At 70.9% G+C, this 56,340-nt stretch carries 55 protein-coding genes and 1 pseudogene (2 of these 56 running past the window's edge); 29 read left to right on the top strand and 27 right to left on the bottom strand.

What is annotated here, in order from left to right; genetic code table 11:
• Together C8E84_RS16325 and C8E84_RS16320 are read left to right on the top strand one after the other, a co-directional pair.
• Positions 1-547: the 3' end of a glycosyltransferase gene (locus tag C8E84_RS16325; RefSeq protein ID WP_159903830.1), read on the top strand. 641 nt of this gene lie to the left of the window's left edge; the window shows 547 of its 1,188 coding nt (coding positions 642-1,188); its start codon lies off the left edge, out of view; its stop codon occupies positions 545-547.
• Positions 544-1,566 carry a glycosyltransferase family protein gene (locus tag C8E84_RS16320; RefSeq protein ID WP_159903829.1) on the top strand — a complete coding sequence of 341 codons (1,023 nt, stop codon included), beginning with the start codon at positions 544-546 and terminating at the stop codon, positions 1,564-1,566. The genes C8E84_RS16325 and C8E84_RS16320 overlap by 4 nt, the downstream gene beginning before the upstream one ends.
• A gap of 140 nt (positions 1,567-1,706) precedes the next feature.
• On the opposite strand, the gene C8E84_RS16315 is transcribed toward C8E84_RS16320, so the two are convergent.
• The 7 genes and pseudogenes from C8E84_RS16315 to C8E84_RS16285 all read right to left on the bottom strand — a co-directional run bounded on the left by C8E84_RS16315 (position 1,707) and on the right by C8E84_RS16285 (position 9,979).
• Entirely contained in the window at positions 1,707-2,699 is a 993-nt protein-coding gene (locus C8E84_RS16315; RefSeq protein ID WP_159903828.1) for a Gfo/Idh/MocA family protein, read from the bottom strand.
• Positions 2,700-2,702: 3 nt separating this feature from the next.
• Positions 2,703-3,791, bottom strand: a complete 1,089-nt coding sequence (locus C8E84_RS16310; RefSeq protein WP_159903827.1) for a DegT/DnrJ/EryC1/StrS family aminotransferase — start codon at positions 3,789-3,791, stop codon at positions 2,703-2,705.
• A complete protein-coding gene (locus C8E84_RS16305; protein ID WP_159903825.1) occupies positions 3,788-4,387 on the bottom strand; it encodes an acyltransferase in 600 nt (199 codons plus the stop codon). The genes C8E84_RS16310 and C8E84_RS16305 overlap by 4 nt, the downstream gene beginning before the upstream one ends.
• Positions 4,388-4,389: 2 nt before the next feature.
• Complete coding sequence (locus C8E84_RS16300) at positions 4,390-5,694, bottom strand: nucleotide sugar dehydrogenase (protein WP_159903823.1); 1,305 nt, start codon at positions 5,692-5,694, stop codon at positions 4,390-4,392.
• A 198-nt stretch (positions 5,695-5,892) separates the two neighbouring features.
• A complete protein-coding gene (locus C8E84_RS16295) occupies positions 5,893-7,086 on the bottom strand; it encodes a cell wall-binding repeat-containing protein (protein WP_159903813.1) in 1,194 nt (397 codons plus the stop codon).
• Between the two features lie 469 nt (positions 7,087-7,555).
• A pseudogene (locus C8E84_RS16290) lies at positions 7,556-8,753 on the bottom strand (IS1380 family transposase); the annotation flags it as partial.
• A 164-nt stretch (positions 8,754-8,917) separates the two neighbouring features.
• Positions 8,918-9,979 carry an LLM class F420-dependent oxidoreductase gene (locus C8E84_RS16285; protein WP_159903811.1) on the bottom strand — a complete coding sequence of 354 codons (1,062 nt, stop codon included), beginning with the start codon at positions 9,977-9,979 and terminating at the stop codon, positions 8,918-8,920.
• Between the two features lie 97 nt (positions 9,980-10,076).
• On the opposite strand from C8E84_RS16285, the gene C8E84_RS16280 reads away from it, so the two are divergent.
• A complete protein-coding gene (locus C8E84_RS16280) occupies positions 10,077-11,249 on the top strand; it encodes a nucleotide sugar dehydrogenase (RefSeq protein WP_246196994.1) in 1,173 nt (390 codons plus the stop codon).
• 17 nt (positions 11,250-11,266) lie between these two features.
• A complete protein-coding gene (locus tag C8E84_RS16275; protein ID WP_159903798.1) occupies positions 11,267-11,719 on the top strand; it encodes a CoA-binding protein in 453 nt (150 codons plus the stop codon).
• Positions 11,720-11,726: 7 nt separating this feature from the next.
• Here C8E84_RS16275 and purE read toward each other — a convergent pair whose 3' ends face one another.
• Entirely contained in the window at positions 11,727-12,284 is a 558-nt protein-coding gene (purE, locus tag C8E84_RS16270) for a 5-(carboxyamino)imidazole ribonucleotide mutase (protein WP_170296293.1), read from the bottom strand.
• Positions 12,281-13,462, bottom strand: a complete 1,182-nt coding sequence (locus C8E84_RS16265; protein WP_159903796.1) for a 5-(carboxyamino)imidazole ribonucleotide synthase — start codon at positions 13,460-13,462, stop codon at positions 12,281-12,283. The genes purE and C8E84_RS16265 overlap by 4 nt, the downstream gene beginning before the upstream one ends.
• Positions 13,463-13,501: 39 nt before the next feature.
• Here C8E84_RS16265 and C8E84_RS16260 point away from each other — a divergent pair, with 39 nt between their 5' ends.
• Positions 13,502-13,978: a GtrA family protein gene (locus C8E84_RS16260; RefSeq protein WP_246196993.1), complete on the top strand. Its 477-nt coding sequence runs from the start codon at positions 13,502-13,504 to the stop codon at positions 13,976-13,978.
• Between the two features lies 1 nt (position 13,979).
• Here C8E84_RS16260 and C8E84_RS16255 read toward each other — a convergent pair whose 3' ends face one another.
• From C8E84_RS16255 to C8E84_RS16240, 4 genes are read right to left on the bottom strand one after another with little or no spacing between them, the layout of a single operon-like run.
• Positions 13,980-15,011, bottom strand: a complete 1,032-nt coding sequence (locus C8E84_RS16255; protein ID WP_246196992.1) for a sensor histidine kinase — start codon at positions 15,009-15,011, stop codon at positions 13,980-13,982.
• 6 nt (positions 15,012-15,017) lie between these two features.
• Positions 15,018-15,689, bottom strand: a complete 672-nt coding sequence (locus tag C8E84_RS16250) for a response regulator transcription factor (RefSeq protein WP_159903794.1) — start codon at positions 15,687-15,689, stop codon at positions 15,018-15,020.
• Positions 15,661-16,791, bottom strand: coding sequence for an adenylate/guanylate cyclase domain-containing protein (locus tag C8E84_RS16245; protein ID WP_159903792.1), 1,131 nt, complete (start codon positions 16,789-16,791; stop codon positions 15,661-15,663). Before C8E84_RS16245 ends, C8E84_RS16250 begins: the two co-directional genes overlap by 29 nt.
• Before the next feature lie 10 nt (positions 16,792-16,801).
• Positions 16,802-17,569 carry a biotin--[acetyl-CoA-carboxylase] ligase gene (locus C8E84_RS16240; protein ID WP_159903790.1) on the bottom strand — a complete coding sequence of 256 codons (768 nt, stop codon included), beginning with the start codon at positions 17,567-17,569 and terminating at the stop codon, positions 16,802-16,804.
• Between the two features lie 23 nt (positions 17,570-17,592).
• Here C8E84_RS16240 and C8E84_RS16235 point away from each other — a divergent pair, with 23 nt between their 5' ends.
• The 3 genes from C8E84_RS16235 (at position 17,593) to C8E84_RS18260 (ending at position 20,581) form a co-directional block, all read left to right on the top strand.
• Complete coding sequence (locus tag C8E84_RS16235) at positions 17,593-19,221, top strand: acyl-CoA carboxylase subunit beta (protein ID WP_159903788.1); 1,629 nt, start codon at positions 17,593-17,595, stop codon at positions 19,219-19,221.
• A 38-nt stretch (positions 19,222-19,259) separates the two neighbouring features.
• On the top strand, positions 19,260-19,505 hold the full coding sequence (locus C8E84_RS16230; protein ID WP_159903786.1) for an acyl-CoA carboxylase subunit epsilon: 246 nt from the start codon (positions 19,260-19,262) through the stop codon (positions 19,503-19,505).
• A 545-nt stretch (positions 19,506-20,050) separates the two neighbouring features.
• Positions 20,051-20,581, top strand: a complete 531-nt coding sequence (locus tag C8E84_RS18260; RefSeq protein ID WP_246196991.1) for an endonuclease domain-containing protein — start codon at positions 20,051-20,053, stop codon at positions 20,579-20,581.
• 102 nt (positions 20,582-20,683) lie between these two features.
• Here the strand turns inward: C8E84_RS18260 and C8E84_RS16220 are convergent, their stop codons facing one another.
• On the bottom strand, positions 20,684-21,355 hold the full coding sequence (locus C8E84_RS16220; protein WP_159903782.1) for an MOSC domain-containing protein: 672 nt from the start codon (positions 21,353-21,355) through the stop codon (positions 20,684-20,686).
• Between the two features lie 202 nt (positions 21,356-21,557).
• Here C8E84_RS16220 and C8E84_RS16215 point away from each other — a divergent pair, with 202 nt between their 5' ends.
• From C8E84_RS16215 to C8E84_RS16200, 4 genes are read left to right on the top strand one after another with little or no spacing between them, the layout of a single operon-like run.
• The gene (locus C8E84_RS16215) at positions 21,558-23,246 is read left to right on the top strand and encodes a DUF885 domain-containing protein (RefSeq protein WP_246196990.1); all 1,689 of its coding nucleotides are present in this window, start codon (positions 21,558-21,560) and stop codon (positions 23,244-23,246) included.
• A complete protein-coding gene (locus C8E84_RS16210) occupies positions 23,246-23,878 on the top strand; it encodes a TetR/AcrR family transcriptional regulator (protein ID WP_159903778.1) in 633 nt (210 codons plus the stop codon). Before C8E84_RS16215 ends, C8E84_RS16210 begins: the two co-directional genes overlap by 1 nt.
• A gap of 17 nt (positions 23,879-23,895) precedes the next feature.
• Complete coding sequence (locus C8E84_RS16205; RefSeq protein WP_159903776.1) at positions 23,896-25,800, top strand: cation:proton antiporter domain-containing protein; 1,905 nt, start codon at positions 23,896-23,898, stop codon at positions 25,798-25,800.
• An 8-nt stretch (positions 25,801-25,808) separates the two neighbouring features.
• Positions 25,809-26,501 (top strand): Maf family protein, encoded by a 693-nt coding sequence (locus C8E84_RS16200; protein WP_159903774.1) that lies wholly within the window; start codon positions 25,809-25,811, stop codon positions 26,499-26,501.
• An 11-nt stretch (positions 26,502-26,512) separates the two neighbouring features.
• Here C8E84_RS16200 and C8E84_RS16195 read toward each other — a convergent pair whose 3' ends face one another.
• Together C8E84_RS16195 and C8E84_RS16190 are read right to left on the bottom strand one after the other, a co-directional pair.
• Positions 26,513-28,078, bottom strand: a complete 1,566-nt coding sequence (locus C8E84_RS16195; RefSeq protein WP_159903772.1) for an acyl-CoA carboxylase subunit beta — start codon at positions 28,076-28,078, stop codon at positions 26,513-26,515.
• Positions 28,075-29,262 carry an acyl-CoA dehydrogenase family protein gene (locus tag C8E84_RS16190; RefSeq protein WP_159903770.1) on the bottom strand — a complete coding sequence of 396 codons (1,188 nt, stop codon included), beginning with the start codon at positions 29,260-29,262 and terminating at the stop codon, positions 28,075-28,077. The genes C8E84_RS16195 and C8E84_RS16190 overlap by 4 nt, the downstream gene beginning before the upstream one ends.
• Positions 29,263-29,359: 97 nt before the next feature.
• Here C8E84_RS16190 and C8E84_RS16185 point away from each other — a divergent pair, with 97 nt between their 5' ends.
• On the top strand, positions 29,360-29,833 hold the full coding sequence (locus tag C8E84_RS16185; protein WP_159903768.1) for a MerR family transcriptional regulator: 474 nt from the start codon (positions 29,360-29,362) through the stop codon (positions 29,831-29,833).
• A 64-nt stretch (positions 29,834-29,897) separates the two neighbouring features.
• Here the strand turns inward: C8E84_RS16185 and C8E84_RS16180 are convergent, their stop codons facing one another.
• The 4 genes from C8E84_RS16180 to C8E84_RS16165 are packed head-to-tail and all read right to left on the bottom strand — an operon-like array spanning position 29,898 to position 33,610.
• A complete protein-coding gene (locus tag C8E84_RS16180; protein ID WP_159903766.1) occupies positions 29,898-30,821 on the bottom strand; it encodes a PfkB family carbohydrate kinase in 924 nt (307 codons plus the stop codon).
• A 20-nt stretch (positions 30,822-30,841) separates the two neighbouring features.
• On the bottom strand, positions 30,842-31,702 hold the full coding sequence (gene kynA, locus C8E84_RS16175; protein ID WP_159903764.1) for a tryptophan 2,3-dioxygenase: 861 nt from the start codon (positions 31,700-31,702) through the stop codon (positions 30,842-30,844).
• A 55-nt stretch (positions 31,703-31,757) separates the two neighbouring features.
• On the bottom strand, positions 31,758-32,336 hold the full coding sequence (locus C8E84_RS16170) for a GDYXXLXY domain-containing protein (RefSeq protein WP_159903762.1): 579 nt from the start codon (positions 32,334-32,336) through the stop codon (positions 31,758-31,760).
• Complete coding sequence (locus C8E84_RS16165; protein ID WP_159903760.1) at positions 32,333-33,610, bottom strand: DUF2157 domain-containing protein; 1,278 nt, start codon at positions 33,608-33,610, stop codon at positions 32,333-32,335. The genes C8E84_RS16170 and C8E84_RS16165 overlap by 4 nt, the downstream gene beginning before the upstream one ends.
• A 311-nt stretch (positions 33,611-33,921) precedes the next feature.
• Here C8E84_RS16165 and C8E84_RS16160 point away from each other — a divergent pair, with 311 nt between their 5' ends.
• Positions 33,922-35,703: an acetyl/propionyl/methylcrotonyl-CoA carboxylase subunit alpha gene (locus C8E84_RS16160; protein ID WP_159903758.1), complete on the top strand. Its 1,782-nt coding sequence runs from the start codon at positions 33,922-33,924 to the stop codon at positions 35,701-35,703.
• 123 nt (positions 35,704-35,826) lie between these two features.
• Here C8E84_RS16160 and C8E84_RS16155 read toward each other — a convergent pair whose 3' ends face one another.
• From C8E84_RS16155 to C8E84_RS16135, 5 genes are all read right to left on the bottom strand, one after another.
• The gene (locus tag C8E84_RS16155) at positions 35,827-36,075 is read right to left on the bottom strand and encodes an Rv0909 family putative TA system antitoxin (RefSeq protein ID WP_159903756.1); all 249 of its coding nucleotides are present in this window, start codon (positions 36,073-36,075) and stop codon (positions 35,827-35,829) included.
• A gap of 165 nt (positions 36,076-36,240) precedes the next feature.
• Positions 36,241-37,662 (bottom strand): NAD(P)H-quinone dehydrogenase, encoded by a 1,422-nt coding sequence (locus C8E84_RS16150; RefSeq protein ID WP_159903754.1) that lies wholly within the window; start codon positions 37,660-37,662, stop codon positions 36,241-36,243.
• 114 nt (positions 37,663-37,776) lie between these two features.
• Complete coding sequence (locus tag C8E84_RS16145) at positions 37,777-38,088, bottom strand: hypothetical protein (RefSeq protein ID WP_159903752.1); 312 nt, start codon at positions 38,086-38,088, stop codon at positions 37,777-37,779.
• An 86-nt stretch (positions 38,089-38,174) separates the two neighbouring features.
• The gene (locus C8E84_RS16140) at positions 38,175-39,473 is read right to left on the bottom strand and encodes an IS256 family transposase (protein WP_159901161.1); all 1,299 of its coding nucleotides are present in this window, start codon (positions 39,471-39,473) and stop codon (positions 38,175-38,177) included.
• A gap of 393 nt (positions 39,474-39,866) precedes the next feature.
• Positions 39,867-40,445: a fasciclin domain-containing protein gene (locus C8E84_RS16135; protein ID WP_159903750.1), complete on the bottom strand. Its 579-nt coding sequence runs from the start codon at positions 40,443-40,445 to the stop codon at positions 39,867-39,869.
• Positions 40,446-40,584: 139 nt separating this feature from the next.
• Between C8E84_RS16135 and C8E84_RS16130 the strand changes: the two genes are divergently transcribed.
• The 11 genes from C8E84_RS16130 to C8E84_RS16080 all read left to right on the top strand — a co-directional run bounded on the left by C8E84_RS16130 (position 40,585) and on the right by C8E84_RS16080 (position 52,756).
• Positions 40,585-41,424, top strand: coding sequence for a purine-nucleoside phosphorylase (locus tag C8E84_RS16130; protein WP_246196989.1), 840 nt, complete (start codon positions 40,585-40,587; stop codon positions 41,422-41,424).
• A 7-nt stretch (positions 41,425-41,431) separates the two neighbouring features.
• A complete protein-coding gene (locus C8E84_RS16125) occupies positions 41,432-43,117 on the top strand; it encodes a phospho-sugar mutase (protein WP_211675634.1) in 1,686 nt (561 codons plus the stop codon).
• Between the two features lie 113 nt (positions 43,118-43,230).
• Positions 43,231-44,220, top strand: coding sequence for a deoxyribose-phosphate aldolase (gene deoC, locus C8E84_RS16120; protein ID WP_159903748.1), 990 nt, complete (start codon positions 43,231-43,233; stop codon positions 44,218-44,220).
• A gap of 31 nt (positions 44,221-44,251) precedes the next feature.
• Positions 44,252-45,742, top strand: a complete 1,491-nt coding sequence (locus C8E84_RS16115) for an aldehyde dehydrogenase family protein (protein WP_159903746.1) — start codon at positions 44,252-44,254, stop codon at positions 45,740-45,742.
• Complete coding sequence (locus tag C8E84_RS16110; protein ID WP_159903744.1) at positions 45,739-46,662, top strand: aldehyde dehydrogenase family protein; 924 nt, start codon at positions 45,739-45,741, stop codon at positions 46,660-46,662. Before C8E84_RS16115 ends, C8E84_RS16110 begins: the two co-directional genes overlap by 4 nt.
• Before the next feature lie 34 nt (positions 46,663-46,696).
• Positions 46,697-47,356, top strand: a complete 660-nt coding sequence (locus C8E84_RS16105; protein ID WP_246196988.1) for a uridine kinase family protein — start codon at positions 46,697-46,699, stop codon at positions 47,354-47,356.
• Between the two features lie 32 nt (positions 47,357-47,388).
• Positions 47,389-48,534 (top strand): DUF7847 domain-containing protein, encoded by a 1,146-nt coding sequence (locus C8E84_RS16100; protein WP_159903742.1) that lies wholly within the window; start codon positions 47,389-47,391, stop codon positions 48,532-48,534.
• A gap of 4 nt (positions 48,535-48,538) precedes the next feature.
• Positions 48,539-49,177: a DUF4129 domain-containing protein gene (locus C8E84_RS16095; protein ID WP_159903740.1), complete on the top strand. Its 639-nt coding sequence runs from the start codon at positions 48,539-48,541 to the stop codon at positions 49,175-49,177.
• A complete protein-coding gene (locus C8E84_RS16090) occupies positions 49,174-50,439 on the top strand; it encodes a DUF4350 domain-containing protein (protein ID WP_159903738.1) in 1,266 nt (421 codons plus the stop codon). Before C8E84_RS16095 ends, C8E84_RS16090 begins: the two co-directional genes overlap by 4 nt.
• A complete protein-coding gene (locus C8E84_RS16085) occupies positions 50,436-51,464 on the top strand; it encodes an AAA family ATPase (protein ID WP_159903736.1) in 1,029 nt (342 codons plus the stop codon). Before C8E84_RS16090 ends, C8E84_RS16085 begins: the two co-directional genes overlap by 4 nt.
• Entirely contained in the window at positions 51,464-52,756 is a 1,293-nt protein-coding gene (locus C8E84_RS16080) for a DUF58 domain-containing protein (protein ID WP_159903734.1), read from the top strand. The genes C8E84_RS16085 and C8E84_RS16080 overlap by 1 nt, the downstream gene beginning before the upstream one ends.
• A 125-nt stretch (positions 52,757-52,881) precedes the next feature.
• On the opposite strand, the gene C8E84_RS16075 is transcribed toward C8E84_RS16080, so the two are convergent.
• Complete coding sequence (locus C8E84_RS16075) at positions 52,882-53,880, bottom strand: stage II sporulation protein M (protein ID WP_159903732.1); 999 nt, start codon at positions 53,878-53,880, stop codon at positions 52,882-52,884.
• Between the two features lie 54 nt (positions 53,881-53,934).
• Here C8E84_RS16075 and C8E84_RS16070 point away from each other — a divergent pair, with 54 nt between their 5' ends.
• The 4 genes from C8E84_RS16070 (at position 53,935) to C8E84_RS16055 (ending at position 56,111) form a co-directional block, all read left to right on the top strand.
• Positions 53,935-54,759: an RDD family protein gene (locus C8E84_RS16070; RefSeq protein ID WP_246196987.1), complete on the top strand. Its 825-nt coding sequence runs from the start codon at positions 53,935-53,937 to the stop codon at positions 54,757-54,759.
• A 154-nt stretch (positions 54,760-54,913) separates the two neighbouring features.
• Positions 54,914-55,339 carry a DUF7919 family protein gene (locus tag C8E84_RS16065; protein ID WP_159903730.1) on the top strand — a complete coding sequence of 142 codons (426 nt, stop codon included), beginning with the start codon at positions 54,914-54,916 and terminating at the stop codon, positions 55,337-55,339.
• 114 nt (positions 55,340-55,453) lie between these two features.
• The gene (locus tag C8E84_RS16060) at positions 55,454-55,609 is read left to right on the top strand and encodes a hypothetical protein (RefSeq protein ID WP_159903728.1); all 156 of its coding nucleotides are present in this window, start codon (positions 55,454-55,456) and stop codon (positions 55,607-55,609) included.
• Between the two features lie 22 nt (positions 55,610-55,631).
• Positions 55,632-56,111 carry an SMP-30/gluconolactonase/LRE family protein gene (locus tag C8E84_RS16055; RefSeq protein ID WP_159903726.1) on the top strand — a complete coding sequence of 160 codons (480 nt, stop codon included), beginning with the start codon at positions 55,632-55,634 and terminating at the stop codon, positions 56,109-56,111.
• Here the strand turns inward: C8E84_RS16055 and C8E84_RS16050 are convergent.
• Positions 56,084-56,340 carry the 3' portion of an adenosine deaminase gene (locus tag C8E84_RS16050; protein WP_159903724.1) on the bottom strand. 844 nt of this gene lie beyond the right edge of the window, so only the last 257 of its 1,101 coding nucleotides appear in the window; the start codon falls outside the window, past its right edge; it ends in the stop codon at positions 56,084-56,086. The genes C8E84_RS16055 and C8E84_RS16050 overlap by 28 nt on opposite strands.

The raw sequence follows: 56,340 nt of genomic DNA, 5'->3' as shown, positions 1-56,340 counted from the left end.
GATGAGCGAGGTGCACGGCGCGGCGGTCTTCGTCGAGGCGTTCGGGCTGGTTCACGCCGAGCACCCGCAGGCCAGGCTCGTCATGTTCGGCCAGGGCACCGACCTGGCGCTGATGCGCCGCCGCGCCGACGAGCTGGCCCTGGGGGCCGTCGAGTTCCCGGGCGTCGTCCCCGGCGCGGTCGTCGCCGCGGCGTTCTCGGGCGCGGTGGCCGGGCTCGCGTCGCTGCGCCCCGGGGCGGGCTACGACATCGCGTTCCCCACGAAGATGTTCGCCGCGACCGCCTGCGGCGCCCCCGTGGTCTACGCCGGTGGTGGCCCCGGGCGCACCATGGTCGAGGAGCACGGGCTGGGGTGGGGCTGCGACTGGGAGCCCCAGGCGGTCGCCGAGGGGATGCGCAGCGCGCTCGCCGCTCCCCCGACGCCCCAGCGTCGCGCCGGCCTCGCCGCGTGGACCGAGGAGAACGCGAGCCAGCGGTCGGTGGCCGGCCGTGCGGCCGACGCCGTGCTCGAGGCGGCCGACCAGCACCTCTACAATCGCGGCTCGTGACCCGCTCCCCGCACCCCTCCCCGGCGCCGGACGCCGCCTCCGTCCTCCAGGTCGGCGAGGCCGCGCTCACGGCCGCCACGCTCGAGGCCGAGGCCCGTTCGCGCGGGCTGCGCTGGGACCACCTCCCACTCGCGTCGAACCGGCGTGAGTGGTCGGGGGTTCTGGGGCAGGCGCAGCGGGCGGCCCTGGGGGTGCCCTGGCTCGCGCGCCTCGCCGTGGGGGCGCGCACCCACGACATCGTGCACGTGCACTCCGCGACCACCGTGAGGCACAGCCGCGTGGCGGCGCCGCGCTACGTGCTGCACTGTCACGGCAGCGACGTGCGCAGCGCGCAGTACGACTCCGCCGCGGGCGCGTCGGTGCGCAGGGCGTTGGCCGAGGCCGAGGCCGTCGTCTTCTCCACCCCCGACCTCGTCGAGCACGTGCTGCCCCACCGCCCCGACGCCACCTACGTGCCGGTGCCGGTGTCGACGGATGCCGTGCCGGCCTGGCGACCGCCGCTCCAGCGGCCGCGGGTCGCCTTCGCGTCGCGGTGGGAGGACGTCAAGGGGCTGAGGACCCAGGTCGACGTGGCGCGGGGCCTCGTGGCCGCCCTCGCCGGCCGGGCCGAGGTGGTGGGGCTGGACTGGGGACCGGGGACGGATGCCGCCCGGGCCGCGGGAGTGCGGCTCGCCCCCAGGATGGGTCACGACGACTACCTGCGCTGGCTCGCGACGTCGACGGCCGTCGTGGGGCAGGCGGCCGGCATCCTCTCGGCGAGCGAGCTGGAGGCGATGGCGGCGGGGACGCCGCTGCTCGTGCCGTCATCCCTCGGCGGCTACGCCGGGCTCGCCGGATCGCCCCCGCCGGTGCTGGCCGCCGACGTCGACGCCGTGGTCGAGGCGGCCGTGGCCTACGTCGACGACCCGCAGCGGCACGACCCGCAGCCCGCGCGGGCGTGGGTGCGCCGCGAGCACGGCGCCGGCACGGTGCTCGACCGCGTGCTCGAGGTCCACACGCGCGTGCTGGCCGCCCGCTGACGACGTACCAGGGCGGTCGGCCTGCTGATGTCACCCACATGTCCCGGACGACCAGCCGACCATTGGCAAGGACCGGCAGGAACCGACGTCCCGCTGCGGCATCCACCAGGTCCGCCCGATGGGGACCCCCACCCGGCCGATCAGGCCGGCACGACCACCGTGGCGCCCGATCGGGCCGACTCGAGCACCGCCTCGGCGACGAGCACCGTGCGCAGCCCCTGCTCCATGGTGACGATGTCGGCGTCCTTGCCGAGCACGGCATCGCGGAACTGCTCGTGCTCGACCCGCAGCGGCTCGGGCTTCGGGATGGCGTAACGCACGACGTCGCCCTCGGACACGCCCCGGAACTTGGAGATGGCGTCCCAGGCCTGCTCGATCTCGCCGTTGGCGTGGAAGGTGAGGTCGGCGCTCAGCGTGTCGGCCACGAACGAGCCCTTGCTGCCGGTGACCACCGTCACCCGCTCCTTGAACGGCGAGAGCCAGTTGACGAGGTGGCTCGTGATCGTGCCGCCGGCGAGCTGGCCCACGACGGCGACCATGTCCTCGTGCTCACGACCCGAGCGGTGAGTGGTGCGGGCGGCGACCGAGGCGTACTCCTGCTGGGTCACCCAGGCCGTGAGGTCGATGTCGTGCGTGCCGAGGTCCTTGACGACGCCGACGTCGGCGATCCGCGCGGGGAAGGGCCCCTGGCGCCGCGTCACGACCTGGTAGATGTGACCGAGCTCGCCCGCCTCGATGCGTGAACGAGCCTGCTGCAGAGCCGGGTTGTAGCGCTCGATGTGCCCGACGGCGCCGACGAGCCCCCGGGCGGAGAACGCCAAGGCCACTGCCGTCGCCGAGCGGGTGTCCTGGGCGAGCGGCTTCTCGATCATCGCGTGCACGCCGGCCTCGGCCAGGGCCAGCCCCACCTGCTCGTGGTAGGCCGTCGGCACCGCGACCATGCAGTAGTCGAGGCCGTGCGCGATGAGCGCCTCGATGTCGGCCTCCACCGGCCGCCCACCGGAGGCGCCGTGCACGTCACCGCCCGGGTCGGCCACGGCCACGAGGTCCACCCCGGGCAGGCTGCCGAGCACCCGGGCGTGGTGGCGGCCCATCATGCCCAGGCCGATGAGGCCAGCGCGCAGGTTCGCCATGGCTCAGGCACCCGCCGCGGCGAGGGCATTGACCGCCGTGACGATCCGTTCGAGGTCGCCCTGCGAGAGCGAGGGGTGCACCGGCAGCGACAGGCACTCCGCGGCCGCGCGGGCCGTCTCGGGCAGGTCGACGTCGACGCGGAAGGGCGCCAGCTGGTGGTTGGGCACGGGGTAGAACATGCCCGAGCCGACGTTGTACTCCTCGCGCAGAGCCGCGGCGAAGCCGTCGCGGTCCTCCGGAACGCGCACCGTGTACTGGTGGTAGACGTGGACGGCTCCCTCGGCAACCGGCGGGGTCGTCACGCCGGTGAGGTTCGCTGACAGGAACGCAGCGTTGGCTTGGCGCTGCGCCGTCCATCCTCCGACCTTCTTCAACTGCTCCCGGCCGATGGCGGCGTGGATGTCGGTCATCCGGGCGTTGAAGCCCACCACTTCGTTGTGGTACTGCCGCTCCATGCCCTGGTTGCGGTAGAGCCGCATCAGTCGCTCGATCTCGGGGGTGGCCGCGGAGACCATGCCGCCCTCACCGGAGGTCATGTTCTTGGTCGGGTAGAGCGAGAACATTGCGAAGGACCCGAAAGCACCGACGGGGGTGCCGTTCAGCGACGCACCGTGGGCCTGCGCGGCGTCCTCGAACACCTGGATGCCGTGCCGGTCAGCAATCACCATAATCCGGTCCATCTTGGCCGGGTGCCCGTAGAGGTGCACCGGCATGATGCCGACGGTCCGCTCGGTGATGCTCGCCTCGATCGCCGCGGGCGAGAGGTTGAAGTCGTCTGCGTCGATGTCGGCGAACACCGGGGTGGCGCCGGTGAGCGCGACCGAATTGCACGTGGCCGCGAAGGTGAACGACGGGACGATGACTTCATCGCCGGCCTTGACCCCGCTCGAGAGCAGTCCGAGGTGTAAACCGGATGTGCCGGAGTTCGCCGCGACACACGCCCGACCCAATCCGAAGTGCGCCGAGAACTCCTCCTCGAACGCCTTGACCTCTGGCCCTTGGGCCAACATCCCACTGCGCAGGACTCGGTCGACAGCGGCCCGCTCCTCGGCGCCGATGATCGGCTTGGCGGGAGGAATGAAGTCAGTCACTGCGGGGCCTCCGAAAGGGTGTCGTCGTTCTCGAGATAGGTCTGGCCGGTCTGGGGGCATACCCACGTGTCTGCCTTGGTGCCGGGTTCGAGCGGGACCCCGGCTCGGCCGACCCAGCGAACGCGCCGTGCCGGAACCCCCGCTACAAGAGCGAAGTCCGGGACGTCCTGGGTGACCACCGACCCTGCGGCAACCAGAGCCCACCGACCGATCGTCACCGGCGCCACGCACACCGAACGGGCTCCGATGGACGAGCCCTCGTGGCAGATGACCCCGACGGCTTCCCAGTCGTCCCCGCGCTTGAGCGTGCCATCTGGGTCGACTGAGCGCGGGTAGTGGTCGTTGGTGAAGACGACGCCCGGCCCCACGAAGACGCCGTCTTCAAGGACCGCGGGCTCGTAGACGAGAGCGTAGTTCTGGAGCTTGCAGTTGTTCCCCAGGCGCACCCCGGTGCCCACGTAGGCCCCGCGCCCGACGATGCAGTTCGCTCCCAAAACCGCGTGCTCGCGGACCTGCGCGAGGTGCCAGACCGACGTGCCATCGCCGAGTGTGGCGCTGTCAGCGACGTCGGCCGAGTCGACGATTCGCACAGCCACGATCAGCCCACCCTCTCGGCCTGTCCCACAACGAGGAACCGCACGCCCTCGAAGCGGGCTCGGTCGAGGATCCGCCGTCCGTCGACGACGACCCGCACACCCGGCACGTCCCGCGCGGACAAGTCACGGTATTCGGCGTGGTCGGCCTGGAGGATGACGACGTGAGCCGCGTCACCGATCGAATAGGGCGCCCACCCGAAGCCCGCGAGCTCCTCGCGGGTGTAGAGGGGGTCGTGGACGACGACGTCGGCACCGGCCTCGCGCAAGGCGTCGACGGTCGCGAACACCCCGGAGAACGCCGTCTCCTTGACACCTCCACGGTACGAGGCGCCGAGCACGGCCACACGCTGGCCGGTGAGGTCACCGCCAGCTGCGCCGACCGCGAGTCCGACGGTGTAGGACGGCATTGCCGCGTTGGCCTCCCGGGCCGCGCGCACGACTGTCGCTTCGGGGTCATTCCACAGATAGAGGCGGGGGTACACCGGGATGCAGTGTCCGCCCACCGCGATGCCCGGGCGGTGGATGTGGCTGTAGGGCTGCGAGTTGCTTGCCTCGATGACCTCGTAGACATCGATGCCGACTCGGGCCGCAAACGCACCGAACTGATTCGCGAGGCCGATGTTGACGTCACGGTAGGTCGTCTCAGCGAGCTTGGCCATCTCGGCCGCTTCAGCCGACCCCAGGTTCCAGACGCCGTTGGGGCGGTCGAGGTCGGGGCGCTCGTCGAACTGCAGTGCGGACTCGTAGAACTCCACGGCCCGGGCCGCCCCCTGGGGCGAGAGCCCACCGATGAGCTTGGGGTACTTGCGCAAGTCCGCGAAGACGCGGCCCGTCAGCACCCGCTCAGGGGAGAACACCAGGTGGAAGTCGACTCCCTCCACCAGCCCTGAGCCCGCTTCAAGCCGAGGTTTCCAGCGGTCACGCGTGGTGCCCACGGGAAGCGTCGTCTCGTAGCTCACGAGCGTACCCGGCCGCAAACCTCGAGCGATGTCGTCGGTGGCGGAGTCCAACCAGCCGAAGTCGGGTCTCGCCTCATCGTCGACGAAGAGGGGGACGACGACAACAACGACGTCGCTGTGCGACACCGCCTCGGCCGTATCCGTGGTGGCCCGCAGATCTCCAGACCGGACGACTGCCCTGAGATACTCCGGGAGGTGGTCCTCGCCGGGGAACGGCGCTTCCCCAGCATTCACCTTGGCGACGGTGACCGCACTGGCATCGGCACCAAAGACGCGGTGGCCCCTCCGCGCGAACTGGACAGAGAGGGGTAGCCCGATCTTGCCAAGGCCGACGACGGTGATGCGCACACGGACTCCCAGTCAAGGTCTTATTTTAGACGACATCAAAATGCAGCACCACAGGGTAACCGGGTGCCAAGTCTGGGCACCACGGAGGGACTGAGGACACTGCCTCGGAGACGCAGTGACCGGCCCTCCGGGGAACCCGGAAGGCCGGTCACTGTGTGAGTTAGGCATTCAAGAGTCGGTTACCGCACCGACCCCAGTTCACCAGGTGTAGAGCTCAGTCGCAATCTGGTCGCTCACCGAGCGGCTCACCGAGCCGGTGCCACCGACCACAACGACGTCAACGTCGGTGTCAGCCACGCCCGTGAGGAACGTCTTGGTCTCGGGGCTCAGCGAGTTGTTGCGAGTGAGAAGCAGTGCACCATCGTGGTTGGCCGCCCATGCACCAGCCGCGACACCGTCAGCGAAGCCTTCGCCGCTGGCAACGGCGATCTTGTCAATGCCGTTCCGGTACTTGCCGGCGAGCATCGTCGCAGTGGCGTACCGGTTGGCGCCGGTGTTGGTGTCGCGGATGTTGTCGATCTCGGCGGACTTGGCCGCAGCCTCCGCCTGACCGCCCACGGTGTGGACCTCGAGCGCGTTGAACACGGCCTTTCCGAAGATGCTGTTCCAACCGGACTGCTCCTCAAGGAAGCGAACGGTGAAGCGCTCCGACGCGTTGTTGTCCGCGCTGAGTCGCTTGTCGTTCGTCAGGAGGACAATACCCTCGTTGTCAGCCGCGGCAGAACCGGCAGCCAAGGCGTCAGCGAAGTCAGTACCGGTGGCGAGGTAGACGTTCACCGTGTAGGGGTTAACGCCCTGCGCGGAAACACGCCAACCGACGTGGCGAGCAATGTCAGTCGCGGTCTCGTAGCGGTTGATGCCGCCGACCTGCTGAACGTCGCCGACACCGACCTTTGACTCGAGCTGCTGCATGGCCCCAGCCGGCCAAACGCCCGTGCCGCCAACCAGAATGGCGTTCTTGAAGCCCTTGTCCTCAATCGCCGCGAGGACTCGGGAGTCGATGCTCCCGCTGTTGGACAGCAGGACGGGGGCGTCGTAGACGTCGGCCAGGGGGCCCGAGGCAAGCGCGTCCGGGAAGTCGTCGGCACGAGCCACGATCACGGTGTCGCAGTTGCGCTCGTAGTAGCCCGAGTTCTCATACTTGCCACGGTCACCGCAGTAGCGCCACTTGCTCGTGGAGTCCATCAACTTGATGGCGGTGCTGATGCGGTCCGGCCCGGCAACCCGGAAGAGGTTGTCGAGGTTGTTGTCGATCGTGTACTGGCGGTAGACGCCGTCGGGCTCGTCCTGGAACGAGTCGGAGGGTGCCGCAACGGCGGCACCGGCAACGGCGACGGATGCCGCGGCTGCAGCGGCCAAGCTGCCTGTGAGGCGGCGTGAAGCCTTACCCATGTGTGTTTCTCCTTCGAAGTGATTCTGTCTGCTTGCGCGACCCCCAACCGAGTGGTTGGCGCCAACGACCTAGGCCGTCACCGTTGAGCGCACATGCAGCGTAGCGCATTTCCGACCCGGCGCAACGCGCATCTGAGATCGGCCGAATTGCTCACGACGGTCCCGCCCTTCGAGACACCCCAGCGCGGGTGGTCCGTGCAGTCTGGATCAGCCTTGACCCTGACTGGTCTGGGGCCCGGGTAGGGCACGACACGCGCATACCCCTATGGCAAGCGTGATTGGACCTGATGAGGGTCTGATCCTGACCGCTCCGAGGTGGTCTGAACCCGGATCCACCGATGACGTTTTCGATGTCGTCGTCGCGACGGTGAGGCTGCGGTGATTGTGTTCGGGTAGGGGTGAGCGTCCGGCCTCGCTACCGGGTGTTCCACAGGGTGCTTCTGGTTCGCGCCGCGGGGCGGCTGGGTGGTCAGGTCGTTGCGGGCAGCGGGGGCGCGTGGGCGCGCTCGAAGAGGGTGGCCCAGGCGTGCTGCCAGGGCCAGGCCCGCGGCGGGTGCAGGGTCAGCCGTCGGGCGGAGGTCGCGACCCGGGCCGGGACGTGGACCAGGGTGCGCCGCAGGGTCGCCGTCGTGGCTCTTGCCAAGCGCCGCTGACCGGTGAGGGTGGCAGCGGCGCGGGTCAGGTTGAAGGCCATGACGGCCAGGACCAGCCAGGCGGCGTTGGCGGTGAACTTCCCCGACGGCAGGTGCGCCAGCGCCGAGCTCTTCAGGTCGGCATGGACCTGTTCGATGACGGCGTGCGCACGGTGGACCTTGTCGGCGGTCACGGTGTCGGCGAGATCCGCGGGTGTGGTGGTGAAGAACGCGTGATGCCGCCACACCTCGAACAGGCCGTGCTGCCCGGCGCGCTTCTTCTTCTCGGCGTTGGCGTCGGGGATGCGCCCCACGACAAGCCGGCCGGTGACCTGCTCCGCTCTTCTTCTTCGAGGTGAACGCCGTGTAGGGCACCTCGGCGACCTGCGCCGAAGAGATCCAGGTACCGGACTCCTCGTCGAAGACCGCCCTCGGGTACTCGATCGTGGTCCAGGCGTTCTCGGTGATCACGCTGATCGCCGCCTTGACGCGGGCATCGACGCGGACGGTGACCGAGACCTCCGCTCCGGTCTTGACCGCGGCGCCGATGACGGCGTGCCCGTAGTAGGCGGAGTCGGCTCGAAGCAACACCCGACCCGACCGGGTCGTGTTCTCGTCGTGGGCGAGGGTGCGCACCGTCTTCAGCGCGTCGCGGACCAGCCGCTGGGCTCAGCGGGCGGAGTTCGCCGACCCCTTGCGCAGGCGTTGGGCCACGATCACCGGCGCGCAGGACTGGATGGAGACCGTCGCCACGAGTGCGTTCAGGCCGCGCACTCCTGTGTAGCCGAATCCGGCACCCTGTTTGGCGTAGCCGTGGACCTCGATGACGGTGTCGTCGATGTCGACCACCGCCAGCTGCCCGACCCCGGCGGTCACCGGGGTGGCCACAGCCAGCGAGGTCAGGAACCTCGCGGCGACCCCGTCAAGCTGGCGCACGTGCCCGAACGTGAAGGTGCGCAGGAACGATCCCAACGTCGACGGCGCGTAGCAGCGCTCGACGAGCCGGCCCATCCCGCCGTACCGCAGGATCGCCAGGATGACCTCTCTCGCGATCCTCAACGCAAACCGAGCACTAGCCGCCGCCAGATTGTTGCCCTACTGTGACCGATGTCTCCGCTTCCCGTCTGCAAGCGCTGGCGCCCCCGTGATCCCCCTCTCGGTGAGAGGGGGATCACTGCGTCAGTGGCGCATTGAGCGCGTCACTCTCCGTGGAGCAGGTGCCACACCGCGCTGTGCCGCTTACGGTCAGTGAGCGCCGGGATCACGGCCTGCTCGAACAACTCGACGCCCGACAGGTCGTAGGCCTGCTCGACGAAGTAGGTGATGGCATAGGTCATCCCGCGTGACTGGAGGTCGACCAGCGCCTCGATGATCTGCTCGGGGGTGCCCACGAGCGGACCGTCGGCGAACGACTTCACGGTGGACTCGACGACGTCCTGCGGCAGGCCGGCCGAGGTGTAGTGGTCACGGATCCAGGCCAGGCGCTCCTGCACCTCTGCGTCGTCGCGGCCGATGACGACGTTGAAGTTGGCGCTGCGCACGATCTCGTCGAATTCACGCCCCACGTCGGCGCAGTGCGCCTTGAGGATCTCGCTCTTGGCGCTGAACTCCTCCGGCATCCCCGAGAAGTTCGTGTAGTCGGCGTACTCCGCGGCGATCCGCAGGGTCTTCTTCTCGCCTCCGCCGGCGATCCACACGGGGATGCCGTTGCGCGGGCTCCCCGGCACGGAATCGCCCTGCAGCGGCCGGGGGAAGCACATGGCCCCGTCGACGGTGAAGTGCTCCCCGGCGTAGTTCCCGTAGCCGGTCGTCCACATCTGCTGCATGATCTCGATGCCCTCGCGCAGCGCCTGCAGCCGCTCTCCCGCGCTGGGGAAGCCGTAGCCGTAGGCGCGCCACTCGTGCTCGTACCAGCCTGCGCCGATGCCCATCTCGAGGCGTCCCTCCGAGATGACGTCGACCGTGGCCGCGACCTTCGCGAGGTAGGCCGGGTTGCGGTACCCCATGCACGTGCACATCTGGCCCAGTCGCACCCGACCCGTGACCCCGGCGAAGGCGGCCATGAGGGACCAGGCCTCGTGCGTCGTCTCCTCGATCGGACGGGGAACGGTGTGGACGTGGTCGTAGACCCAGATCGAGGCCCAGTCGGGGTTGCTGTCGACCCGCCTGGCGAGACCGGCCATCACGCCCCAGTGCTGCGCCGAGTCGATGCCGACGAGATCCTGACGCCAGCCCTGCGGGATGAAGAGTCCGAAGTGCATGAATAGGTCCTCTCGTCGATGCGGCCGTCGACCCGCACCTCCAGCCAACTCTGCTGCCGTCCGCGGCGCAACTTCCCACCCCGTATCGTGGCTCGTCGTGAGTCGAACCATCTGTGTCGTCGGCACCTCCTACGTCGGGCTGTCCATCGCCGTCCTGCTCGCTGAGTACCACGACGTCGTCGCCTTCGACATCGACGAGAGCCGTCTGGAGCAGATCCGGGCGGGACGCAGCCCCATCGCCGACCCCGACATCGAGGAGCGCCTGGCCCGCTCCGACCTGCGGCTCACGGTGACCAACGACAAGCACGAGGCCTACGCCCGCGCCGAGTACGTCGTCGTCGCCACGCCGACGAGCTACGACGAGCGCACCAACTACTTCGACACGAGCAGCGTCGAGCAGGTCGTCTCCGACGTCGTCACCATCAACCCCGACGCCACCGCCGTCATCAAGTCGACGATCCCGGTCGGCTTCACAGCCGGCCTGCGCCGACGCCTCGGCACCGACAACATCATCTTCTCGCCGGAGTTCCTGCGTGAGGGCCGGGCGCTGCACGACAACCTGCACCCGTCTCGGATCGTCGTCGGCGACCAGAGCCCACGGGGTGAGCGGTTCGCCCAGCTGCTCGCCGAGGCAGCGCTCGACGACGACGTGCCGGTCCTGCTCACCGACAGCACCGAGGCCGAGGCGGTCAAGCTCTTCGCCAACACCTACCTCGCGATGCGGGTGGCGTTCTTCAACGAGCTCGACACCTACGCCGCAACACACGGCCTGGACACCCGCCAGATCATCGAGGGCGTCGGCCTCGACCCGCGGATCGGGACGCACTACAACAACCCGTCGTTCGGCTACGGTGGCTACTGCCTGCCCAAGGACACCAAGCAGCTGCTCGCGAACTACGCCGACGTCCCCCAGACCCTGATCAGCGCCATCGTCACGGCGAACACGACGCGCAAGGACTACGTGGCCGCCGACATCGTCGCGCGCGAACCCCGGGTCGTCGGCATCCACCGCCTCATCATGAAGGCGGGGTCGGACAACTTCCGCTCCAGCAGCGTCCAGGGCGTCATGAAGCGGATCAAGGCCAAGGGCATCGAGGTGATCGTGTACGAGCCCGAGCTGCGCGACGACCGCTTCTACGGCTCGGAGGTCGTGCGCGACCTCGACGAGCTCAAGCGCCGCAGCGACGTCATCGTCGCCAACCGCCTCGTCGACGAGCTGCGCGACGTGGCCGACAAGGTCTACACGCGCGACCTGTTCGGCAACGACTGACGGGGCATGATGTCGGCATGGGCCTGAAACACCAGAACGACCCCGACCTCGTCCGTGAGCTGCTCATGGACCCGGGCATCTGGGTCGTCGTCGGCTTGTCCACCAACCGTGACCGCGTCGCGTACGGGATCTCCCAGTGGCTGCAGGTCGAGCTCGGCAAGGCGATCATCCCCGTGCACCCCAAAGCCGAGACCGTGCACGGCGCCCAGGGTTACGCCTCGATCGCCGACATCCCCGACCAGGACGTCAAGGTCATCGACTGCTTCGTCAGTTCAGAGCACGTCGGTGCGGTCGTCGACGAGGCGATCGCGCACAAGGACCGTCTGCAGATCGATGCCGTGTGGATGCAGGTCGGCGTGGTCGACACGGCTGCCGCCGAGCGCGCCCGAGCGGCTGGCATCGACGTCGTGATGGACACCTGCCCCAGGCACGAGTGGCCCAAGGTGCGCAACGAGGGCATGCAGCGCTGACGCGTCGTCAGTCTCGGATGCCGTCCGCGCGCCGCTCGCGCAGCGCCGCACCCTTCGCGTGCGCCTCGTCGCGTAGTGCGCCCCGGAAGGCGGTGAGAGCGTCGCGGATCCGCGCGGCCTCGGAGCCCTCGCCGGCGCCGAGGATGCGCGCGGCGAGCAGGCCCGCGTTGCGCGCCCCGCCGACGGAGACGGTCGCGACCGGCACCCCGGCCGGCATCTGCACGATGGACAGCAGCGAATCCATGCCGTCGAGGTACTTCAGCGGCACCGGCACCCCGATGACCGGGAGGGAGGTGACCGACGCGAGCATGCCCGGCAGGTGGGCCGCTCCCCCGGCTCCGGCGATGACGACGCGCAACCCACGCTGCTCCGCACTGGCGCCGTACTCGACCATCTCCTGCGGCATCCGGTGCGCCGAGACGACGTCGACCTCGCAGGCGATGCCGAACTCGTCGAGGGCCGCCACCGCCGCCTGCATCACCGGCCAGTCGGAGTCCGAGCCCATGACGACGCCCACGACAGGCACCGGAGCGTTGACCTCGCTGCTCTGCTCCTGCTGGCTCATTCGGTGACAACTCCCTGGATGTAGTCGGCAGCGTGGGCGGCGCGCTCACGCAGGTCGGCGAGGTCGTCGCCGCTGATGTTCACGTGCCCGATCTTGCGCCCCGGCCGAACTCCCTTGCCGTACATGTGCACCTTCGCCTCAGGATCCCTCGCCATGACGTGCCGGTAGGTGGGGTAGAGATCGGGGTAGTCACCGCCGAGGACGTTGGCCATGACCGTCCAGCGCTCGTGCGGCCGCGGCGAGCCGAGCGGCAGGTCCAGCACCGCCCGCAGGTGCTGCTCGAACTGCCCGGTGACCGCGCCGTCCATCGACCAGTGGCCGGAGTTGTGGGGCCGCATCGCGAGCTCGTTGACCCGGAACGCCGGCCCACCGGCATCCACGACCTCGAACATCTCGACCGCCAGCACCCCGGTGACGTCGAGCTCCCCGGCGAGGCGCAGCGCGGCGTGCACCGCGTCGGCCGCGAGGTCGTCATCCAGCTCGGGGGCCGGGGCCAGCACCTCGGTGCAGATGCCGTCGGTCTGCACCGTCTCGACGACCGGCCACGCCGCGGCCTGCCCGGACGGGCTGCGGGCGACGAGGACGGCGAGCTCCCGCACGAAGGGCACCCGCTCCTCGAGGAGCAGACCGGTGCCCTCCGCCTCAGCCCGCTCGAGCCAGTCGGCGAGGTCGTCGGCGGATGCCGCGAGCCGCACCCCCTTGCCGTCGTAACCACCGCGCGGGGTCTTCGCGACGACCGGCCAGCCCACGGCATCCCCGAACGCCGTCACCTCGGCGGCGTCGTCGGCGCGCGTCCAGCGCGGGCACGGGATGCCCAGCTCGGTCAGACGCTCGCGCATCGCGAGCTTGTCCTGGGCGAAGCGCAGGGCAGCGGGCCGCGGGTGCAGCTCAACCCCCTCGGCGACGAGGAGGTCCAGGACGTGGGCGGGGACGTGCTCGTGGTCGAAGGTCACGACGTCGCAGTGCTGGGCGAAGGCGTGCACCGCCTCGGCCACGGTGTGGTCGCCGACCGGCGAGCTGGGCACGACGAGGGCGGCGCTGGCGTCCTCGGCCTCGGCGAACACGCTCAGCGTGATGCCGAGTTCAGCGGCCGGCCCGGCACACATCCGAGCGAGCTGGCCACCTCCGATGATGCCGACGACGGGGAATCCTCCGGGAGCGCGACGTGGGGTGGTCACCCCGCGAGAATAGCGACTTCACTTCGTTACGCTGCGTCGGTGCCCCATCCCCCCTCCACGCCGACGCGCGGACCTGCGCGCCTCATGGCGTGGGCCCGCGGCGCGATGGACGTCATCTACCGGGAGATGATCAAGTTCGGCGTCATCGGGGCGCTCGCGTTCGTCATCGACCTCGGGCTGGCCAACCTGTTGTGGCACACCGTGCTCGAGGACCGGGTCACCACCGCCAAGATCATCTCCGGCCTGGTCGCGACCCTGTTCTCATGGGTCGGCAACCGGCAGTGGACCTTCCGGCACCGCCGCAGCCGCCCGGCGCACCACGAGGTGGCCCTGTTCTTCGGTGTCAACCTCGTCGCCCTCGGGATCGCCACGGCCACCTTGGCGTTCTCGCACTACGGGCTGGGCTTCACCTCGCGCCTGGCCGACAACATCGCGACCATCGTCGGGATCGGCCTCGGCACGCTGTTCCGGTTCTGGACCTACCGCCGCTTCGTCTTCGCCAGCGAGAAGATCTGACTCAGTCCTCGCTGACCGACAGGAAGAGGGCGAACAACGGCGGTACGGCGCGAGCGAGCTCGAGCCGTCCCCCGGCGGCCTCCGCCAGGTCCCGGGCGAGGCTGAGCCCCAGCCCGCTGCCCGAGGACGACACCGCTCGCTCGAAGATGTGTGGTGCCAGGGTCGGCGGGACGCCCGCGCCGGTGTCGCTCACCTCGATCACGACCGACGGGCCGGACCGACGAGCCGCGACCTCGACGGTGCCCGCGCCGTGTGCCAGCGAGTTCTCGAGCAGCGTCGTGAGGATCTGCGCCAACGCCACCGGCGTCGCCCGCACCCGCAGACCCCGCTCGCCGCTCACGTGGATGCTGCGGCGGGCCCCGGCGAAGGCTGGTTGCCACTCGCGCTGGAGTGAGGCGAGGACCGAGTCGAGGGAGACTGCCGGATTGGTCTCGACCCCGCTGCGAGTTCGGCTCATCAGGTCGTCGACGACTCGGCTCAGTCGTTCGACCTGACCGATGGCGATCGTGGCCTCCTCCCCCACGACCGTGATGTCGTCGGTGCTCGCGATCTCCTCGAGCCGCATGAGCAACGCGGTCAGCGGCGTGCGCAGCTGGTGGGAGGCGTCCGCCGCGAAGTCACGCTCGGAGGCGAGCCGTTTCGCACCCTGCTGTGCCCCCCGCGCCAGCGCCGCGTCGAGGCGATCCACCTCCTCGATCCCCGAGTTCAGCGGGACCGGACGCGGATCCCCCGGTGCCAGCCGCTCGGCCCGCTCCCCCAGCGTTTGCAGGAAGTGCGTGACCCGCAGGGCCCGGCGGTCCGCGACCCACGCGGCGACGGCGAGCGCCAGGGCGGCACCGACGAGGAGCGCGAGCACGTGGGCGCCGAGCGAGAGCAGGGGCGTGGAGGTCTCACCTGCCTGGGGTTGTCCCCCGGAGATGATCGACTCGCTGGGATCGTTGCGCCACAGGATGAAGATCGAGAACCCCACGGTGATGATCACCGCACTGATGGCGACGGCCTGCACGGCCGTCCCGACGAGCAGGCGACGCACGAGGGCTCACTCCCGCGGGGCGTCGAACCGGAAGCCGACCCCGCGGATCGTCGTGATGTAACTGGGCTGCGACGCGTCGTCGCCGAGCTTCTTGCGCAGTACCGAGACGTGCATGTCGAGCGTCTTGGTGGAGGTGTACCAGGCGCTGTCCCAGACCTCGCGCATGATGCGTTCCCGCGAGACGACCTTGCCCTCGTTGGCGACGAGCAGCTTGAGCAGCTCGAACTCCTTGCCCGTGAACTGCACCTCCTGACCCCGCAGGAAGACGCGACGGCCCTCGGGGTCGATGCGCACCAGCGAGTCGGCGGCCGGTTCGACGACCCCACGGCGCAGCAGCGCCCGGGCCCGGGCCAGGAGCTCGGCCAGCCGGAACGGTTTGGTCACGTAGTCGTCGGCCCCGGCATCCAACCCGACAACGGTGTCGACCTCGTCGGCGCGCGCGGTGAGCACGAGCACCGGGACGGTGCCCCCCTGGGCGCGCAAGCGTCGACACACCTCGAGCCCGTCCATCTTCGGCAGGCCGAGGTCGAGCACGAGCAGGTCCGGCGCCGACAGTGCCTGTGCGAGTGCGGACTCCCCGTCGGTGACGACGTCCACCTCGTAGCCCTCCCGCCGCAGCGCCCTCGCCAGCGGCTCGGAGATCGCGGGGTCATCCTCCGCGAGCAGCACCTTGGTCATGGCTCGATCGTAGTCGCGCGCCATCGTCCAGGAGCGCTGGACCTCGGCCACCTGGAGCGCGCTGGAGCTCGTGGAGGGTCACCACGCCGATCCCGCGCAGCATCCGACGGCGCCGTTCGGTGGCGCTGAAGCCGGACACCGAGCGCAGCACCTTGGCCATGTCCTCGTCGACGAAGACGTGACCGGAGGGGGTGACGGCGGTGATCCGGCTCGCCTTGTTGACCGTCAGACCGAAGACGTCGCCGAGGCGGGAGACCACCCGGCCGTGGGCCAGGCCGACGCGCACGGGTGGGAGCAGCTCGTCCTCGGCCATGGCGTCGACGAGGTCGAGGGCGATCGCGGATGCCGCGGCGGCGTCGGTGTGCACGAAGAGCACCTCGTCACCCACGGTCTTGATGACCCGTCCACCGTGCTCGGTGACCACGTCGCTCGCGAGCAGTTCGAAGCGCTGCACCAACCGGGCCAGCTGCCGCTCACTCATCCGGCGGACGAACGAGGTGAAGGACACCAGGTCGGCGAAGCCGACGACCCGGATGGGGGCGGACGGATCGGCGTGCACCGCCGGGTCGGCGTCGGCGATCATGCGGGCGATCGCGTTGGTCAGGTGACGGCGCCAGACGTAGACCAGCAGGGGCTCGATGTCGTCACAGATGCTCGCGAGCAGCTCGGCGGCATCGGCGGCGATGCGCGGCTCGGGCACCGAACGACTGTCCTTGCCCTCGAGCTCCTCGGAGAACGGCGACGTGAGCGACTCGGCCACGAGCTGGGTCTGCCAGACCGCGAGCCGGTCGGACGTGCGGGCGAAGGCACGCGTCATGCCCAGTGCGAGCTCTTCACTGACCGCTCCCTCGCCGATGAGGCGGGCCACCCGCTTGAGGGCCTCGAGGTCGGCCTCGGTGAACATCGCGTCCTCGTCGTCGACGTTCTGGAACCCCATCGCGTGCCAGAAACGACGCGCCACCACCGGCTCGACCCCGGCGCCCTCGGAGACCTCACGCCGACCCATGGAGGCAGGGCGGCCGAGCAGTCGTCGCTCGATCTGCCCGGGCAGTTCCTCGACGAGGGGGTGGTCGCCGGCCCCGCTGACCTCCTCGGTGGTCATGGAACTCCTCTCAGCGCGACCTGACGTGCACAACGTCACCGGCGGACACGGACTGGGTGCCGGACTCGTCCCGGACCGTCAGTCTGCCCGCTGCGTCAACTCCTGTCCCGATCCCATGGACGACGGCACCCCCGGGGAGGTGGACCTCGACGGTGCGGCCAACGGTCGAGCAGGCCGCCACGTACGCCGCCTGCGCGCTGCCGCCGGGGCCCGAGTCGTCGCGCAGGAGGGAGGCCAGGTGGGTGAGGAAGGCCGAGAGCAGCGCAGCGCGGTCCACGCCGGGGGCGCCCGTCGCCCGCAGCGACGTGGCCGTGTCGAGCGGGAGGTCCTCGCGGGCGGTGTCGACATTGATCCCCAGACCGACGATCACGCCGTCGGCGGTCCACTCGCACAGCAGACCTGCGAGCTTGCGGTCCCCGTCCGCCGGGACGAGCACGTCGTTCGGCCACTTCAGCGCCGTCTCGAGCCCGGCCACCTCGGCAACGGCCCGGTGGACGGCGAGACCGGCGAGCAGCGGCACCCAGGACGGGCCGGATGCCGGGGGCGGCACGAACACGGACACGGCCAGGGAGGTGCCCGGCGTCGTCGTCCACGTCCGCCCGAGACGCCCGCGACCGGCATCCTGCTGCTCCGCGACGACCACGCGCCACGGCGACGGCGCCGCACGAACCTCGTCGTTGGTCGACCCCAGACGGTCGAAAACCTCGATGGGCGGCCACGGAGCGCCCGGTGTGACGGATCGCTCGCTGAGCGGTCGCTGGTCAGGGTTCTGGCTCACGCTCCCAAGGCTAGGCTCGGATCATGCCCTCCAGCGACACCCAAGCCATCGGCGGCACCGACGTCCCCAAGGACATCGACACCTCCACGACCGCCGGAAAACTCGCCGACCTCAAGCGCCGAGTGGCGGAGGTCGCAGGCGCCGGATCCGAGCGCGCCGTCGAGAAGCAGCACGCCCGCGGCAAGAAGACGGCCCGCGAACGGCTCGAGCTGTTGCTCGACGAAGGGTCGTTCGTCGAGATGGACAAGTACGCCCGACACCGCTCGGTCGCGTTCGGTCAGGACCGCAACCGCCCCTACGGCGACGGCGTCGTCACCGGGTACGGCACCGTCGACGGGCGCACCGTCGCGGTGTTCGCGCAGGACTTCACCGTCTTCGGCGGCTCGCTCGGTGAGGTCTTCGGCGAGAAGATCACGAAGGTCATGGACTTCGCGATGAAGGTCGGGTGCCCCGTCGTGGGCCTCAACGACTCGGGTGGGGCGCGCATCCAGGAGGGCGTGGTCTCCCTCGGCCTGTACGGCGAGATCTTCCGGCGCAACGTCCACGCCTCCGGGGTCATCCCCCAGATCTCGCTCATCATGGGCCCGTGCGCGGGCGGGGCGGTCTACTCCCCCGCGGTCACCGACTTCACCGTCATGGTCGACCAGACCTCGCACATGTTCATCACCGGCCCCGACGTCATCAAGACCGTCACCGGTGAGGACGTCGGGTTCGAGGAACTGGGCGGTGCACGCACCCACAACACGACGTCCGGCGTCGCCCACTACATGGGCACCGACGAGGACGACGCCATCGAGTACGTCAAGGCGCTGCTATCCTACCTGCCCAGCAACAACATGGAGCAGGCGCCGGTGTTCGGCGAGGAGAACGACCTCGAGGTCACCGAGGACGACCGCTTCCTCGACACGATCATCCCGGACAGCGCCAACGTGCCGTACGACATGCACGAGGTCATCACCCGGGTGCTCGACGACGGCGAGTTCCTCGAGGTCCAGCCGCTGTTCGCGCCGAACCTCGTCGTCGGCTTCGGCCGGGTCGAAGGCCACTCGGTGGGCATCGTGGCCAACAACCCCATGCAGTTCGCCGGGACCCTGGACATCAACGCCTCCGAGAAGGCCGCGCGGTTCGTGCGCACCTGCGACGCCTTCAACGTGCCGATCCTGACCTTCGTCGACGTGCCCGGCTTCCTACCCGGCACCGACCAGGAGTGGGACGGCATCATCCGCCGCGGAGCCAAGCTCATCTACGCGTACGCCGAGGCCACCGTGCCGCTGGTCACGGTCATCACGCGCAAGGCCTACGGCGGTGCCTACGACGTCATGGGCTCCAAGCACCTCGGCGCTGACATCAACCTTGCGTGGCCGACGGCCCAGATTGCCGTGATGGGTGCGCAGGGTGCGGTCAACATCCTCTACCGCAAGGAGTTGGCGGCGGCCGCCGAGCGCGGGGAGTCGGTGGAGGAGGCGCGCGCCACGTTCATCAAGCAGTACGAGGACGCCCTGGCCAACCCGTACATCGCCGCTGAGCGCGGGTACATCGACACCGTCATCACCCCGTCGAACACCCGGATGAACGTCACGAAGGCCCTGCGGGCGCTGCGCACCAAGCGTGCGTCGCTGCCGCCCAAGAAGCACGGGAACATTCCCCTATGACCTCTTCGCAGGCTCAGAGCTCAGGGGGACCCCGCCCTATGACCCGGAACGAGACGTCGACGACGGCCGGTGCCACGGCATCCGACCCCGTCATCGTGCGGGGTGCGGCGACGCCCGAGGAGGTGGCCGCCCTGGTGGCGGTGCTCAGCGCCGTGGGTGGGTCGGGCGACGGGTCAAGCGGTGGGGATGCTGCGTCGAGCGTGTCCGCCTGGGCGGCCCCCGCCGCGACGATGAGGCGACCGGTCGGCCACGGCCCCGGAGCCTGGCAGAACTCGCTGCGCTGACACCCGTACCCACATCGACCAATAGGTCACCCCAGGTACGCCCCCACCACCCAAGCCCGTACCCACATCGACCAATAGGTCACCCTGGGTACGCCTGTGGATAACGAAATCCGGGAACTGCGGCACAGTGCCACGCTTGCTGGATGCCGGACACGTCACCACCGCTCCCAGGGCCCTTCCTCCGCGCCGAGGCCAAGAACCTCGGCGTCTCGGATCGGAGGCTGCGAAGCCCAGACTTCCGCACGGTCTTCACCGGCGTGGTGGTCGACGCCCGGATCCCCGACACGGTTGTCGTGCGGTCACGTGCGGCCATGCTGGTCTGCCCTGAAGGTGGGGTGCTCAGCCACTGGACCGCAGCGCGGCTATGGGGCGGTGTCGTTTCCGACAACGAGTGGATCCACGTCGCGTTCATGCGAGATGTCAGGTTTCGCGTCAGCGGGGTGAAACCGCACCGGTTCCGGCATCGCCTTGACATCCGGTTCCGACACGGGCTCCCCGTCACCTCACCAGCCCAGACGTTCTGTCACCTGGCGAGGCACCTCGGGTTGATCGATCTCGTCGCTCTCGGAGATCGACTCGTCAAGAAGGGGCGGTGCACACCGGATGACCTCATCGCCTACGCGCACAACTGGCCGGGACAGTGCCGCGACGAGGCACTCACCGCTGCGAGACTCGTGCGGATGGGCGTCGACTCGGTCCCGGAGAGTGCGCTTCGGCTCCTGATCGTGCTGGCCGGGCTTCCCGAGCCCGAGGTGAACATCCGGCTGCGGGACGTCGACGGGAACGTGCGGTTTCGCATCGAACTCGGCTACGAGGACGCCCGGCTGGCGATCGAGTACGACGGCCGGTGGCACGAGGAACCCGCACAGAGGGCACACGATGCCGAGCGCCGATCCGGCCTGAGCGAGCGCGATGGCTGGACCTTCGTCATCGTGACAGCCGATGACCTCTACGGTCTCCCCGAGCAGCTGCTGGAACGGATCCGCAGCACGATGCAGTCCCTGGGCATTCCGGTTCCCACGGTCCTGTCCGACGACTGGCGTCGCCACTTCCGAGTGGATACCGCCGCTGCATGATGCGCCCTGGCGACGGTGGGCGAATGATTCGGCCGTACCCCGAGTGACCTATTGGTCGATCTGGCGACGGCGGGCGCACGATTCAGCCGTACCCCGAGTGACCTATTGGTCGATCTGGCGACGGCGCGCGAGGCTGCGCTCGAGGTCGAGGCTGTCGACCGGTGCGAGCACCTGCGCCGCCACCACGCGGGCCGCGAGGTCGTCGTCGCCCATGAACGCGCGGAAGACCTCGGGCACGGTGATGCCGTGCTCCGGGCGCGGCCCCACCTCGATGGTGTCGCCGACCGAGAGCACACCGGGTTCGACGACGGCGAGGTAGGCGCCGGTTCGGCCCCGCTCGGTGAACCGGCGAACCCACCCCCGCTCACCCATCCACGCAGCGAAGGTCGCGCACGGGATCCGAGGCCCCGTGACCTCGAGCACCGCCGAACCCACAGTCCACCGCTGACCGACGACAGCGGCATCCACATCGAGACCGAGGGTGGTGACGTTCTCCCCGAACATGCCGTCCCGCAGGTCCCGGCCGAGCTCGGCGCCCCACCAGTCCAGCTCCTCGCGCGCCACGGCATAGACCGCCTGCTGTGAGCCACCGTGGTGCTTTCGACTGACGACGTCGTCTCCCAGCACCCCGCTGCCCAGGCCACCACGCTTCGGGCCGGGGTCGCGCACCTCGATCGTGTCGACCGGGCGCTTGTCGATCGCCGTGTCACCGCCGCGGGGCCGGATGCCGCTGCGGGCACCACCGATGTTGAGCGAGGTCACCACGGGCTTCATGGGCTCGAGCCTATGGCGGGTTCTGGCTCGGCACGGTGGCGGCCAGCCGTACCTGTGGTGACCTATTGGTCGATGTGGGTACGGGCCGGCGTATCCCGGGTGACCTATGGGTCGATGTGGGTACTCGGCCGGCGGGTGGGGCCGTACCTGTGGTGACCTATTGGTCGGTCTGGGGGCGGGGCGCTCGGGTAGTGTCCACGGGGTGACCGAGCCGACCGCCGAGCCCCGCACCCCCACCGCCGTCGACGCCGTGGCCGACGCCTATTTCGACGCCGCCATCGACGCCAGCCCCATCGAGGCCACCTACCTCGGCGTCCCGGGTCGGGACGCCGAGCTTGACGACCTCTCCCCGGACGGCTTCGCCCACCACGCCCACCTCGCGCACCAGACCCTGGCCGCCCTCGACGGCGTCGAGCCCGCCGATGCCGTCGACCGGGTGACCGTCGCCGCCATGCGCGAACGCCTCGGCCTCGTCATCGAGACCCATGACGCCGGCTACGACGCCATGGCCCTCAACGTCATCGCCTCCCCCCTTCAGGCCTGCCGCGACGTCCTCGACCTCATGCCGACGAGCACCCAGGAGAACTGGGCCACCATCGCCGCCCGACTCTGCGCCGTGCCGCAGGCCCTGGAGCAGTACACGCAGACCCTGCTCGCCAGCGCCGACCGGGGACTGGTCACCCCTCGGCGCCAGGTCGAGGCCTGCATCGTCCAGTGCGAGGAGCTCACCGCCTCCGACGGCTTCTTCGCCACCTTCGCGGCGGGAGCGAGCGCCGACGGCACCCCCCTCGACGACGCGGTGCGGGCCGACCTCGACCGCGGCGTTCGGGCCGCCGCGCAGGCCTACGAGCAGATCGGCATCGCGTTGCGCGAGCGCCTGCTCGGGCGCGCACCGACCTCGGATGCCGCGGGGCGCGAACGCTACGGCCTCGCCTCGCGCTCGTTCCTGGGGGCCACCGTGGACCTCGAGGAGACCTACGCGTGGGGGCAGGAGGAGCTTGCCCGGATCACCGACGACATGGCGCGCACCTCCGACCGGATCCTGCCGGGTGCCAGCGTGCGCGAGGCCATCGCCCACCTCGAGGGAGACCCCCGCTACCAGCTGCACGGAACCGATGCGCTGCGCGAGTGGATGCAGGAGCGCGCCGACGAGGTCATCACCGCGATGGCCGACACGCACTTCGACATCCCGGAGCCGGTGCGCACCATCGAGTGCCTGATCGCCCCCACCCAGACCGGTGGCATCTACTACACGGGGCCGAGTGACGACTTCAGCCGACCCGGACGGATGTGGTGGTCGGTGCCCAAGGGCGTCACCGAGTTCGGCACCTGGCGCGAGCTGACGACCGTCTACCACGAGGGCGTCCCGGGGCACCACCTCCAGGTCGGCCAGACCGTCTACCGGCGAGAGCTGCTCAACAAGTGGCGCCGGATGATGTGCTGGACGAGCGGGCACGGCGAGGGATGGGCGCTCTACGCGGAGCGCCTCATGGCCGAGCTCGGCTTCATGGACGACCCGGGCAACTACCTCGGCCTGCTCGACGGCCAGTCGCTGCGTGCCGCCCGTGTCGTCCTCGACATCGGCGTCCACTGCGGCTTCGAGGCCCCGGCCGAGGTAGGTGGCGGGTCGTGGACATACGACAAGGCCTGGACCTTCCTGCGCACACACTCCAACGAGGGTGAGGAGATGTTGCGCTTCGAGCTGAACCGCTACCTCGGCTGGCCGGGGCAGGCGCCGAGCTACAAGGTCGGCGAGCGGCTCTGGCTTCAGCTGCGCGACGAGGCCCAGCAGCGCGCCGGCGACGCGTTCTCCCTGAAGGACTTCCACCGGCGCGCCCTCGACGTCGGGTCGGTGGGGCTCGACGTCCTGCGCGACGCCGTGCTCGACTGATGGGTTCGGAGCCGGCCGGGGACGGGCGCGGGGCCGTGGCCCGGGGGCGCCGGCCCTCGGGGAGCAACACCCGCGAGGCCATCCTCGCGGCCGCAGCCCGCGCGTTCGCCGAGCAGGGCTACCCCCGGACGACGTTGCGCGGCATCGCCAAGGACGCCGGGGTCGACACCCGTTTGGTGTCGCACTACTTCGGCTCCAAGCAGGAGCTCTTCGTGTCGGTGGTCGAGCTCCCGTTCGACCCCGACGTCGTGATTCCCGCACTGCTCCGGCCCGGGCGCACCGGGGTCGGCTTCCGGCTCGCGAGCTTCGCGATCGGCATCATGGACACCCCCGAGGCTCGCCAGACGATGACCGGGCTGCTGCGGGCCGCCGCCTCGGAGGAGGCTGCCGCCGTGCTCGTGCGCGACCTGCTGATGGAGCGCCTCCTCGGCCCGCTGGCCCGACACCTCGGAGGCGACGACCCCACCCTGCGCGCCTCCCTCGCCGCGTCGCAGGTGGCCGGGATGGCGTTCACCCGCCACGTCGTCGGCCTGCCGCGGCTCGCGAGCGCCTCGCGCGACGAGCTCGTGGGTGCTCTCGGCCCGGTGCTCGAGCACTACCTCGTGGGCGACTGGTCGCCACCCCCCCGCTGACAAGGCACAATCCAGCGGTGGAACTCGCCTCGGCCATCGTGGCCATCGTGGCCATCGTGCTCGTCGTCATCGTCGTCAGCCGCCTCGCCGCACCCGTCGGGGTGCCGACGCCGATCGCGCTGCTGCTCGTCGGGGCGGCGCTGTCGTTCGTGCCGTCCCTGCCGCAGCTGACGCTCTCCAGCGACCTCGTCCTGTACGGCCTGCTGCCACCGCTGCTCTACGCCGCGGCCCTGTCGACGTCGCTGCTCGACATCAGGGCCAACCGGGCCGCCATCCTCGGACTCTCCGTCGGGCTCGTGCTCTTCACCGCGCTCGGCGTCGCCGTCGTCGCGTGGCTGCTGCTACCGATCCCCTTCGCCCTCGCCATCGCGCTCGGAGCGATCGTCGCACCCCCGGATGCCGTGGCGGCCACCTCCGTGGCCCGCAGCATCGGCCTGCCCCGGCGCGTGACGACGATCCTCGAGGGTGAGTCGCTGCTCAACGACGCAACCGCCCTCGTCACGTTGCGCACGGCCCTGACGGCGGCCGGGTTGGCCGCCCACGGGGCATCGAGCCACGGTGAGGTCCCCGAGGTGACGGTCCCGTCAGTGGCGACCGACCTGCTCATCGCCTCGGTCGGTGGCGTCGCCATCGGCTTCGTCGCGTTCCTGGCGATCGGCGCGCTGCGTCGCCAGCTGCACGAGGTGCCGGCCGACACCGCGCTGTCGTTCGTCGCGCCCTACATCGCCTTCGTCCCCGCCGAACTCGTCGGCGCCTCCGGGGTGCTGTCGGTCGTCACGGCCGGCCTGCTCCTGGCTCACAAGGCCCCCATCCTGCAGTCGGCACCCTCGCGCCTGGCCGAGCGGATCAACTGGTCGAGCGTCACCTTCGTGCTGGAGAACGCCGTCTTCCTCCTCATCGGGCTCCAGATCGCGTCGCTGCTGGAAGGCGTGGCCGAGGGCGAGGGCTCTCTGCGGCGAACCCTGCTCGTCGGCGTGGCCGTGCTCGTGACCTGCCTGGTGCTGCGGCCGGTGTGGATCGTGCCGTTCACCCTCCTCGGTGCACGCAGGGCACCCGACCGCAGCGACGGCATCCGAGGTGGTCTCGTGAGCTCGTGGGCCGGGATGCGCGGTGTCGTGACGCTCGCGGCGGCCCTGACCCTGCCCGAGGAGACGCCGCTGCGGGCAGAGCTCATCGTGATCGCCCTGGTCGTCACGGTCGGCACGCTCCTGCTGCAGGGGCTGACCCTGCCCTCGCTCGCGCGCGCCCTTGACGTTCGCGGGCCCGACCCGCGCGAGGACGCGCTCGTCGAGGCCACCGTGCTCGGGGCCACGACGGGCGCCGGGCTGCGCCTGATCGAGGCCGACCCGAGCGCCGATCCGGCCGCCGTCGCCGCGATCCGTGACCAGGCCAGTGCCCGGGTGAACCGCAGCTGGGAGCGCCTCGGCACGCTCGGGCCGGGCGACGACGAGACTCCGAGCGAGGCCCATGCCCGGTTGCGCACGGTGATGATCCGCGAGGAGCGCGCCGAGCTGATGCGCATCCGCGACGAGGGCCATGTCGACCACGCGGTGCTGAGCGCGGTGCTGGGCCAGCTCGATGCCGAGGAGACCGCCCTGGTGTGGAGCGCCACCCGCAGCGGTGCCGTGCGAGACTCCCCGCTGCGCCCACCGGACCGCATCGCCGGGGCGTGTGAGCACCTGGCGGCCGCCGAGGTCCCCAAGGCCCCGACCGTCGCCGAGGGCTGCCCGCGCTGCCTCGCCGACGGGGTGCGCTGGGTGCAGTTGCGGGCCTGCGCGACCTGCGGCGAGGTCGGTTGCTGCGACTCCACCCCCGGCCGGCACGCCGACGCCCACTTCCGCGAGACCGGCCACCCGGTGATGCGCAGCATCGAGCCCGGCGAGGCCTGGCGGTGGTGCTACGTTGACGAGATCGTCGGCTGAGTCAGGAGATGCGCCGGATGCCGTCCACCCCCGTCTCGCTCCTGCTCGCCTCCGCGTCCCCCGCCCGTCGCACGACGCTCATCGCCGCGGGCGTGACGCCGCACGTGCGGGTGTCCACCGTCGACGAGGATGCCACCGTGGCTTCGGCCGAGGCCGTGAACGGGCCGCTCGAGGCGCCGGACGTGGCCCTGCTGCTCGCCCGGGCCAAGGCCGAGGACGTCGTCAGCACGATCGAGGCCGAGGAGGCCGACGCGGCAGACCAGGGACTCCCGGACGACCTGCTGGTCCTCGGCTGCGACTCCGTCCTCGAGCTCGACGGCGAGGTGCACGGCAAGCCGGCTGACGCCGCCGAGGCGGTCGAGCGCTGGCAGCGGATGCGCGGGCGCTCCGGCGTGCTGCACACCGGACACTGGCTGGTCGATCTGCGTCACCCCGACGACGGTGGGACGGGCGGCATGGTGGGCGGCACGGCATCCACGACGGTTCACTTCGCGCAGCTCGACGACGACGAGATCACCGCCTACGTCGCGACCGGGGAGCCGCTGCACGTGGCTGGTGCCTTCACGATCGACGGGCTCGGCGGCCCGTTCGTCGCCGCGATCGAGGGTGACCCCAGCACCGTGGTCGGGGTCTCCCTGCCGTTGCTGCGCGAGCTCGTGCGCGGACTCGGGGTGGCCTGGCACGACCTGCGCACCGCCTGACGGTCAGACGGTCAGACGGGCGGGACGTCGCGGCGCTTGTCGGAGAAGTGCCGGTCGCGTCGCGCCGCGTACTGCAGCCGCCGGCGCAGCTCGTCACGCAGCGCATCGGCCTCGATGACCTGGTCGAGCACGAGGTCGGCTGCGAGCCGTTCGAGGTCGACGTCGGCCTCGTACTCGGCGCGCCGGGCGGCGACGAACGCGTCGCGCGCCGCCACCCCCTCCGCCGCCTCGACCTCGGCGATCTTGTTCGCGTACACGGCGTTCACCGCGGCCTCGGGGCCCATGACGGCGATCCGAGCCGTGGGCAGCGCGATCGTGGCGTCCGGGCCGAAGCCCGGGCCGCCCATCGCGTACAACCCGGCCCCGTAGGCCTTGCGCACGACGACGCAGAACTGCGGCACCGTGGCCGAGGCGACGGCCGAGACCATCTTCGCCCCGTGCCGGATGATGCCGCCGCGCTCGACCTCCGAGCCGATCATGAAGCCGGGCACGTCCGCCAGGTAGATGAGCGGGATCGAGAAGGCGTCACACAGCCAGATGAACCGGGTGGCCTTGTCGGCCGAGTCGCTGAAGAGCACCCCACCCTTGACGGCCGAGTTGTTCGCGACGATGCCGACGCTCTCGCCGTCGATGCGCCCGAAGCCGACCACGAGCTCGGCGGCGAAGAGCGGCTTGATCTCGAAGAAGCTGTGTTCGTCGACCAGGCCGTCGATGACCTCGTGGATGTCGAACGGCTGGCTCTCGCGCTCGGGCACGCTCGCCCGGGTCAACGGGGCGGACGGCTCCTCCGCGTGGTAGGTCGGCAGCGGGCCGTGCCAGTTGCCGGGCAGGTAGGAGAAGTACAGCCGAGCGAGCTCGATGGCCTCGGAGTCGTCGTGGGCGAGCAGGTCGCCGACGCCGGAGACGGTGCAGTGCATCCGCGCCCCGCCCATCTCCTCGAGCGAGACCTTCTCCCCCACGACCATCTCGGCCATCCGCGGGCTGCCGAGGTACATGGAGGCGTTGCCCTCGACCATGATGATGACGTCGCAGAAGCTCGGGATGTAGGCCCCACCGGCCGCTGACGGCCCGAACAGGCAGCAGATCTGCGGCACCTTGCCCGACAGGGCGACCTGGTGGTGGAAGATCCGCCCGGCGCCTCGGCGCCCGGGGAACATCTCGACCTGGTCGGTGATCCGCGCGCCCGCGCTGTCGACGAGCCAGAAGACGGGCAGCTCCTCGCGCAGGGCGGCCTCGGTCGCGCGCACGATCTTCTCGACGGTGCGCGCCCCCCAGGACCCGGCCTTGACGGTCGGGTCGTTGGCGATGACGATGACGGGACGCCCGTCGACGGTCCCGCGCCCGGTGACGACACCGTCGGCCGGCAGACCTGGCGCCCGGCTGTTCGCGTAGCGCCCGTCCTCGACGAAGCTGTCCTCGTCGACGAGCAGCGCGATCCGATCGCGCACGTAGAGCTTGTTCTGGGAGGCGAGCTTGGCGGCCGCCTTCTCGGTCGGGCGCTCGGATGCCGTGTGCGCGGCCTCCAGCCGCGCCCGGACGTCCGCGACCCTCGGGTCGCCCCCGTCGGGCTCGGTCATGACGGCAGGCCGAGTGACTTGGCGATGACCATGCGCTGCACCTCGGACGTGCCCTCGCCGATCTCGAGGATCTTGGCGTCGCGGTAGAACCGAGCCACGGGGTACTCCTCCATGAAGCCGTTGCCCCCGAACACCTGCGTGGCGATCCGGGTCGCGGTGACGGCGGCCTCTGAGGTGTAGAGCTTGGCCACGGCCGCCGCCTGCTTGACGTCAGCGACCGAGCGGCGCCCGGCCTCCTGCTCGTCCTTCAGCCACGCGGCCCGGTAGGTCAGCAGGCGCGAGTTCTCCTCCATGACGAGCAGGTCGGCGATGGGGAACGCGACGCCCTGGTTGACCCCGATGGGCCGCCCGAACGCGGTGCGGGTCTTCGCGTAGGCGGTGGCCTCCTCGCGCATCCGGGTGATGAGGCCCAGGGCCAGCGCGCTGATCGCGATCCGCCCGTCGTCGAGGGTCTTGAGGAACTGGCGGAAGCCGTGGCCGCGCTGTCCGAGCAGGTTCTCCTCGGGCACACGGCAGCCGGCGAAGGACAGCCCGTGGGTGTCCGAGATGTTCCAGCCGAGCTTGTCGTAGGGCGCCTCGACGGTGAACCCGGGCGTGCCCGAGGGGATCATGATCGCCGAGATCTCGGGGCGACCGTCGGCGTCGGTCCCGGTGCGGGCGGTGACGGTGACGACCGAGGTGATGTCGGTGCCGGAGTTCGTGATGAACGCCTTCGACCCGTCGACCACCCACTGGCCGTTCTCGAGCACCGCCCTGGTGCGCGTGGCACCCGCGTCGCTCCCGGTATCCGGCTCGGTGAGCCCGAAGCCCGCGAGCGCGCGGCCTGCGACGAGGTCGGGCAGGAAGCGCTCCTTCTGCGCGTCGGTGCCGTAGGTGAGGATCGGGTTGATGCCGAGCCCCACCCCCGCCGAGAGGGTGATGCCGATCGACTGGTCGACGCGGCCGAGTTCCTCGATCGCGATGCACAGGCTGGTGAAGGCGCCGCCGTCGGCGTCCTCGAGCGAGCCGCCATACGCCTCGGGGACGACGAGCCCGAACAGCCCGAGCTCGCCCATGCGGGGCACGAGGCCGGCCGGGAAGTGGTGGTCACGGTCCCACTGGGCGACATGAGGCTCGACGGCCTCGGTGGCGAAGTCGCGCACGACCGCCCGGAAGTCCTCGTGGTCCTTGCTCAGCTCGAACATCGGCGCTCCTTCGCGCAGGGGCCGGACACCGGATCTCGGTGGCGCGGCGGTGACACGTTCTTGACGTTGACGTCAACGTAAAGCAATACTGCCTCCCATGACAAGTCCCACGACGGATGCCGTGCGCTCACCCGCCGCTCGCCGCGCCCGTTCCGGCCACGCAGGGCCCGCCGAGCGCGACCGCACGTGGTCCATCGCCCAGGTGGCGGAGGAGTTCGGCGTCACGCACCGGACCGTGCGTCACTACGAGGAGCTCGGCCTCATCTCTCCCGAGCGACGGGGAACGGCCCGCGTGTACCACCGGCGAGACCGCACCCGGCTCGGGCTCATCCTGCGGGGCCGGCGGCTCGGCTTCCCGCTCGAGGAGATCCGCACGATCATCGACCTCTACGACGCGCCGCGGGGGCGGCGCAGCCAGCTCGAGTACGTCCTGGCCCAGATCGGCGAGCGCCGCACCGACCTCGAGCAGCGGCGCCGGGACCTCGAGTCGACGCTGGCCGAGCTGGCGGACTTCGAGCGACGCTGCCGCGAGGACCTCGAGGGATTGGACGAGCCGGGCAGCGTCCGCTGAGGTACTGCTGATTCGAGGGATTCCTGCACGGATCCACGTGCGGTAACACCTCGACCCCCGCAGGTCAGCGGGGCTGGCCCGCCAGGAACGCGTCGATCTCGGCCCGGGTCGGGGCCGTGTCCGGGCCGCGTCGGGTCACCTTGATGGCCGCTGCCGCATTCGCCCGGGCAGCAGCGTCAGCCCACGACGCCCCCGTGGCCCGCTCCGCGAGCAGCACCCCGGTGTGGGTGTCCCCCGCGCCGTTGGTGTCCACCGGCCGTTGCGGGTGCCCCGGGCAGTGCGTCGTGCGGCCGGACTCGCGCACCGCGCACCCGCGAGCGCCGTCGCGAACGATCGTCACGGCATCCGGTGCGAGGAGGGTGGCGACGACCTCGGCGGCCTCGCGCATCCCCCGCACCCCGGTGAGCGCGGCTGCCTCGTCGGCGTTGCCGGTCCAGACATCGGTGCGTGCGAGCACCCGGTGACGCAGCGGCTCGGCCAGGCCGGCGAAGGTTGCCCCGGGGTCGAGGACGACGACGACACCATCGGCCAGGGTGTCCAACCACTCGACGAGCGGGTCACGGGTGCGGCCCACCAGGGAATACCCGCTGACGCACACGAGGTCTCCGGGTTCGGGGGCGGATGCCGCGAGCGAATCGAGCGTGATCTGCCGCTCGGCACCCTGGGTGGTCACGAAGGTGCGTTCGGCACTGGGCTCGACGAGCACGACGCACACGCCCGTGTCGAGGTCGGCCACCGGTGGCGCCGACAGCGTCACCCCCTCGGCGGCCAGCGCCGCCCGCACGAGGTCACCGTTGTGCCCGGTGCCGACGGCCCCCGCGTGCACGCACTCGACGCCCGAGCGCGCCGCGGCGAGCAGGATGGTCACCGCTCCCCCTGCGTAGCGACGGTACGACGTCGCCATGACGTTGCCGCCGCGCACCGGCAGGGACGGCACCTCCATCACGGCGTCGACGAGGGCCTGGGCGGTGTGGATGACGCGAGGCATGGGCTGAGTATTGCCGCTGCTCACTCCACGAGGGCGCGCACCGCGTACAGCTCGGGGAAGAACGTGAGGTCGAGCGCCTTGCGCAGGAAGCCGACTCCGCTCGACCCACCGGTGCCCTGCCGGTGCCCGATGGTGCGGGTGACGACCTGGAGGTGGCGGAAGCGCCACTGCTGGAACAGGTCCTCGATGTCGACGAGCTCCTCGCAGGTCTCGTAGACGCCCCAGTGCTCGGACGGCGAGGCGTACACCGCCTCGAACACCGCGACGAGGTCCTCATCGAGCCGGTAGGGCTGGGTGACGTCGCGCTCGAGCACCGCCTCGGGAACGGCGTACCCGCGCCGGGCGAGGAAGCGCAGGAACTCGTCGTAGATCGTCGGTTCACCGAGCAGGCGCATCAGCTCGGCGTGCTCGTGGGGGCTGTGCTCGAAGACGCGCACCATGTCGGCGTTCTTGTTGCCGAGCAGGAACTCCACGGCCCGGTACTGGTGGCTCTGGAACCCCGAACTCGTCGCGAGGAAGGGCCTGATCTGCGCGTACTCACTCGGGGTGAGGGTGGCCAGGACGTCCCACTGCTCCACGAGCTGCTTCTGCACGTGCTTGACCCGGGCCAGCCGCTTCAGCGCCGGCGGGAGCTCGTCGGCGGCGATGAGGGCGCGGGCCGAGTGCATCTCGTGCAGCAGCAGCTTGAGCCAGAGCTCGGCGACCTGGTGCTGGATGATGAAGAGCAGTTCGTCGTGCTGCTGGGGTTCACTGCGCGGATGCTGTGCGGCGAGCAACGTGTCGAGGTCCAGGTAGGCGCCGTACGACATCGCCTTGCTGAAGTCGGTGGAGATGCCTTCTTCCAGCACTCGCTGGGCCCGGTCCACGGCGTCATCGCTCATGGGGGACATGATGCCCTCCTGGAGGAGCCGGCCCCGGGGACACCAGCCGTTCAGGTCAGCGGGTCTCCACGTCGACCAGGGCGGCGTGCCCCGACCCGTCGACGCGAACCGTGGCCACCGCGCGACCGTCGCGAACGGCATCCTCGAGCGCCCTGGCCTCGCCCTGCGGCAGGAACCAGCTCTCGATGCCACAGCGCAACCGCCAGCTGGAGTCGTCACAGGTCAGGTAGAGCCCGTCGGTCGGCGCCGTGCGCACGATCTCGCCACCGACCCAGACCTCGCCCTGCTGCCGCAGCGGCACGTAGGCGGTGCCGCGCGCGGCGTCCAGGGCCTGCTGCTCCTCCTCGGTGAGCGGGTTGCCCTCGTCGAACTGCTGGCGGGGCAGGTCGGGGTAGTCGAGGTCGACGTAGGCACCGCGGAAGGGGTCGATCGGGTCGACGGGCTGCACCCGCAGCACGACCTCGTCGCCGGTGAACCGCGCCGACAGCTGCGGCCAGAGAGCGACGGCGAGCAGCGCCAGACTGGTCAGCACCACCCCCACGACCCGGGCGAGGTGCCCGTTTCGGCTGCGCCCCGTCGGGGGCAGCGGCTGCTGCGCCGGATCGGGTCGGATGCCGGTCTCGATGGTGGTCATGACAGGGCCTCCTTGGTCTCGCTCACGAGCCGTCGCCGGCCCCGGTCGGCGAGGATGCCGGTGCCGAGCAGGACGAGGCCGACGATGAGGAACAGCGCCGCACCCGACACGATCGGAGCGAACACGGCGAATGCCTGAACGGTCACGAAGATGACCAGGGCCCCGGTCGCCAGCCACGTGAGGCGGCTCGCGTCCCGCATCCCGCCGAGCACGGCATACCCGCTCGCGACGAGCAGGTAGGCGACGACGGCGAAGACGGCACGTGCCCACGCCCCGGGCGGCAGGTTGGCCGTGTCCATGACGTCCTGGTCGAAGCGCCACAGCGACAGCGCGATCGTCAGGGCCAGCGCCAGCGCCGACAGGGCCACCTCGAACCGGTCGATGCGGCCTCCGCGCGCCAGGGCCAGCACGGCGAGACCGCCCGCGACCGCGAGGCCGAGCCACAGCGCGATGCTGCCCGCAGCCTCACCCCAGGCGAACGGAAACGCGGCGATGAACAACGCCACCAGGCCCAGCGCCGCCCCGATCTCGCGCCACGGCAGGGCGAAGTCTCGCCAGCCGAGGATGTTGTGCACCACCCCGATCGAGACCCCGGCCAGGGCAGCGACCGCGAGGGCGGTCGAGACGGCGAAGGCGCCCTCCCCGCCACTCATGACCTGCCAGAGGAACCAGAAGGCGATCAGACCGATGCCGAGAACGAGGGGCGCCAGCCCTCGGACGGCATACGCCCACAGCACGGCGCCCAGACCCCACACCCCGACGAGGATCGGCTCGAACGCCGGAACCTGCAGGCTCTGCGCCGCCTGGAACACCACGGCCCCGAAGGCACCCGCGGCGAGCAGGCGCACCGCGCCCACGACGGGGGATGCCGTGTCGCCCTCGCGCTCGCGGCGCGCGGCGAGCACCTCGGCGGCACCGATGAGCCCCAGCCAGATCACCACCATGAGCAGGAAGCGCACGAGCGGCGACATCTGGTCCAGGTTCGACGCGACGAGCCAGATCAGGCCGAGCCCGACGAAGCAGGCCCCGAGGGTGAGGACGATGTGCGAGAGGGTGAAGCGCCGGCTCGCGACGTAGCGGTTGCGGATGGCCGAGGCGGCAACCGGGTCGACGAGCCCTTCGGACTGCCAGTGGGCCAGTTGGCCCTCCAGCCAGTGCAGCTGACGGGGGGTCGCGGTGACGACGACGGGGGTGTGAGGGGTGGGGCCCGGCGGACCGGGCTGACCGGGCGAACCAGCAGGTGCGTCCGGGGGGATGGTGGGCGGCGCGGTCATCGCGGGCTCCTCGTCGTTGGTCCATCACCTAAGGTGGTGCACCTTCATCGTCCTCCTGCCCGGCGCGGAGGCGCCATGAGCTCGGACACTCACCCGCACGTGGCGTCTGCGCCCGGCGAGGCTGTCGAGCCCTCGTCGAGGGGAGGCAACACGCAGGGGTGGGCTCGACGCTGCGCGTGTTGCCTCCTCTCGACGTCCGGGACGACCGTTTCGACGTCGGGGACGACCGCTCGTGGAGTACGTCACACCGCAGCACGAGCGGCGCCCCACCACCGGTCGATCGCGCCGCTGGTCACGCTAGAGTCCGAAGCATGGCCATCAGCAAAGTCCTCATCGCCAACCGCGGTGAGATCGCCGTCCGCATCGCCCGCGCCTGCACCGACCACGGGATCGCGTCCGTCGCCGTGTACGCCGAGCCCGACCGCGACGCACTGCACGTCAAGGTGGCCGACGAGGCCTACGCCCTCGGGGGCACGACGCCCGGCGACTCCTACCTGCTCCAGGACAAGCTGATCGAGGTCGCCCACCAGGCGGGCGCGGATGCCGTGCACCCCGGCTACGGGTTCCTCGCCGAGAACGCCGGCTTCGCGCAGAAGGTCATCGACGCCGGTCTGGTGTGGATCGGGCCCGGCCCCGAGGCCATCGACAGCCTCGGCGACAAGGTCAAGGCACGCCACATCGCCCTCGCGGCCAACGCGCCACTCGTTCCCGGCACGCCCGACCCCGTCGAGGGCCCCGACGAGGTCGTCGAGTTCGCGAAGCAGCACGGGCTGCCCGTCGCCATCAAGGCGGCCTACGGCGGCGGCGGCCGCGGGCTGAAGGTCGCCCGCACCCTCGAGGAGATCCCGGAGCTGTTCGAGTCGGCGGTGCGTGAGGCCGTCACGGCCTTCGGTCGCGGCGAGTGCTTCGTCGAGCGCTTCCTGGACCACCCCCGCCACGTCGAGACCCAGTGCCTGGCCGACCAGCACGGCAACGTCGTCGTCGTCTCCACCCGCGACTGCTCGCTCCAGCGGCGCAACCAGAAGCTCGTCGAAGAGGCCCCGGCCCCGTTCGTCACCGACGAGCAGCACACCGAGCTCGTTCGCGCCTCCAAGGAGATCCTGCGCCGCGCCGGGTACGTCGGCGCCGGCACCTGCGAGTTCCTCGTCGGGCCGCAGGGCGACATCTCCTTCCTCGAGGTCAACACCCGCCTGCAGGTCGAGCACCCGGTCTCCGAGGAGGTCACCGGCATCGACCTGGTGCGCGAGCAGTTCCGCATCGCCGACGGTGAGGCCCTGACCTACCCAGACCCCGAGCCGCACGCACACTCCATCGAGTTCCGCATCAACGGCGAGGATGCCGGTCGCGGCTTCCTCCCGGCGCCGGGCACCGTCACGACGATGCGCGTCCCGCAGGGCCCCGGGGTCCGCTGGGACTCCGGCCTGCTCGAGGGCGACACCGTGGCAGGCGCGTTCGACTCGATGATCGCCAAGCTCATCGTCACCGGCCGCACCCGCACGCAGGCCCTGGCCCGGGCCCGCCGTGCGCTCGACGAGCTCGTCATCGAGGGCATGCCGACCGTCACGCCCTTCCACCGCGCCGTCGTCGCCGACCCGGCCTTCGCCCCGGCCGACCCGGACGAGAAGTTCACGATCCACACCCGCTGGATCGAGACCGAGTTCGACAACACCATCGAGGCCTACTCCGGCGGCTCCGCTGACGCCCCCGAGGCGCAGGACCGCCAGAGCATCGTCGTCGAGGTGGGCGGGAAGCGGCTCGAGGTCTCCCTGCCCGCTGGCCTGTCCCTCGGTGGCGGCGCCGGCCACGGCGGGCACGGTGCCCGCAAGAAGGCGCCGAAGCGGTCCACGGGCGCGAAGGCGGGTGCCGCGGCATCCGGCGACTCCCTCACCGCTCCGATGCAGGGCACCATCGTCAAGATCGCGGTCGAGGAGGGCGCCACGGTCGCGGCAGGTGACCTCGTCGTGGTGCTCGAGGCGATGAAGATGGAGCAGCCGATCACCGCTCACCGGGCTGGTGTCGTCACCGGCCTGTCGGCAGAGGTCGGCGCCACGGTGTCCAACGGTGCCGTGCTCTGCGAGATCAAGAACGCCTGACCCGGCGCCCACCCCACATCCGGCCGCGAGAACTTTCTCGCCCGATGCCAGAAGGTTCACCTCGACACCACAACGGATGTGGCGCAAAGGTGAACCCTCTGGTGTGAAGCAGGTGCACTGGGGTCAGGACTGCGGCGGGGTCTCCTGCACCCGTCCAGCCCGTGGCGGGGCCGAGGCGATGCCGAGCCCGGACCGCAGCGCTTGGCTGCCCTTGCCGACGTGTGCCGAGTACTTCGGGTGAAGCCTGCTGCGCACGGTGTCCTCCAAACGGCCCAGCGCCGCATTGACCTGAGCGGGGTTCTTCTGGGCGTACTCGCGGGCCTGTTGGGCCACGGTGATGAGCGCCGCCAGCTTGATCGCACGACGTGCCATGGGTGTCCTCCTGGGTGGATCGGGGTCACAGGGTCTGTGGGGTCAACCCATGATCACCCGCCGAGGTTCCCCAGACGCCCGCGGCGTCAGGAGGATTCCGACTCAGTGCCGAGCACAGCCTTGAGTGGGACGGGTGCACCTGACTGCGCGCAGGGAGGGGGTCAGTCAGTAGGTGACGTGCAGGCGGCGGGCCGCCTCGGCGATCGACCCCGACAGCGACGGGTACACCGTGAAGGTCGAGGCCACCTGGTCGACGTTGAGCCGGTGCTGCACGGCCAGGGTCACCGGGAAGATCAGCTCGGAGGCACGCGGTGCCACAACGACACCACCCAACACCAGCCCCGAACCCCGGTGGGCGAAGAGCTTGACGAACCCGTCGGTGATGCCGAGCATCTTCGCGCGCGGGTTGCGCGCGAGCGGCAGCGTGATGACGTCGGCGCGCACCCGGCCGCTCTCGACGTCGGCGTGCGACACCCCGACGGTCGCGATCTCGGGGTCGGTGAAGATGTTGGCGCTGACGTAGTGCAACGGCAGCGGCGCCACGGCGTCACCGAGGGCGTGCGCCATCGCCGTGCGCCCCTGGGCCGCGGCGACCGACGCCAGCGGCAGCACCCCCGTGCAGTCACCGGCCGCGTAGACACCGCGCACCGAGGTCCGCGACACCTTGTCGACGACGACGTGCCCCGACGGGGACAGCTCGACCCCGACCTCCTCGAGCCCGATCCCCCGCGTCAGGGGGGTCGACCCCACTGCGAGCAGCGCGTGCGACCCCTCGACCACGCGACCGTCCTCCAGGGTCACCCGCACGCTGGCATCCGTGCGCTCCACCGCGGCCATCCGCGAGCGCGACAGCACCTCCATGCCCCGGCGACGGAACACGTCCTCGATGACCGTGGCGGCATCCGGGTCCTCGCCGGGCAGCACCCGCTCCCGCGAGGACACGAGCACGACCTGCGACCCGAGGCCGAGGTAGGCCTGTGCCAGCTCGGCACCCGTGACACCGGACCCGACGACCACGAGCCGCTCGGGCAGCGTCTCCAGGTCGTAGATCTGCTGCCAGGTGAGGATGCGCTCGCCGTCGGGGCGGGCGGTGTCCATGACGCGCGGGGTGGCGCCCGTCGCGACGAGCACGACGTCGGCAGCGAGGTCCTCGGCACCCTCGGCACCGTCGGCGCCCTCGACCCGCACCGACGTGGGCGAGGTGAGGGATGCCGTGCCGGCGACGTGGCGCACCCCGACCTCGGCCAGCCGGGTCGAGATGTCGGCGCTCTGGGCGGCGGCCAGCGCACGCACCCGCCGGTTGACCTCGAAGAGGTCGGCGACGGCATCCGACACCTCGTCGCCCTCGGAGTCCTCGAGGTTGACGCCCAGCCCGTGGGCGGTCTCGAAGTCGCTCATGTAGTCGGCGGTGGAGATGAGCGCCTTGCTCGGCACGCAGTCGGTGAGCACGGCGGCCCCGCCGATGCCGTCGCGCTCGACGATCGTGACGTCGGCCCCGAGCTGGGCCGCGACCAGGGCGGCTTCGTACCCGCCGGGACCTCCACCGAGGATGACGACCTTGCTCGACCGTGCGTTCACGGAACCCATCCAACCACTGCGGAGAACGGGCTGCGGCGAGCGGCTCCGTCCAGCGCCCGTGCCTCACATCAGGCGTAGGTGGGCAACGGCTCGTCGCGCCGTGTCATCGGGGCCGTGGGCTCGTTACACGCACTTGTACGTGAAGGACCGGATCGTCGAGTTGCCCGTCACCGTGGCGCTCTTCACAGAGCGCTTGTTCGTATAGATCGACTGCACGCCAGCAGGCCGCGGGCTCCACCAATGTGTGACGTTCGCGGAGTCAACCCAGTTGCCCGATGTCGCGCCGGGGGAATCACTGATCAACTTGACTGTCTTGTCTGGCGCGCACGCCATCGCGTACATGCGAGCCTCGTAGATTGCTGCGTGCGCCATCGCGGGCCACACGCCGATGAGGCACGCGAGCGCGGCAACGGGCGCCAAGGTACGACGAGTCATGACTTCCTCCCCAGAGTCATTGGGAGCGCCTGAACCGCGGTTTGCGGCCGCTTGCGAGCAATAGTCAAGACCTGTGGATCGGCGTGTCACGCGACTTGCTGATCACCTCCTGATTCGAGGCTCGTGTCTTCGGGTCGTTCGACGAGGATCCCTCGCTCGAAGGTGGCTCCGGCTCGCACGAGCGCGACGAGATGGGGCGCGTTGACCGCCCGCCACCGGGCCTGCGCGGCCTGGATCAGCTTGAACGCCATCGCGACCCCAGCAGCGCGCGAGCCAGGGCCCTTGGTGACCCGCTGACGCAGCCGCACGGTCGCGAACGTCGACTCGATCGGGTTCGTCGTGCGCAGGTGGACCCAGTGCTCGGCGGGGAAGTCGAAGAACGCCAGCAGCACGTCGAGGTCATCGATGATCTTCGCGGCCGCCTTGGGCCACTTGACCCCGTACTGCGCCGCGAACGCCCTCGCCGCCGCGGCGGCATGTTCACGGTCTTCGGCGTTCCAGATCTCCGCGAGGGCGGCCTTCGCGCCCGGCTGCGCCGACTTCGGGAGGCAGTTGAGGACGTTGGCGATCTTGTGGAACCAGCAGCGCTGCTCACGGGTGCCCGGGAACACCTGCCGCACCGCGGCCCAGAACCCCAACGCCCCATCGCCGACCGCGAGCACCGGTGCCCTCATCCCGCGCCGCTGGCACGAGCGCAGCAGGTCCGCCCACGACTCGGTGGACTCGCGGTGCCCGTCGTCCAGGGCGATGAGCTCCTTGGTGCCGTCAGCGCGCACCCCGATCATCACCAGCAGACACACCTTGTCCTGCTCGAGGCGGACCTTGAGGTGGATCCCGTCGACCCACACGTACACGTAGTCGACCTCAGCCAAGGAGCGTTGGTTGAACGCCCTGGCCTCGTCCTGCCAGGCCTTGGTCAACCTCGTGATCGTCGTCGGCGACAGCCCGTGGCCGGTGCCCAGGAACTGCGTCAACGCCGGCGCGAAATCCAAGCTCGACAGCCCGTGTAGGTACAACAGCGGCAACACCTCCGCCACCTGCGGGGACTTGCGCGCCCACGCCGGCAGGATCGCCGAGGAGAACCGGACCCGCTGCCCGCTGACCTCATCGACCCGCCTGTCGTTGACCCGCGGCGCCCGCACCGGCACCGCCCCAGCAGCGGTGGTCACCTCCCGCGGCTCGTGGAACCCGTTACGGACCACCAACCGCCGACCGGCCTCATCACGCTCGTGCGCGTGGGCCTCGATGTACGCGGCAACCTCGGCCTGCAACGCCACCGCGAGCAGCTGCCGGGCACCATCACGCACGACCTGGTCGAGCAACGACCCGCCACACCCGGTGCCCTTCTCGTGCGACTCGTTCTCCTCGTGGACTACCTTGAGCATGGGCGTACCTTCCCGAGCCGGCGCGCCAACGCCGACCCTGATCAGACTTGCATGGGCTTCAGATCTTGCTCGGGAGGTACGCCCTCTTCACGACACCTCGCCGAGGCCCATCCACAGGTTCTGATCATTGCTCGCCGCTTGCCCTCAAGATGCTCGACACAGTAGAGGGGCATGCACGCTGATGCAACAGCGGATCACTCAGCACCGGTGGTCGCGGTGTCCGGCGCGACATTCCTCGGTGGGCGCGGCCGAATCATCACCCGGAAGCCCGAGCCACGATCGTGACACTGCATGCAGAAACATGGGGATGCCGGACACAGCGGCTCTCGCTGTGCCCGGCATCCGCTCAGGCAGGTACTGCGGTGAACTCAGGGGTCACTGGGCCTCAGGGGGTCACTGGGGCATCAGGACGGTGTCGATGACGTGGATGACGCCGTTGCTTGCCTCGACGTCGGTCGCCGTCACGTTGACGGTGTTGCCGGCCACGTCGGTCAGCGAGACCTTGTCGCCGTCGACGTTGACGGTCAGCTCGCCGCCCTGGACGGTCGCGACCTTCTGGCCGTCGAGCTTGACGACGTCAGCGGCCATGACCTTGCCGGGCACGACGTGGTAGGTGAGGATCTGGGTCAGGTCACCCTTGGGGTCCTTCAGGAGGGTGTCGACCGTGCCGGCCGGCAGCTTCTCGAAGGCGGCGTCGGTCGGGGCGAACACCGTGAACGGGCCGGTGCCCTTGAGGGTGTCGACGAGCTCGGCAGCCGTCAGGGCGGCAGCCAGGGTCGTGAAGTCGCCGGCCGCGACCGCGGTGTCGACGATGTCGGACGCCGCCATGGTCTCGCTCGGCGACGGGGAGGGCGCCTCGGTGGTGGCGGCCGCGGAAGCGCTGGAGGCTGCGGGCTCGGCCTCGTCGCTCCCACAGGCGGCGGTGGTCAGGGCGAGGGCCAGGACGGCGGCCACGGGAAGGATGCGTCGCATCGGAGGAGTCCTTTCGGGGGGTGAAGCTCTGGGTTGGTCTGACACCCCTTCTTCCGCGGGGACCCCGGGCGTGGATGCACCTTCTTCGACAAAGTTTTGACGTAGGTGCAGATGGGCTCGGGTCGGTACGCTGCGCAGCGTGACCGACAACGCCGCCGCCCACGCCCTGTCCGACCCCGCGACCGACCCGTTCGCCGTCGCCGACGCCGCCGCCGCGGTCATCCGCGAGCGCACCGGGGTGGCATCGCACGACGTCGCCCTGGTCCTGGGCTCCGGCTGGGGCCAGACCGGTGACCTCATCGGCGAGACCCTCACGACGATCGACAACGCCGACGTCCCCGGGTTCGCCAAGGCGGCCGTCGCCGGCCACTCGGGCGTCATGCGCTCGGTCGCCATCGGCGACACGGGTCGCCGCGCGCTGGTCTACGGCACCCGCACCCACTACTACGAGGGTCACGGCGTGCGCGCGGTCGTGCACGGCATCCGCACCGCCGCCGCCGCCGGCTGCCGCACCGTCGTCATCACCAACGGGTGCGGAGGGCTGCGCGAGGAGTGGGCGCCGGGCACCCCCGTGCTCATCAGCGACCACATCAACCTCACCGCGACCTCCCCCATCGAGGGCGCGAACTTCGTCGACCTCACCGACGTGTACTCCCCCCGGCTGCGCGCCCTCGCCAAGGAGATCGACCCCGACCTCAAGGAAGGCGTCTACGTACAGTTCCGGGGGCCGCACTACGAGACCCCCGCGGAGGTGCGCATGGCCGGCATCCTCGGCGGTGACCTCGTCGGCATGTCGACCTCGCTCGAGGCGATCGCCGCCCGCCAGAGCGGGCTCGAGGTGCTCGGCATCTCGCTCGTGACCAACCCGGCTGCCGGCATCTCGAAGACGCCGCTCAACCACGAAGAGGTCCTCGAGGCCGGCCGCGAGGCCGCGCAGCGCTGTGGTCGACTCCTCGCCGCCGTCGTCGCCAAGATCTGAGGATGCCGTGAGCGCTCACCTGACCGACCTGCTCGCCGCCGCCCGCGCCTGGGCGGCCGATGACCCGGACGCCGTGACGCGCGACGAGCTCGCCGGCCTCGCCGACGCGGCTGGGGGCGGCGACGAGGGCGCGGCCGCGGAGCTGGCCGACGCCATGGCCGGGATGCTCGAGTTCGGCACGGCCGGGCTGCGCGCGAAGCTCGGTGGGGGCAACAACAGGATGAACCGGGCCGTGGTGATCCGGGCGGCCGCCGGGCTCACGGCCTACCTGAGAACGCTGAACCCCGAGCCGTTCGTCGTCGTGGGCTTCGACGCCCGCACGAACTCCGACGTCTTCGCCCGCGACACCGCGGCCGTCGTCGTCGCCGCCGGTGGGCGGGCCGCGATCCTCAACCGCACCATGCCCACCCCGGTGCTCGCCTACGCGATCCGCTGGCTCGGTGCGGATGCCGGTGTGATGGTCACCGCCTCGCACAACCCCCCGCAGGACAACGGCTACAAGGTCTACCTCGGCGACGGGTCACAGATCGTCTCGCCGGTCGACGCCCTCATCGCCGAGCAGATCGCGCAGGTCTCGTCGGTGTCGGATGTGGCCCGGGCCGACGACGGCTGGGAGACCCTTGGCGACGACGTGTGGCAGGACTACCTGCGCGACGCCGCCGCCGTGGTCGAGCACGGCGCCGCAGCGCAGCTGTCGGTCGTGCACACCGCGCTGCACGGGGTCGGCACGGAGACCGTGCTGGCCGCGTTCGAGCGGGCCGGGTTCGCGGCGCCGAACATCGTGGAGAGCCAGGCCCAACCCGACCCGGCCTTCCCGACGGTGTCCTTCCCCAACCCCGAGGAGCCGGGCGCGATCGACGTCGCCATCGAGCTCGCGGAGCAGACCGGGCCCGACGTCGTCATCGCCAACGACCCGGACGCCGACCGCTGCGCGGCCGCGGTGCCGGGGCCCGGGGGCTGGCGGATGCTGCGCGGTGACGAGGTCGGCGCCCTGCTCGGCGCGCACCTGCTCGCCAAGGGCGCCACTGCCGGGGTGCTGCCCGACTCGGCGGAGTGCGTGTTCGCCAACTCGATCGTCTCCTCGCGACTGCTCTCCGCGATGTGCCGGGCGGCCGGGGTGCGTCACGAGGAGACGCTCACCGGCTTCAAGTGGATCTCCCGGGTGCCCGGGCTGCGCTACGGCTACGAGGAGGCACTGGGCTACTGCGTCGACCCGGCACAGGTGCGCGACAAGGACGGCGTCAGCGCCGCGCTGCTCTTCGCCGAGCTGGCCGCGGGACTGAAGGCCCGGGGCCGCAGCGTCGACGACCTGCTCGACGACCTCGCCCGAGCCCACGGGGTGCACGCCACCGACGCCTTCTCGGTGCGCGTCGAGGACCTCTCGCTCATCGGCGAGATCATGGCGCGACTGCGCGCCACCCCGCTGACCTCGGTGGCCGGGGTCGACGTCGCCCGGGCCGACGACCTCGCCCAGGGTGACGGTGGCCTACCCCCGACCGAGGGACTGCGCTACTACCTGGCCGACGAGTCACGGATCATCGTGCGCCCCTCGGGCACCGAGCCCAAGCTCAAGGTCTACCTCGAGGTCATCGAGCCGGTCGGCGCCGAGGAGGAGGTCAAGACCGCCCGGACCCGCGCTGGGAGCCGGCTGGCCGGCATCCGGGCCGACCTGGAGGCCGCGACCCGCCTCTGACCCTCGTCCCCAGATCGAGAGGAGGCAACACGCAGGCCGTAAGGCGCCGTCTCCTGCGTGTTGCCTCCTCTCGACGGGCCCACTCGGGCTGAGACCCGCCGTAGACTCCGCAGGTGAGCACCGCCACCGACGTCGACCCCACCGCCCGCGCCCGCGACCTGCTCGGGGTGTCCCGGCTGACCAACCAGGCCCTCACCAGCTGGCTGCACGGCCTGCCCGGGGTTGACCAGGTCGGCTGCGAGGCCAGGGCCGCCGCGCTCGGCACCCGTTCGATCAAGACGACGAGCAAGGCGTGGGCCATCGACACCGCCATCTCGATGATCGACCTCACGACCCTCGAGGGCGCCGACACCCCGGGCAAGGTCCGCGGCCTCGCGGCCAAGGCCCTGGTGCCCGACCCCACCGACATGAGCACCCCACGGCCTGCGGCCCTGTGCGTGTACGGCGACATGGTGGCCGTCGCCAAGGACGCCCTCGGTGGTGCGCCCATCAACGTCGCAGCCGTCGCCACGGCGTTCCCGAGCGGGCGGGCGAGCATGCCGGTCAAGCTGGCCGACACCCGTGACGCCGTCGAGGCCGGCGCCGACGAGATCGACATGGTCATCGACCGCGGCGCGTTCCTCAGCGGCGACTACCTCACCGTCTTCCGCGAGATCGCCGAGGTCAAGCAGGCCTGCGGCAGCGCCCGGCTCAAGGTGATCATGGAGACCGGCGAGCTCGTGACCTATGACAACGTGCGTCGCGCCTCGTGGCTGTCGATGCTCGCCGGCGGCGACTTCATCAAGACCTCGACCGGCAAGATCTCCCCCGCCGCGACGCTGCCCGTCACCCTCGTCATGCTCCAGGCCGTGCGCGACTGGCACGACACCACCGGTGAGATGGTCGGCGTGAAGCCCGCGGGCGGCATCCGCACCAGCAAGGACGCCATCAAGTTCCTCGTCGCGGTCAGCGAGGTCGCCGGCGAGGCGTGGCTGACCAACGAGTGGTTCCGCTTCGGTGCGTCGAGCCTGCTCAACGACCTCATCCTCCAGCGCCAGCGGATGCACACCGGCGCCTACTCGGGGGGCGACTACGTCGCCGACGACTCCCCCAGCCTGTACTGACCCCCTCGACGCGCCCAAAGGACCGAAACCCATGTCTCCCTTCGAGTACGCACCGGCACCCGAGTCGGCCGCCGTCGTCGACATCGCGAGCAGCTACGGCCTGTTCATCGGCGGTCAGTTCGTGCCCGCCACCGGCGGCACCCCGTTCAAGACCGTCAACCCGGCCACCGAGGAGGTGCTCGCGGAGGTCTCCGAGGCGAGCACCGACGACGTGGATGCCGCGGTGGCGGCCGCGCGCACGGCATACACCCGCGTCTGGTCGCGGATGAGTGGTGCCGACCGCGGCAAGTACCTGTTCCGCATCGCGAGGATCCTGCAGGAGCGGGCTCGGGAGTTCGCCGTGCTCGAGACCCTCGACAACGGCAAGCCGATCAAGGAGTCGCGCGACGTCGACCTGCCGCTGGCGGCGGCGCACTTCTTCTACCACGCGGGCTGGGCCGACAAGCTCGACCACGCCTCGCTCGGCCCGAACCCGCGCCCGGTCGGGGTCGTCGGCCAGATCGTGCCGTGGAACTTCCCCATGCTGATGCTCGCGTGGAAGGTCGCCCCGGCCCTGGCCTGCGGCAACACCGTCGTGCTCAAGCCGGCCGAGACAACGCCGCTGACGGCGCTGCTCTTCGCCGAGGTCTGCCAGCAGGCCGACCTGCCGCCCGGTGTCGTCAACATCGTCACCGGTGCGGGCGCGACCGGTCAGGCGATCGTCGACCACCCCGGCATCGACAAGCTCGCCTTCACCGGGTCGACGGCCGTGGGCAAGATGATCGCCCGCTCGATCGCCGGCACCCGCAAGCGCGCCACCCTCGAGCTCGGCGGCAAGGCGGCGAACATCATCTTCGACGACGCCCCCATCGACCAGGCGGTCGAGGGCATCGTCAACGGCATCTTCTTCAACCAGGGCCACGTGTGCTGCGCCGGAAGCCGAATTCTGGTGCAGGAGAACATCGCCGAGGACCTCGACCGGCGGCTCAAGCGCCGCCTCGCGACCCTGCGCGTCGGGGACCCGATGGACAAGAACACCGACGTCGGCGCCATCAACAGCCGCAAGCAGCTCGACCGCATCGAGGAGATGGTCGCGATCGGTGAGGCCGAGGGCGCGCAGCGCTGGGACTCCGGCTGCGAGCTGCCGACCAACGGCTTCTGGTTCCGCCCGACCGTGTTCAGCGGGGTCAGCCAGACGCACCGCATCGCCCAGGAGGAGATCTTCGGGCCGGTCGTCTCGGTGCTCACCTTCCGCACGCCCGCCGAGGCCGTCGCCAAGGCGAACAACACCCCCTACGGGCTCTCTGCCGGGGTGTGGACCGAGAAGGGCAGCCGCATCCTGTGGATGGCCGACCAGCTGCGCGCCGGCGTGGTGTGGGCCAACACGTTCAACAAGTTCGACCCGACGTCGCCGTTCGGCGGCTACAAGGAGTCGGGCTACGGCCGCGAGGGTGGCCGCCACGGGCTCGAGGCCTACGTCACGACGGCCGGCCCCCTCGAACGGGCCAGCGAAGCGGCCCGATCGAAGGGAGCGAGCAAGTGAGCGCGCGGGTGGATGTTCGCAAGACGTACAAGCTCTACATCGGCGGGAAGTTCCCCCGCAGCGAGAGCGGGCGGTCCTACGAGGTGTACTCCACGGCATCCGGCTCGGGTCGCGGGGCGGCGGGGCGTGAACCCAGGTTCCTCGCCAACGCCGCCATGGGTTCGCGCAAGGACGCCCGGGATGCCGTCGTCGCGGCTCGCAAGGCGCAGCCGGGCTGGGTGGGGGCCACGGCATACAACCGCGGCCAGGTGCTCTACCGGGTGGCCGAGGTCATGGAGTCCCGACGGGCGCAGCTCGTGCAGGACGTGCGTGACAGCGAGGGACTGTCCCCCGCCGCGGCCGAGGCCACCGTCAGCGCGGCCATCGACCGGTGGGTCTGGTACGCCGGGTGGGCCGACAAGTTCACCCAGGTGCTCGGCGGGCTCAACCCCGTCGCAGGTCCGTACTTCGACATCTCGGCCCCTGAGGCGACCGGTGTGGTGGCCGTGCTGGCGCCGCAGGGTTCGAGCCTGCTCGGGCTGGTGTCGGTGGTGGCGCCGGTCATCGTGTCGGGCAACACCGCCGTCGCGCTGACCAGTGAGTCGCGGCCACTTCCGGCCATCACGTTGGCCGAGTGCCTGGCGACCTCCGACGTGCCGGGTGGGGTGGTCAACCTCATCACCGGGCGCACCGGGGAGATGGCCCCGTGGCTGGCCTCGCACCGCGACGTCAACGCCATCGACCTCACCGGTGCTGCTGGTGCCGAGGGCGTGGAGTGGGGCGCCCTCGAGGCTGCGGCCGCCGAGAACCTCAAGCGGGTGCTGCGCCCGGGCGGCAGCGGGGCGCAAGCGGTGGAGCCCGACTTCTCGGCCACCCCCGACCTGTCCCGCCTGACCGCGTTCCTGGAGACCAAGACGGTCTGGCACCCCAAGGGCCGCTGACCTCGAGCGGGGGATGGTCCTAGACTGACCACCCGTGGCCCACGATCCGACGACCTCCTCTGCCTCCGGATCCTCGGGCTCACCGTCCCGCCAGCGCGTGGTCGTGCTCGCCGGGCCGAGCGGATCGGGCAAGTCGCGCCTGGCGTCGCGCCTGAACAGCACCCACGGGTGGCCGATCTTCCGGCTCGACGACTTCTACCGCGACCTCGACGACCCGGCCCTGCCCCGCAGTGAGGAGCTCGGCATCGTCGACTGGGACCACCCTGACAGCTGGGATGCCGACCGCGCCCTCGCAGCGCTCCTCGAGCTCGTCGACACCGGCCGCACCGACACCCCCGACTACGACATCTCCACCAGCCGCGCCGTGGGCCAGCGCGAGCTCACGGCCGCCCCGGACGACCTCGTCCTCGCCGAGGGCATCTTCGCCGCCGAGGTCGTCGCGCGGCTGGAGTCGGTCGGCATCCTGCACAGCGCGTGGTGCGTGCACCACCGGCCGTCGGTGACCTTCGTGCGACGCCTGGCTCGCGACCTCAAGGAGCGTCGCAAGCCCCCGATCACGCTCGTGCGCCGTGGCCTGGCCCTCATGCGGGCCGAACCCGAGATCGTGCGCCGCCAGACCGACCTCGGCGCCCTGCCCGCCCGCGCCACCGAGGTCGAGCGCCAGTTGAGAAGGGACGTCAGCGGCGTCGTCTAGGGTGATCCGATGGGTGACGGAGGGGACGCACGATGACGGAGAATCCATGGGTGGCACCGGGCTCGACGCCGCCTCCGGAGCCGACGCGCCCTGACCCCACGGCACCGCCGTCGTACCCGACTCCCCCTCCCGGGTACGCCCCCCCACCACCGGGGTATGCCGCACCACCGCCCGGGTACGCCTCCCCATCATCGGGGTATGCCGCACCACCGCCGGCCTATGCGGGCCTGGAGTTCCGGCCCGGGATCATCCCGTTGCGCCCTCTGGGCCTCGGCGACGTCTACGGCGCCGTGACCAAGGCCGTTCGCGGCAACGTCGCGGCGACGATGGGCCTGGCCCTGCTGACCGCCCTCGTCTGCCTCATCCCCTTCACGGCGCTCGGCGCGTGGGTGGCCAACCAGGAGACGGTCGGCTTCGACAGTGACGAGGCCGGGGTCTACGGCCTCATCGGCACCTACCTGCCCAACGTCGGGTCGGTCCTCGCCTCGATCGCCCTCACCGGGTTCCTCGCCTACGTCATCGGTCAGGCGGTCCTGGGGCGCAAGGTCGGGATGGGTGAGACCTGGGACGGCACGAAGCGGCGCCTCCCGGCGCTCGCGGGTGCAGTGCTCCTCACCTTCGTCGGTGCCCTCGTCGTCGTCGCCGCGATCCTCGGTGCCCCCATCGCGCTCATCGTGAGCCAGGGCTTTACGCCGCTCACCGGCATCCTGCTGTTCGTCGCGGGCCTGCTGCTGGTCGTCGCCTACCTCTTCCTCTGGACGCGCACGGCCTTCGTCACCTCGGTCATCGTCCTCGAAGGTCGTGGTGCCCTCAATGCGTTCGCACGGTCGTGGCGTCTGACGTCCGGCACGCCGTTCTGGCGGATCCTCGGGATCCGCCTCCTCACGAGCTTCCTCGTCGGTATGGCGGCGCAGATCGTGCTCATCCCGATCACGCTCGTCGGGGTGCTCGCGATCTTCGCTCTCGGCGGGGAGTCCCAGGCCTTCATGTGGCAGGCGATCCTGACCGGTTTCGCGAGCATCATCGGCGCAGTCCTCACCACGCCGTTCTCGGCAGGTGTCGACGCATTGCTGACGATCGACCAGCGCATCCGCCGGGAAGGGCTGGACGTCCAGCTCATCCACACCGCCCAGCACGGTGGGCCGCCCCCGTGGCCCAGCGCCGTCCAGGACCGCTGAGCCCGTGCGCCTCGATCCACCGCTCGACCCCACGTCCCCCGAGGCGCGGACCTGGCTCGAGAACGAGCTGAGCAAGGGCATCTACCGCGACGACCGCAGCCTGCTGGAACGCCTGCAGAACTGGCTCATGGAGCTGTTGTCCAGCACCGGGTCAGGCAGCCTGCCCGCGTGGTTGATCGCCGTGGCGATCGGCATCGCCCTGGCCGTGCTCGCCCTCGTGGTGGCGCGTTCGGTGCGGGCCGAGCGTCGCATGACGGTCGACCGACCCCACGGCGTCCTCGACGGCCCGACGCGCACGGCCACCGAACACCGGGCCGAGGCTGCCCGGGCGCTGGCAGCGGGCGATCACGCCACGGCAGTCGTCGAGTCCTACCGCGCCATTGCCCGCTCGGCCGTCGAGCGCACCCTGCTCGACGACCTGCCCGGCCGCACCGCCCACGAGGTGGCGATCGCGCTGGCACCCGCCTTCCCGGCATCCGCCGATCGCCTGCGCGATGCTGCCGACACCTTCGACGCCGTGCTCTACGGGCGCCGGGCCGCCGCTCCCGAGGCCGCTCGCGACCTGGTCGCCCTCGACACCACGCTGGCCACCACCCGGCCCGTGCTCCCCGAGGTGCCCTCGCAGGCCGGGGCCGGCCGATGACCGCCGGCGCCCCCACCACCCAGTCCGCGCCCGCCGACGTCCTCTCGGCTGGCGACGCCGGTGGGATGCCGCGTGCAGCGGCGCCGCGCGCACGGCGACGTCGTCGAATGGGCGCCTACGCCCTCGCCGTGACGCTCGGTCTGACCCTCATCGCCCTCCTGGCCCTCACGGCCCAGCGGCCGGGAGAGCCGCTGGACCCGCAGAGCCCACGCCCGAACGGGGCACGAGCGCTCGTCGAGGTGCTGCGCGAGCAGGGCGTCGACGTCGAGGTCGTCCGCTCGGTCGCAGACCTCGAGGCGCTCAGCCCCGACGCCGACACCACGGTGGTGATGAGCAACCCCGCCAACCTCGGTCCGGGAGCCACCGCAGGTCTGCGCGAGGCGACGACCACGGCCGGTCGGCTCGTCCTGCTCGGGGTGGACAACGACCACCTCGACGAGCTCGGGCTGCCCGTGCGAGCGTTCGGCGGTTCTGCCGGCGACCTCGTGGCGCGCTGCTCCTCGAGCATCGCCCGTGACAGTGACGTCGTCTCGGTCACCGAGAGCCGCTACCTCGTCGAGGACGGAGCGAGCGGGGTGCGGACCTGCTTCGCCCTGCCCGACCCCGAGAGCCTGACCGGCGAGCCCGCCCCCGGTGGTGTCCACGGCTCCGGCATGGTCGAGCTGGGGGGCACCGCGACAGCACCGGACGTCGTCCTGATCGGGTTCGGGTCCTCGTGGAGCAACGAGTACATCGCCGAGAACAGCAATGCCGGCACCGCGGTGCGCGCGCTCGGCTCGTCCCCGCGCCTGGTCTGGTACCACCCCGGAGCCCAGGATCTCGCGCTCGCTGGCGGCGAGCGGCCGGAGGATGTGTGGCCGGCGTGGACCGGGTCTGCCCTCGCCATCGTCTCGGTCGCGATTCTCGCCCTCGCTCTGGTGCGCGGACGCCGCCTCGGGCGGCTCGTGCGCGAACCACTGCCCGTCGTCGTGCGGGCCATCGAGACGACCGAGAGCCGCGGACGGTTGTACCGCCGAGCCGGTGACCCCGGCCGGGCCGCCGCCGTGCTGCGGGCCGCCACGGCTGAACGCCTCGGCCGTCGGCTCGCCGTCTCCCCCGGCGCCGGCCCGGCGGGCCTCGTTCCTGCCGTGGCCGTCGCGACCGGTCGCCCGACCGACGAAGTCGCTGGCATCCTGTTCGGGCCTGCGCCCCAGGACGACGCGGCCCTGATCCACCTCGCCCAGCAGCTCACCGACCTCGAGGAGAGGGCCCACCACCCATGACCGACTCACCACACGCCGACGCCTGGCGCCCGTCAGGCTCCGAGAACCCTGCGAGCGCCACGAACCCGGTGAGCGCCGAGGGCGCCCGCGCGGCCCTGCTCGCCGTGCGCGCCGAGGTCGCCAAGGCCGTCGTCGGGCAGGATGCCGCGGTCGCCGGGCTGCTCGTCGCCCTGCTGTGTCGCGGCCACATCCTGCTCGAAGGGGTGCCTGGTGTCGCCAAGACGCTGCTGGTGCGCGCCCTCGCCGCCTCGCTCGACATCGAGACGCGGCGGGTGCAGTTCACCCCTGACCTCATGCCCGGTGACCTCACCGGTTCGCTGGTCTTCGACGCCCGCGAGAGCGACTTCACCTTCCGCCCGGGGCCGGTCTTCACCAACCTCATGCTCGCCGACGAGATCAACCGCACTCCCCCGAAGACGCAGTCGGCGATGCTCGAGGCGATGGAGGAGCGCCAGGTCAGCGTCGACGGCCACCCCCACCCGCTGCCGAACCCGTTCATGGTGGCCGCGACCCAGAACCCCGTCGAGTACGAGGGCACCTACCCGCTCCCCGAGGCGCAGCTCGACCGCTTCCTGCTCAAGGTCGTGCTGCCCCTGCCCGGCCGCGACGACGAGGTGCAGGTGCTGCGGCGCCACGCGAACGGGTTCGACCCACGCGACCTGGCCGCGGCCGGCATCCGCCCGGTCGCCAGCGTCGCCGACCTCGATGCCGGTGTCGCAGCGGTGCGCGCGGTCTCCATCTCCGACGAGGTGGCTGCCTACATCGTCGACATCGCCCGGGCGACGCGGGTCTCGCCGTCGCTGGCCCTGGGCGTGTCCCCCCGTGGTGCCACGGCGCTCATGGCGACGAGCCGGGCGTGGGCCTGGCTGGCCGGGCGCACGTTCGTCACCCCCGACGACGTCAAGGCCCTCGCGCACGCGACGCTGGCGCACCGGCTGTCGCTGCGCCCCGAGGCCGAGCTCGAGGGCGTCGGCGTCAGTGCGGTGCTCGACAGTGCCCTCGGTTCGGTGCCCGTCCCCCGCTGATGGCGATCACCTGGCGCTCGGTCGTGCTGGTCCTGCTGGGGCTGGCACCGGTCGCCGTCTGGCCGAGCGGCGCGACGGTGCGCTGGTGGCTGCTCGCCGTCGCCCTGCTCATCGCGCTCGACGTGCTGCTGGCGAGCCGTCCGGGGGTGCTCGACATCGTGCGCAGCGCGCCGACCCAGGTTCGACTCGGCGAACGGACGACCAGCACCCTGTGGATCACCAACACCTCCGGCCGCGGGGTTCGTGGTCAGCTGCGGGACGCGTGGCCTCCGTCGGCAGGGGCGGTGGATGCCGTGCACGACCTCGCGGTGCCGCCTCACGAACGGGTTCGGTTGACCACCATGTTCGCCCCGACCCGGCGCGGTGATCGCAACGCCGACCGGGTGACGGTTCGGCTGCGCGGCCCGCTCGGGCTGGCGGCCCGGCAGCGCTCGTTCCCCGTGCCCGGCTCGTTCCGAGCCCTGCATGCCTTCCCGTCGCGGCGCCACCTCCCGAGCCGGTTGGCGGTCCTTCGCCAGCTGGACGGCCGGGCGGCGGTGCGGACCCGCGGCCAGGGCACCGAGTTCGACAGCCTGCGCGAGTACGTGGAGGGCGACGACGTGCGCTCGATCGACTGGCGGGCCACGGCTCGGCGCCAGCACCTCGTCGTGCGCACCTGGCAACCCGAGCAGCACCGGCGGGTCATCATCGTGCTCGATACCTCACGCACGAGCGCCGGGCGCATCGGTGACGCACCCCGCCTGGATGCCGCGATGGATGCCACGCTGCTGCTCACTGCGCTGGCCGGTCACGCTCGCGACCGGGTGCAGGTGCTGGCCGGTGACCGGGTCGTCCACGCCCGGATCAGCGGCACCGACCGCGCCCGGTTGCTGCACGACACGATCAGCACCCTCGCCCCGGTCGAATCCCGGCTGGTCGAGGCCGACTGGCGAGCCCTGGCCACCGAGGTGGTGCGACTGGGCACCCACCGGGCGCTCGTCGTGCTCATCACGTCGCTGGAGTCCGCGGCCATCGAGGAAGGACTGCTCCCCGTGCTGCCCGCCCTTGCGGCCCACCACCGGGTGGTCGTCGCCTCGGTGAGCGACCCGGCGCTCGTGGGGATGGCAGCCGCACGCTCCACGACGTCCGAGGTCTATGACGCAGCCGCCGCGGAACGCACGGTGGCGCTGCGCCGCCGCACGGCATCCGCGCTGGAGCAGTTGGGGGTCGATGTCATCGACGTCGGGCCCGACGAGCTGCCGGTGCGGCTGGCCGACCACTACCTCATGCTCAAGCGCCAGGGCCTGCTCTGACGATCTGCATCCAGCACTTCGGACCACCTGGGCACCCCCGCACCCCCCGTCGAGAGTAGGCGAATCGCCGCGAAGGCGCAGGTACGAACGGCGATTCGCCTACTCTCGACGGGCTCGGATGCCGATCAGGCGGCGGTGACGGGAGCGACGTCACCCGCATCGCGCGCCATCACGTCACCCGTGGCCCCCTGCGCCACGGCGGCCCGCCCGACCACGAACACGTAGGCGAAGAAGAGCGCCTCGGCGACCACCCCGATGAGGATGCGCGCCCACGTGGGCAACCCGGATGGCGTGACGAAACCCTCGATCGCACCGCTCACGAACAGCACGACGACGAGCCCGAGCGAGATCGCGATGGCCGTGCGGCCTGCCGCCGCGAACGACTCGAGCCGGCTCACCGGCCCGGGGTCGACCCACGACCAGAACAGCCGCAACCCGATTCCCGCCGCCACGAAGACGGCCGTGAGCTCGAGCAGACCGTGCGGCAGGATCAGGCCGAAGAACAGGGCGCCGCGGTCGTTGCTGATCATCAGGGCGGCAGCCACCCCGACGCTGACGACGTTCGCGCCCAGCACGTAGAGCACGGGCAGCCCGAGCACCCCGAGCGCGATGCACAGTGCCGCGACCCGGGCGTTGTTGAACCACACGAGCGTGCCGAACTCGGCGTGCGGGTACTCGGAGTAGTAGTTCTCGAAGTCGGTGCCGACGTACGCCTCGATCTCCGCAGGCGTCAGCTGATTGCTCCACACCTGCGGGTTGTCGATGGCCCACCACGCCACGAACGCGGCCAGCGCGACGCTTGCCAGGGTCGTGGTGAGCCACCACCAGCGCGTGCGGTACAGCGCCGCCGGGAACGTGTGGGTGAAGAACGCCAACAGGTCCGACCAGGTCGAGGTGCGCGCTCCGGCCGAGGCGACCCGGGCCCGGGCCAGCACGGAGGACAGGTAGCTGACGACCGACGGGTCGGGGCTGCCGGACCGCACGACCGACAGATGGGTCGACACCCGCTGGTAGAGGTCGAGCAGCTCATCGGCCTCGGCCCCGCTGAGACGCCGACGGCCGGACAGCTCCTCGAGGCGCTTCCACTGGGGCTGGTGCACCATGAGGTAGGCGTCGAGATCCACCCGTGAAGACTAACTGCCGGGGCCCGGCGGCGCCGGTCGGGTTAGCATCGGCAGGTGAGCGATCCGGGGGGCTACCGCAGTTACGCCGGGGACGACATGATCACCGGCGAAGGCGTGGCCGTCGAGGTGCCGGTCGCGAGCGTCGCCGCCCGCATGGCGTCCGGGGCCATCGACGTCGTCGTCACGCTCGTGGTCCTGATCGCCGGGGTGTTCGCGATCGGTTTCGTCGCGGGCGGTGTGTCGGATGCCGTGATCGGGATCCTGTTCATCGGGCTCAGCGTCCTGGCCTTCATCGTCCTCCCGACGGCGGTCGAGACCCTGACACGTGGACGCAGCCTCGGGCGGATGGCTCTCGGGTTGCGCACCCTGCGCGACGACGGCGGCCCGACGACCTTCCGGCACGCCCTCGTCCGTGGCCTCGTGGGCTACGTCGAGATCTACCTGTTGTTGGGTGTCCCAGCCGTCATCGCGTCGATGGTGCACCCGCGCGCCAAGCGGCTCGGCGACATGGCTGCCGGCACCATCGTCATCTCCCAGCGGGCGGCGCTGCGCCTGACCCCTCCCCCGCCGATGCCGCCGGCCCTGATGCCCTGGGCCCTGTCGGCAGACATCGCCGCCCTGCCCTCCGGCCTGACCGTCGCCATTCGGCAGTTCCTGGCCCGGGCACCGGGTCTGTCACCGGCCTCGCGCCACACCCTCGGGGTCGACCTGTTGGCCTCGACCCTGGCCTACGTCGCGCCCCAACCGCCGCCCGGGTTCCATCCCGAGGTGGTCCTGTCGGCCATCGTCGCGCAGCGGCGTCGCCGCGACCTCGACCGCCTCTGGCGCGAGGAGCAGCTGCGCGGCCGCGTCCTGCCGGCAGACCCCCTCACGCGCTAACTCCGCGACGTATTGCACTGCAGCAACCCGCCGGGGGTCGCCGGTAGGTGGCTGCAGTGCAATACGTCCCTGGCGGACCTGATCACCCCCAATGGGGGTACGTACGACTGGGCGGCGTGCCGCAACTACCCCCTGCTGCCCTGAGAGGAGTCCCATGTACCACGAGGACGAGTCGGTGCTCACGCCACGCAAGTGGCCCTGGCAGAAGGACACGCTGGCCTTCGGCTGGCTCGACCCGCGACACCCGTTCCGGGAGGCCCCCTGCCCACCGGAGGTGAGGCGCGGGCTCGAGGAGGCCGCCCGGAGCCCCATCGACCGCACTCGCGGCTTCCACACCTGCGCCTTCTGTCCCCGCCCGGCGCCCGCGGAAGTCGGCCCGTGGTCGCCCGACTTCCACCCCACCGAGTACACGACGCAGCAGGGAGACACGCTCCACCTCGGCAGCGCCAGCATCGAGGTGATGGCAGGTGGGCGACGCTGGGTGGCACCGAACCTGGTGCTGCACTACGTCGCCGAACACGGCTACCTTCCCCCGGATGAGGTGGTGGCGGCGCTCTCGACACCGATGGGGCGGCCATGAACGCGTTGCCCTGCAGGATGCCTTCGACATTGCTCGGCGCCACCTGGCCGAGAACGTCCAACCCGTCCACGCCCACGAGATCGTGATCGCCTCGTGCACCGAGTACCCGACCGCGTGGGTCTTCGCTACAACACGCGCGCGTCCCTGACCGGCGACTTCACGGCCGGCCTGCTGGGGAACGGGCCGGTCATCGTGGGCAAGGCCGACGGGTCGGTGACGCTGGCCTCGTCCGCGTTCCCCGTCGAGCAGCAACTCCCGCCGCAGGCTTGACCCACGCGGCAGGATGGGCCGCATGAGTCGACGACGCCCTGAGACCCCGTTCCACGACCTGCAGCACTTCATCGCCTACCCGCGCGTGAACGGGCTGGCGCTGAGTCGCGACGGCAAGCGGCTGGCCACGATCGTCTCGACGCTGGACGCCAAGAAGACCCGCTACGCCAACGCGGTCTGGGAGCTCGACCCGGCCGGCGAGGCGCCCGCGCGCCGCGTCACCCGCTCGGCCAAGGGCGAGTCCGGGGCGGCCTTCGACGCCGAGGGCAACCTGTACTTCGTCTCGGCCCGTCCCGACCCCGACGGCGACGGCGACGACCCGGTCGCCGCGCTCTGGATGGTCCCGGCCGCGGGCGGCGAGGCCCGGCTGGTCATCTCGCGTCCCGGCGGCATCCAGGCCGTCCTGACCGGGCGCGACGGCGGCGTGTTCGTCGTGGCCCCGCTGATGCCGGTGGCCGAGCACGCCGACGTCGGTCAGGCGCGGGCGCCCAGGGCTGCGTAGCCGGGCTTCACGACGTGCTCGATGATCTCCAGCCGCTCGTCGAACGGCAGGAACGCCGACTTCATCGCGTTGATCGTCGCCCAGCGCAGGTCCTCGATGGTCCAACCGGCCTCGTCGACGAGCAGCTGCATCTCGCGGGTCATCGACGTGCCACTCATGAGCCGGTTGTCGGTGTTGATCGTCACCCGGAAGCGCAGGTTCTTCAGCAGGGTGATCGGGTGCGCCGCGA

The sequence above is a fragment of the Ornithinibacter aureus genome, from assembly GCF_009858245.1.
In the GTDB taxonomy this organism is placed as follows: Bacteria; Actinomycetota; Actinomycetes; order Actinomycetales; family Dermatophilaceae; genus Fodinibacter; species Fodinibacter aureus.
Note: the sequence above shows the minus strand (reverse complement) of the source record. Positions and strands in the feature narration are given on the sequence as shown.

Excerpts from the sequence above, each read along its gene's own strand:
- C8E84_RS16135 (WP_159903750.1), bottom strand. The coding sequence starts at position 40,445 with ATGCGACGCATCCTTCCCGTGGCCGCCGTCCTGGCCCTCGCCCTGACC.
- C8E84_RS16155 (WP_159903756.1), bottom strand. The coding sequence starts at position 36,075 with ATGGCACGTCGTGCGATCAAGCTGGCGGCGCTCATCACCGTGGCCCAA.
- C8E84_RS16180 (WP_159903766.1), bottom strand. The coding sequence starts at position 30,821 with ATGCCTCGCGTCATCCACACCGCCCAGGCCCTCGTCGACGCCGTGATG.
- C8E84_RS16165 (WP_159903760.1), bottom strand. The coding sequence starts at position 33,610 with ATGACCGCGCCGCCCACCATCCCCCCGGACGCACCTGCTGGTTCGCCC.
- C8E84_RS16315 (WP_159903828.1), bottom strand. The coding sequence starts at position 2,699 with ATGGCGAACCTGCGCGCTGGCCTCATCGGCCTGGGCATGATGGGCCGC.
- C8E84_RS16160 (WP_159903758.1), top strand. The coding sequence starts at position 33,922 with ATGGCCATCAGCAAAGTCCTCATCGCCAACCGCGGTGAGATCGCCGTC.
- C8E84_RS16245 (WP_159903792.1), bottom strand. The coding sequence starts at position 16,791 with ATGACCACCGAGGAGGTCAGCGGGGCCGGCGACCACCCCCTCGTCGAG.
- C8E84_RS16140 (WP_159901161.1), bottom strand. The coding sequence starts at position 39,473 with ATGCTCAAGGTAGTCCACGAGGAGAACGAGTCGCACGAGAAGGGCACC.
- C8E84_RS16150 (WP_159903754.1), bottom strand. The coding sequence starts at position 37,662 with ATGGGTTCCGTGAACGCACGGTCGAGCAAGGTCGTCATCCTCGGTGGA.
- C8E84_RS16195 (WP_159903772.1), bottom strand. The coding sequence starts at position 28,078 with ATGACCGAGCCCGACGGGGGCGACCCGAGGGTCGCGGACGTCCGGGCG.
- C8E84_RS16200 (WP_159903774.1), top strand. The coding sequence starts at position 25,809 with ATGCGCCGGATGCCGTCCACCCCCGTCTCGCTCCTGCTCGCCTCCGCG.
- C8E84_RS16295 (WP_159903813.1), bottom strand. The coding sequence starts at position 7,086 with ATGGGTAAGGCTTCACGCCGCCTCACAGGCAGCTTGGCCGCTGCAGCC.
- C8E84_RS16250 (WP_159903794.1), bottom strand. The coding sequence starts at position 15,689 with ATGACCAAGGTGCTGCTCGCGGAGGATGACCCCGCGATCTCCGAGCCG.
- purE (WP_170296293.1), bottom strand. The coding sequence starts at position 12,284 with ATGAGCCAGCAGGAGCAGAGCAGCGAGGTCAACGCTCCGGTGCCTGTC.
- C8E84_RS16100 (WP_159903742.1), top strand. The coding sequence starts at position 47,389 with ATGACGGAGAATCCATGGGTGGCACCGGGCTCGACGCCGCCTCCGGAG.
- C8E84_RS16185 (WP_159903768.1), top strand. The coding sequence starts at position 29,360 with ATGACAAGTCCCACGACGGATGCCGTGCGCTCACCCGCCGCTCGCCGC.
- C8E84_RS16230 (WP_159903786.1), top strand. The coding sequence starts at position 19,260 with ATGACCCGGAACGAGACGTCGACGACGGCCGGTGCCACGGCATCCGAC.
- C8E84_RS16190 (WP_159903770.1), bottom strand. The coding sequence starts at position 29,262 with ATGTTCGAGCTGAGCAAGGACCACGAGGACTTCCGGGCGGTCGTGCGC.
- kynA (WP_159903764.1), bottom strand. The coding sequence starts at position 31,702 with ATGAGCGATGACGCCGTGGACCGGGCCCAGCGAGTGCTGGAAGAAGGC.
- C8E84_RS16080 (WP_159903734.1), top strand. The coding sequence starts at position 51,464 with ATGGCGATCACCTGGCGCTCGGTCGTGCTGGTCCTGCTGGGGCTGGCA.
- C8E84_RS16085 (WP_159903736.1), top strand. The coding sequence starts at position 50,436 with ATGACCGACTCACCACACGCCGACGCCTGGCGCCCGTCAGGCTCCGAG.
- C8E84_RS16210 (WP_159903778.1), top strand. The coding sequence starts at position 23,246 with ATGGGTTCGGAGCCGGCCGGGGACGGGCGCGGGGCCGTGGCCCGGGGG.
- C8E84_RS16285 (WP_159903811.1), bottom strand. The coding sequence starts at position 9,979 with ATGCACTTCGGACTCTTCATCCCGCAGGGCTGGCGTCAGGATCTCGTC.
- C8E84_RS16065 (WP_159903730.1), top strand. The coding sequence starts at position 54,914 with ATGTACCACGAGGACGAGTCGGTGCTCACGCCACGCAAGTGGCCCTGG.
- C8E84_RS16275 (WP_159903798.1), top strand. The coding sequence starts at position 11,267 with ATGGGCCTGAAACACCAGAACGACCCCGACCTCGTCCGTGAGCTGCTC.
- C8E84_RS16235 (WP_159903788.1), top strand. The coding sequence starts at position 17,593 with ATGCCCTCCAGCGACACCCAAGCCATCGGCGGCACCGACGTCCCCAAG.
- C8E84_RS16090 (WP_159903738.1), top strand. The coding sequence starts at position 49,174 with ATGACCGCCGGCGCCCCCACCACCCAGTCCGCGCCCGCCGACGTCCTC.
- C8E84_RS16170 (WP_159903762.1), bottom strand. The coding sequence starts at position 32,336 with ATGACCACCATCGAGACCGGCATCCGACCCGATCCGGCGCAGCAGCCG.
- C8E84_RS16145 (WP_159903752.1), bottom strand. The coding sequence starts at position 38,088 with ATGACTCGTCGTACCTTGGCGCCCGTTGCCGCGCTCGCGTGCCTCATC.
- C8E84_RS16220 (WP_159903782.1), bottom strand. The coding sequence starts at position 21,355 with ATGAAGCCCGTGGTGACCTCGCTCAACATCGGTGGTGCCCGCAGCGGC.
- C8E84_RS16055 (WP_159903726.1), top strand. The coding sequence starts at position 55,632 with ATGAGTCGACGACGCCCTGAGACCCCGTTCCACGACCTGCAGCACTTC.
- C8E84_RS16115 (WP_159903746.1), top strand. The coding sequence starts at position 44,252 with ATGTCTCCCTTCGAGTACGCACCGGCACCCGAGTCGGCCGCCGTCGTC.